Source organism: Shewanella rhizosphaerae (genome assembly GCF_019457655.1).
Classification (GTDB): Bacteria; Pseudomonadota; Gammaproteobacteria; order Enterobacterales; family Shewanellaceae; genus Shewanella; species Shewanella loihica.
On record NZ_CP080420.1, the window covers coordinates 2,126,209 to 2,183,879 of the forward strand.

The 57,671-nt window shown below is 52.9% G+C and carries 45 protein-coding genes (2 of these 45 only partly in view); 17 read left to right on the forward strand and 28 right to left on the reverse strand.

Annotation, left to right across the window (positions count from 1 at the left end; genetic code table 11):
• Positions 1-793 carry the 5' portion of a LysR family transcriptional regulator ArgP gene (locus K0I63_RS09535; protein WP_220083256.1) on the reverse strand. The gene continues 95 nt to the left of window position 1, outside the view, so the window shows 793 of its 888 coding nt (coding positions 1-793); the start codon lies at positions 791-793; its stop codon lies off the left edge, out of view.
• A gap of 137 nt (positions 794-930) precedes the next feature.
• Between K0I63_RS09535 and K0I63_RS09540 the strand changes: the two genes are divergently transcribed.
• Complete coding sequence (locus K0I63_RS09540; protein ID WP_220083257.1) at positions 931-1,554, forward strand: LysE/ArgO family amino acid transporter; 624 nt, start codon at positions 931-933, stop codon at positions 1,552-1,554.
• Between the two features lie 116 nt (positions 1,555-1,670).
• On the opposite strand, the gene bcp is transcribed toward K0I63_RS09540, so the two are convergent.
• Entirely contained in the window at positions 1,671-2,141 is a 471-nt protein-coding gene (gene bcp, locus K0I63_RS09545; RefSeq protein WP_220083258.1) for a thioredoxin-dependent thiol peroxidase, read from the reverse strand.
• Positions 2,138-2,692, reverse strand: coding sequence for a glycine cleavage system transcriptional repressor (locus tag K0I63_RS09550; RefSeq protein WP_011865645.1), 555 nt, complete (start codon positions 2,690-2,692; stop codon positions 2,138-2,140). The genes bcp and K0I63_RS09550 overlap by 4 nt, the downstream gene beginning before the upstream one ends.
• Positions 2,693-2,935: 243 nt before the next feature.
• Here K0I63_RS09550 and dapA point away from each other — a divergent pair, with 243 nt between their 5' ends.
• From dapA to K0I63_RS09585, 7 genes are all read left to right on the forward strand, one after another.
• The gene (gene dapA, locus K0I63_RS09555) at positions 2,936-3,820 is read left to right on the forward strand and encodes a 4-hydroxy-tetrahydrodipicolinate synthase (protein WP_220083259.1); all 885 of its coding nucleotides are present in this window, start codon (positions 2,936-2,938) and stop codon (positions 3,818-3,820) included.
• A 4-nt stretch (positions 3,821-3,824) separates the two neighbouring features.
• Positions 3,825-4,946 carry an NlpB/DapX family lipoprotein gene (gene bamC / locus K0I63_RS09560; RefSeq protein WP_220073788.1) on the forward strand — a complete coding sequence of 374 codons (1,122 nt, stop codon included), beginning with the start codon at positions 3,825-3,827 and terminating at the stop codon, positions 4,944-4,946.
• A gap of 291 nt (positions 4,947-5,237) precedes the next feature.
• On the forward strand, positions 5,238-7,610 hold the full coding sequence (locus tag K0I63_RS09565; RefSeq protein ID WP_220083260.1) for an EAL domain-containing protein: 2,373 nt from the start codon (positions 5,238-5,240) through the stop codon (positions 7,608-7,610).
• 163 nt (positions 7,611-7,773) lie between these two features.
• Positions 7,774-8,859, forward strand: a complete 1,086-nt coding sequence (locus K0I63_RS09570; protein WP_144199126.1) for an efflux RND transporter periplasmic adaptor subunit — start codon at positions 7,774-7,776, stop codon at positions 8,857-8,859.
• Entirely contained in the window at positions 8,856-11,984 is a 3,129-nt protein-coding gene (locus K0I63_RS09575) for an efflux RND transporter permease subunit (RefSeq protein WP_220083261.1), read from the forward strand. The genes K0I63_RS09570 and K0I63_RS09575 overlap by 4 nt, the downstream gene beginning before the upstream one ends.
• A 248-nt stretch (positions 11,985-12,232) precedes the next feature.
• Complete coding sequence (locus K0I63_RS09580) at positions 12,233-12,550, forward strand: hypothetical protein (RefSeq protein ID WP_011865651.1); 318 nt, start codon at positions 12,233-12,235, stop codon at positions 12,548-12,550.
• 441 nt (positions 12,551-12,991) lie between these two features.
• Positions 12,992-14,362: a hypothetical protein gene (locus K0I63_RS09585; protein ID WP_220083262.1), complete on the forward strand. Its 1,371-nt coding sequence runs from the start codon at positions 12,992-12,994 to the stop codon at positions 14,360-14,362.
• A gap of 104 nt (positions 14,363-14,466) precedes the next feature.
• Here the strand turns inward: K0I63_RS09585 and K0I63_RS09590 are convergent, their stop codons facing one another.
• The 14 genes from K0I63_RS09590 to K0I63_RS09655 all read right to left on the reverse strand — a co-directional run bounded on the left by K0I63_RS09590 (position 14,467) and on the right by K0I63_RS09655 (position 27,137).
• The gene (locus K0I63_RS09590) at positions 14,467-14,733 is read right to left on the reverse strand and encodes a DUF2897 family protein (protein ID WP_220083263.1); all 267 of its coding nucleotides are present in this window, start codon (positions 14,731-14,733) and stop codon (positions 14,467-14,469) included.
• A gap of 30 nt (positions 14,734-14,763) precedes the next feature.
• Complete coding sequence (gene kdsB, locus K0I63_RS09595; protein ID WP_220080651.1) at positions 14,764-15,501, reverse strand: 8-amino-3,8-dideoxy-manno-octulosonate cytidylyltransferase KdsB; 738 nt, start codon at positions 15,499-15,501, stop codon at positions 14,764-14,766.
• A gap of 84 nt (positions 15,502-15,585) precedes the next feature.
• Positions 15,586-16,656, reverse strand: a complete 1,071-nt coding sequence (kdnB, locus tag K0I63_RS09600) for a 3-deoxy-alpha-D-manno-octulosonate 8-oxidase KdnB (protein ID WP_011865655.1) — start codon at positions 16,654-16,656, stop codon at positions 15,586-15,588.
• Between the two features lie 89 nt (positions 16,657-16,745).
• The gene (kdnA, locus tag K0I63_RS09605; protein ID WP_011865656.1) at positions 16,746-17,933 is read right to left on the reverse strand and encodes an 8-amino-3,8-dideoxy-alpha-D-manno-octulosonate transaminase KdnA; all 1,188 of its coding nucleotides are present in this window, start codon (positions 17,931-17,933) and stop codon (positions 16,746-16,748) included.
• Between the two features lie 254 nt (positions 17,934-18,187).
• The gene (gene can / locus K0I63_RS09610) at positions 18,188-18,799 is read right to left on the reverse strand and encodes a carbonate dehydratase (protein WP_011865657.1); all 612 of its coding nucleotides are present in this window, start codon (positions 18,797-18,799) and stop codon (positions 18,188-18,190) included.
• Positions 18,800-18,938: 139 nt separating this feature from the next.
• Positions 18,939-19,772, reverse strand: a complete 834-nt coding sequence (locus K0I63_RS09615; RefSeq protein WP_220083264.1) for an alpha/beta fold hydrolase — start codon at positions 19,770-19,772, stop codon at positions 18,939-18,941.
• A 6-nt stretch (positions 19,773-19,778) separates the two neighbouring features.
• Positions 19,779-20,531, reverse strand: coding sequence for a M15 family metallopeptidase (locus K0I63_RS09620; RefSeq protein ID WP_220083265.1), 753 nt, complete (start codon positions 20,529-20,531; stop codon positions 19,779-19,781).
• A complete protein-coding gene (dapE, locus tag K0I63_RS09625; RefSeq protein WP_220083266.1) occupies positions 20,525-21,655 on the reverse strand; it encodes a succinyl-diaminopimelate desuccinylase in 1,131 nt (376 codons plus the stop codon). The genes K0I63_RS09620 and dapE overlap by 7 nt, the downstream gene beginning before the upstream one ends.
• Positions 21,652-21,996 (reverse strand): ArsC family reductase, encoded by a 345-nt coding sequence (locus K0I63_RS09630; protein ID WP_011865661.1) that lies wholly within the window; start codon positions 21,994-21,996, stop codon positions 21,652-21,654. The genes dapE and K0I63_RS09630 overlap by 4 nt, the downstream gene beginning before the upstream one ends.
• Positions 21,997-22,284: 288 nt before the next feature.
• The gene (crr, locus tag K0I63_RS09635) at positions 22,285-22,794 is read right to left on the reverse strand and encodes a PTS glucose transporter subunit IIA (RefSeq protein WP_011865662.1); all 510 of its coding nucleotides are present in this window, start codon (positions 22,792-22,794) and stop codon (positions 22,285-22,287) included.
• A gap of 66 nt (positions 22,795-22,860) precedes the next feature.
• Entirely contained in the window at positions 22,861-24,567 is a 1,707-nt protein-coding gene (gene ptsP / locus K0I63_RS09640) for a phosphoenolpyruvate--protein phosphotransferase (RefSeq protein WP_220083267.1), read from the reverse strand.
• A gap of 11 nt (positions 24,568-24,578) precedes the next feature.
• Complete coding sequence (locus K0I63_RS09645) at positions 24,579-24,836, reverse strand: HPr family phosphocarrier protein (RefSeq protein WP_220083268.1); 258 nt, start codon at positions 24,834-24,836, stop codon at positions 24,579-24,581.
• A 31-nt stretch (positions 24,837-24,867) separates the two neighbouring features.
• Positions 24,868-25,260, reverse strand: coding sequence for an ACT domain-containing protein (locus K0I63_RS09650; protein ID WP_011865665.1), 393 nt, complete (start codon positions 25,258-25,260; stop codon positions 24,868-24,870).
• A gap of 239 nt (positions 25,261-25,499) precedes the next feature.
• Entirely contained in the window at positions 25,500-27,137 is a 1,638-nt protein-coding gene (locus tag K0I63_RS09655) for a methyl-accepting chemotaxis protein (protein WP_220083269.1), read from the reverse strand.
• A gap of 392 nt (positions 27,138-27,529) precedes the next feature.
• Here K0I63_RS09655 and K0I63_RS09660 point away from each other — a divergent pair, with 392 nt between their 5' ends.
• Both K0I63_RS09660 and K0I63_RS09665 read left to right on the forward strand, forming a co-directional pair.
• On the forward strand, positions 27,530-28,222 hold the full coding sequence (locus K0I63_RS09660) for a DUF3334 family protein (protein ID WP_220083270.1): 693 nt from the start codon (positions 27,530-27,532) through the stop codon (positions 28,220-28,222).
• A gap of 64 nt (positions 28,223-28,286) precedes the next feature.
• Positions 28,287-29,315 carry a LacI family DNA-binding transcriptional regulator gene (locus K0I63_RS09665; protein WP_220083271.1) on the forward strand — a complete coding sequence of 343 codons (1,029 nt, stop codon included), beginning with the start codon at positions 28,287-28,289 and terminating at the stop codon, positions 29,313-29,315.
• Here the strand turns inward: K0I63_RS09665 and K0I63_RS09670 are convergent.
• From K0I63_RS09670 to K0I63_RS09695, 6 genes are all read right to left on the reverse strand, one after another.
• A complete protein-coding gene (locus tag K0I63_RS09670) occupies positions 29,312-29,926 on the reverse strand; it encodes a 3'-5' exonuclease (RefSeq protein ID WP_220083272.1) in 615 nt (204 codons plus the stop codon). The two genes, K0I63_RS09665 and K0I63_RS09670, sit on opposite strands and share 4 nt — an antisense overlap.
• 95 nt (positions 29,927-30,021) lie before the next feature.
• Positions 30,022-32,106: an elongation factor G gene (fusA, locus tag K0I63_RS09675; protein WP_011865670.1), complete on the reverse strand. Its 2,085-nt coding sequence runs from the start codon at positions 32,104-32,106 to the stop codon at positions 30,022-30,024.
• Positions 32,107-32,648: 542 nt separating this feature from the next.
• A complete protein-coding gene (locus K0I63_RS09680; protein ID WP_220083273.1) occupies positions 32,649-35,150 on the reverse strand; it encodes a glucan 1,4-alpha-glucosidase in 2,502 nt (833 codons plus the stop codon).
• 90 nt (positions 35,151-35,240) lie between these two features.
• Entirely contained in the window at positions 35,241-36,791 is a 1,551-nt protein-coding gene (locus tag K0I63_RS09685; RefSeq protein WP_258406980.1) for an MFS transporter, read from the reverse strand.
• 866 nt (positions 36,792-37,657) lie between these two features.
• Entirely contained in the window at positions 37,658-39,070 is a 1,413-nt protein-coding gene (locus K0I63_RS09690) for a M28 family peptidase (RefSeq protein WP_220083413.1), read from the reverse strand.
• Positions 39,071-39,559: 489 nt separating this feature from the next.
• Positions 39,560-41,560, reverse strand: a complete 2,001-nt coding sequence (locus K0I63_RS09695; RefSeq protein WP_258406982.1) for a glycoside hydrolase family 97 protein — start codon at positions 41,558-41,560, stop codon at positions 39,560-39,562.
• Between the two features lie 668 nt (positions 41,561-42,228).
• Between K0I63_RS09695 and K0I63_RS09700 the strand changes: the two genes are divergently transcribed.
• The 5 genes from K0I63_RS09700 (at position 42,229) to K0I63_RS09720 (ending at position 45,589) form a co-directional block, all read left to right on the forward strand.
• A complete protein-coding gene (locus K0I63_RS09700) occupies positions 42,229-42,633 on the forward strand; it encodes a GFA family protein (RefSeq protein WP_011865675.1) in 405 nt (134 codons plus the stop codon).
• Between the two features lie 100 nt (positions 42,634-42,733).
• Positions 42,734-43,828, forward strand: a complete 1,095-nt coding sequence (locus K0I63_RS09705; RefSeq protein ID WP_220083276.1) for an NAD(P)H-dependent flavin oxidoreductase — start codon at positions 42,734-42,736, stop codon at positions 43,826-43,828.
• 161 nt (positions 43,829-43,989) lie between these two features.
• On the forward strand, positions 43,990-44,421 hold the full coding sequence (locus tag K0I63_RS09710; protein WP_258407006.1) for a GNAT family N-acetyltransferase: 432 nt from the start codon (positions 43,990-43,992) through the stop codon (positions 44,419-44,421).
• A gap of 50 nt (positions 44,422-44,471) precedes the next feature.
• Complete coding sequence (locus tag K0I63_RS09715; RefSeq protein ID WP_220083278.1) at positions 44,472-44,912, forward strand: YdgH/BhsA/McbA family protein; 441 nt, start codon at positions 44,472-44,474, stop codon at positions 44,910-44,912.
• Between the two features lie 275 nt (positions 44,913-45,187).
• Positions 45,188-45,589 (forward strand): DUF3465 domain-containing protein, encoded by a 402-nt coding sequence (locus K0I63_RS09720; protein WP_220083279.1) that lies wholly within the window; start codon positions 45,188-45,190, stop codon positions 45,587-45,589.
• Between the two features lies 1 nt (position 45,590).
• Here K0I63_RS09720 and K0I63_RS09725 read toward each other — a convergent pair whose 3' ends face one another.
• Together K0I63_RS09725 and K0I63_RS09730 are read right to left on the reverse strand one after the other, a co-directional pair.
• Positions 45,591-46,877 (reverse strand): HD-GYP domain-containing protein, encoded by a 1,287-nt coding sequence (locus tag K0I63_RS09725; RefSeq protein WP_220083280.1) that lies wholly within the window; start codon positions 46,875-46,877, stop codon positions 45,591-45,593.
• 375 nt (positions 46,878-47,252) lie between these two features.
• On the reverse strand, positions 47,253-47,489 hold the full coding sequence (locus tag K0I63_RS09730) for a hypothetical protein (protein WP_011865681.1): 237 nt from the start codon (positions 47,487-47,489) through the stop codon (positions 47,253-47,255).
• A gap of 422 nt (positions 47,490-47,911) precedes the next feature.
• Here K0I63_RS09730 and K0I63_RS09735 point away from each other — a divergent pair, with 422 nt between their 5' ends.
• Together K0I63_RS09735 and K0I63_RS09740 are read left to right on the forward strand one after the other, a co-directional pair.
• A complete protein-coding gene (locus tag K0I63_RS09735; protein WP_220083281.1) occupies positions 47,912-49,378 on the forward strand; it encodes a DEAD/DEAH box helicase in 1,467 nt (488 codons plus the stop codon).
• A gap of 644 nt (positions 49,379-50,022) precedes the next feature.
• Positions 50,023-50,832, forward strand: a complete 810-nt coding sequence (locus K0I63_RS09740) for a restriction endonuclease (RefSeq protein WP_220083282.1) — start codon at positions 50,023-50,025, stop codon at positions 50,830-50,832.
• Positions 50,833-51,029: 197 nt separating this feature from the next.
• Here the strand turns inward: K0I63_RS09740 and K0I63_RS09745 are convergent, their stop codons facing one another.
• The 3 genes from K0I63_RS09745 to K0I63_RS09755 all read right to left on the reverse strand — a co-directional run.
• Positions 51,030-53,033 carry an alpha-amylase family protein gene (locus K0I63_RS09745; RefSeq protein WP_220083283.1) on the reverse strand — a complete coding sequence of 668 codons (2,004 nt, stop codon included), beginning with the start codon at positions 53,031-53,033 and terminating at the stop codon, positions 51,030-51,032.
• A complete protein-coding gene (locus K0I63_RS09750; RefSeq protein ID WP_220083284.1) occupies positions 53,033-55,015 on the reverse strand; it encodes a glycoside hydrolase family 13 protein in 1,983 nt (660 codons plus the stop codon). The genes K0I63_RS09745 and K0I63_RS09750 overlap by 1 nt, the downstream gene beginning before the upstream one ends.
• 173 nt (positions 55,016-55,188) lie before the next feature.
• Positions 55,189-57,671 carry the 3' portion of a TonB-dependent receptor gene (locus tag K0I63_RS09755; protein ID WP_220083285.1) on the reverse strand. It continues 346 nt past the right edge of the window, so only the last 2,483 of its 2,829 coding nucleotides appear in the window; the start codon falls outside the window, past its right edge — the gene reads right to left on this strand; the stop codon is at positions 55,189-55,191.

The following is a 57,671-nucleotide window of genomic DNA, read 5'->3' on the forward strand; positions in this document are numbered from 1 at the left end:
CCTTCATGGTGCAATCTGGGGCGATTAGTTTTAACGCGCCGCTTTGCAGCAATGGTTCGGCCTGAAGATGGCCCACAAGGCCGTAACCCATGCCCAGCAATATCGCCTCCAGAAAGCTCTCGGAGGAGGGGATCTGATGCTCCCGCCATTGCTCAGGCTCAATGCCAAAATGCTCCCCTAAGAATTTTTCATGCAGCTTATCTTTGGTGGAGAACACCACAGCCGGCGCCTGACGCAGGCGGCTAGGCGTTACACCATCGGCAAAATACTCCTGAATAAAGTCCTGGGTGGCGACGCAAAGGTACGCCATCTGGCCAAGGTACTCGCTGGAGCAGCCCGCCAGTGGCGCCTCTGTGGTGGTCACGCAGCCTACAGCCTCGCCGCTTTTCAGCAGATGGTGAGTATAAGACTCATCGTCGACAATCAGCTCCAGCAGCCAGCGGTGGCGCTTAAACAGCTCGGCGAGGGCGGGCAGAAACCAGGTGGCCAGGCTGTCGGCATTCACGGCTATCTTCACCACTGTGGGCAGCGAAGGATCGTCGGCGTCGATCTCCGCGCTGAGTTCGCTCTCCAGCAAGCTTACCTGGGCGTAGTGTCTGAGCAGACGCTTGCCCATGGGGGTCGCCTGTACCGGATTACTGCGGATCACCAGGGTCTGACCGACTCTCTCCTCCAGCGCCTTGATGCGTTGAGACACGGCTGATTGGGTGATAAACAGTGCCTTGGCAGCGCGCTCGAAGCCGCCTTCGGCGATCACCACGCTCAAGGCTTTCAGGTGGGCGTAATCCAGCATGCTATTCTCCAGGCTCCTACTTTTAATGGTTATAAGCTTGGCTAATGATACATTAAATTTATTAGTTGGGTTTATTTTTAGAAGCTCGCTATGCTTGCGACCTCTCTTTCTAGTCGTGGTTATTTTGGAGTTTTCTCGTGCAAGCATTCATTCAGGGGATAGGTGTTGGTGGCAGCCTGATCATCGCCGTTGGGGCGCAAAACGCCTTCGTATTAAAGCAGGGGTTAAAGCGCGCCCACTCCTTGCCCATCGCAGCCCTGTGTTCTTTTATCGATGCCGTGATGATCACCGCGGGCGTGGCGGGCCTCGGCCATCTAATCCTGGCATACCCTTTAATCAAGGATATCGCCAGCCTCGGGGGGGCAGCCTTCTTGCTGGTCTATGGTGCTCAGGCACTGCATGCCTCATTTAACGCCCAAGGGCTGGATACTGAGTCAACCCAGGGGGCGGACACCCTGCGCGCCGCGCTGCTCACGACCCTGGGGATCAGCCTGCTTAACCCCCATCTGTATCTGGATACTGTTGTCTTGCTCGGCAGCATCAGCACTCAGTTCGAGCAGCAAGACAGGCATATGTTTGGCGCCGGCGCCGTGCTCGCATCATTTGTGTGGTTCTTCGCCTTGAGTCTGGGCGCCAGGTACTTAAGTCCGCTGTTTAAAAAACCAAAGGCTTGGTGCTACTTAGACAGATTCATTTTTGTGACTATGTGGAGTATCGCGGCGGCGCTGCTTTGGCCTTATGTTAAGGCCATGATGGGCTAATTGGTGGTTAAGCTGATTGGTTGGTGGATTAATTGGTTGTTGGGTTAGTGGTTGACGAATCTTTAGGTAACAAAAAAGCCGGCATTGCCGGCTTTTTTGTCAATTACTAACTAGCATTAGCTGTTTTCTTGAATATATTTCAAGACAACTTCGTGGTGATCTTTGGTTTTGAACTTGTTGAAGATATGTTCGATGTTGCCGCTTTCGTCAATGAGGAAAGAGGTGCGTACCACGCCCATGTTCTCACGGCCCATGAATTTCTTGAGTTGCCAAACACCATAAGCTTCGCATACGGCATGCTCTTCGTCCGCGAGTAAGGTGAAGTTCAACTCCTGTTTATTTGTGAAGTTTGTAAGCTTCTTCGGTGTATCAGGGCTAATTCCAATAATCACAACGTTCAGTTCATCAAGCTCTGATTTAGTGTCCCTTAGCCCACAAGCTTGAACAGTACAACCTGGTGTAGAGGCTCTTGGATAAAAGTAAACGAGAACTTTCTTGCCTTTAAAATCGGCCAGGGAAATTGATTCATCATTTTGGTTTTGTAGGGTAAAGTCGGGGGCCTTATCGCCCTGGGTTAAGGTTTTCATAGATCATCCTTAGGTTGTGTTTCGATACCCTGCATACGTTCGATATGGCAGCTTAGGTTCATCTCTTCGGCGAGTGCGGCGATATTTTGTTCGAGTTTTTCGATATCGACCTTCTCGGGCACGTTGATGGTTAGGAAGACATTCTGCACCGGCTCACCGTCTGGGGTTTCCTCGGCATGGGAGCGTACGGCGGCGAGATCCAGCGAGCGATCAGCCAGGAACTGGGTGATACGCTTCATGGTGCCGCGCTGGTCTTTTCCGTTGAAGGTCACTTCGAGGCGAGACACATAGTTTGGCGGCGTGTGCTGTGAGCAGCGCTTCATTACCGTTAGCAGGCCAAGCTCGACACTCAGAGCAGGGAGACTGGCTTCCATCTTAGTGATCGATGCCCAGGCGCCTGAAATCATCATGATCAAGGTAAACTCACCACCAAAGAGGGCCATACGGCTATCGACGATATCGCAATCGCATTCGCTTGCGAGTCTGGCAAATTTACTGACGATACCAGGACGATCAGAACCCAGTGCGGTAACGACCAGATGATTGGACATGAAATTCCCCCATTGATTGGTAACTCGTTGTACAAATAAGCGTCGATTGAATAATGTCGGCGTTTTTTAGGTGGCTTATGCTATCACAAGTTATCAGTTTTGAGATCCCTGTCGTGATAAAGAGTCAAACATTTGACCTATGGGGAGTGGTGTTATCATTCTCTGTGATCTAGGGATACTTATGCTTGTTTTTACCTGTGAGCATCAGTACCATAGCCAGTCCTGAATCCTTGGGGAAATCACATGATAAACGGAAGCATCGTAGCCTTAATCACACCCATGAATCGTGATGGCTCAGTCGATTATGCAAGTCTCGAGAAGTTGGTTGAGTACCATATTGAACAGGGTACTGACGCCATCGTTGCCGTCGGCACGACTGGCGAGTCAGCCACTTTACCTCTTTCAGAACATATTGAAGTGGTTGCCCACACGGTAAAATTCGCCGCCGGACGCGTCCCTGTGATAGGTGGTAATGGCGCAAACGCCACCGCCGAAGCGATCGAGCTGACCAAGGCGCAGGCCAACCTAGGTGTGGCCGCCATGCTAGGTGTAACGCCTTACTACAACAAACCGACACCTAAAGGCTTGGTTGCCCATTACAGCGCCGTTGCGGCCGCAACCGATATCCCACAAATTCTCTACAACGTGCCCGGCCGTACTTCGGTGGACATGTTGCCTGAAACCGTTGCCCAGTTGGTCGACGTGCCAAACATCATAGGCGTAAAGGAAGCGACCGGCGATCTGAGCCGCGTGGCTAAGCTGCGCGAGCTGTGTGGCGATGACTTCATGCTCTACAGCGGTGATGATGCCACGGCCCGTGAGTTCCTGACTCTTGGTGGTAATGGCGTGATCTCTGTGGCCAACAACATAGTGCCTAAGCAGTTCAAGCTGATGTGCGATGCGGCTCTTAAAGGCGATCTCGAGGGTGCGCTTAAGGCCGAGGCGCCAATGAAAGATCTGTTCAGCGCGCTATTTTGCGAGGCCAATCCGATTCCTGTGAAATGGGCGGCGCATCGTATGGGGCTGATCAGCCAAGGACATATTCGCTTGCCATTAACGGAACTTTCCGAGCAATATCATGGTCTGTTGCTAGAAGCGATGAAGAATGCCGGAATAGAGGTTCAATAATTAGATGCTAAAGCAAGTCACCCCAATCTTACTGGTTGCCGCCGTTACGGCCTGCAGCACGCCTATCGACAGACGCCAGGCTAACGGCGATGACGAATACGCCAATGTGACGTCTCAGCCCAAACTGGTGATCCCAGCTGGATTGAATCAGCCGAAATACAATACCGAATTCGATATTCCAGAGGTCGGCAGTAAGGTCGATAAGACCTTGGTTGGCAAGAAACTTGATATTCGTCCACCGCTTCAGGTACTGCCGATGGCAGAAGGTACCCATGTGGAGGAGTCAAGCGACAGCATCAAGATCGTGGTCGAGTCTATCGATAACGATATCGATCTGCGCAGTGAGCTGTTCAGCATCTTGGATGAATATTTTAGTCAGCACGAGATCAAGATCCTCAAAGAGGATAGAGATACAGGTGTGATTGAAACTGATTGGATTGAAAATCAAGAAGTTATCGATTCATCTCTGTGGGGTTCCGATGAAGTATATTCGGTGCGTCAACGCTATCGTTTCAGCGTCAACGTGCGTCCTCACGGCCGCAGCGGTAACCTTGCTATCGAATTGATTGATCACGAAGAGAGCTTCGATGGTAAGGCCCAGGATATCCTGCTTACCGGTGAAGACAAGCGCCGCTATACGGTAGATATGCTTAACAACACCATCGCTTACATGAGCGTCAAGCGTGCTAAGGCGATTAAGGCCAAGCGCCTGCGTGAGAGCCTGGGTATCGATGTGGATCTGGTTAAGGCGCCTGCCGTTGCCGAAAACGAGACGCCAGAGCAGAGCTTCTGGTTGGCGGACGCCAGCTACAGCCGCACCTGGGACCGTCTGCGTATCGTACTGCCTGAGCTGGGCTTTGAGATCGTCGATATGGATAGTAACAAGGGACTCTATTATATCAATGTGAGCGACGATTCTGGCTTCTGGAGTTCATTGTGGAGCGATAAGAAGCTGCCGATGGAAGAGGGCTCTTATCGTCTGCAGATTGAGCAAGACAAGAGCGACACTTCTAAGACTCGCATCTACCTCAAAGATAAGGAAGATAGTCCTGTGAGCAATGAAGTGGTTGAGGCTGTCTACGATGGCATGGCCGAGCTGATGAGTGAAGACCGCAAGGTTAGATAAGTTCGACTCAGTCAGAGAAACGGTTAGATGAAATAAGAGGCCAAAAGGCCTCTTTTTTTGTGCGCATTTTTTAGCTCCATCACGCCTGAGTATGGATTCCTGTCAGGCCGTACCTCTTCCTTGCTCTCTCTCCTTTAACCACGTGTTTAAAGCAAAGGTGCCCGCCTTAGATCTGTCTTATTTAGTGCATCTACTTTAGTGTGGTTGTAGATGGCGAGCAGGCCTTCTATGCCATATAGTTAGTGAGATTGTTGGTCATTAGTTTGATGGAGTATATCTGCCGAGGTTGAGATGCCAGCTAAGGTGCCGCTGCAGGATGTAGACGCAAAATATCTTAAGATCATCAGTGAGTTTGCCATCGACATGCTCTCTCTGAGCGGCGTGGATGAGATCCTCTGGCATCTGGCGCAAAATGTGGTCTCCCAGCTGGGGTTCGATGATGTGGTCGTCTATCTGCTGGATCCCGCCCGGGGCGTATTGATGCAGAAGGCCAGCTTTGGCGACAAGAATCCCAGCGGCCATGAGATCCTCGCGCCCATAGAGCTCAAGCTGGGGGAAGGGGTGGTTGGTACCGTGGCCAAGACCAAGCAGCCCCTAAATGTTACCGATACCCGGCAGTTCCCCAACTATATCGTCGATGATGCCCCAAGGCTCTCCGAGCTCGCCGTGCCCATGTTGATGGAGGGTGAGGTGATCGGAGTGATAGATACCGAACATCCAAAGAAGAATTTCTATACCCCCCAGCATGAGCGAATTTTGTTTGCGCTGGCCTCTATCGCGGCGCTGAAGATACACAGAGCCAATAATCTGGTGACGCTGCAAAAACGGGTGGCCGAGCTGGAATATGCCAGCAAGATCCAAGATACCCTGTTTGCCATCGCCGAGATCATCTTCGAGACCGACTCCATCAAGGCCTTTTACCAGAAGCTGCACACCTGTATCGCCCGCCTGCTCAAGGCTGACAACTTTTATGTGGCGCTGCTCAGCGATGATGGCCAAACCTTGCACTTTCCCTACCATGTAGATCAGTACGATCAGCTTGTAGAAGATGCCGAGTTGCCCCTGTTACCGACCCGTCTTGGGATCACTGGCTATGCGCTGCTTAAGAATCGGCCGCTGTTGGCCCATGAAGAGCAGATTCAGGCGTTGGTGGATCAGGGGGAGATAGTGATCAATGGTGCCATGCCAACGGCTTGGCTCGGGGTGCCCTTTGGCGACGAGGCGTTTCGCGGCATCGTCGTGGTGCAGAGTTATCATGGTGATTATAGGTATAGCGAAGCAGATCAACAGCTGCTGGTGTTTACCGCCAAGCATATACGTAACGCCATCAGTCGCATGAAATTCAAAGCTAATCTCACCGAGATGGCCCTCTATGATGGCTTAACTGGCCTGCCCAATCGCACTCTGTTTATCGACCGGCTCAATCAGGCCATCGCCAAACTGAATGATACTTGTGGCGACGCAGCATCTGCTGCTGGCGTTGGGCTGGTGCTACTCGATATCGACCATTTTAAGGCGGTTAACGATACCTATGGCCATCATCTGGGGGATGAGCTGCTCAGGGTGTTTGCCGAGCGCATCCATGTCGCGATAGCGAGCAAGGATACCTTTTGCCGACTCGGGGGGGATCAGTTTGGCCTGCTGTTGGTGGATATCAATTCAGAGGCGCAGTGCCTGGAGCGGGTAGAGGCGCTGCGAGAGCAGATGCAAGCCATGTTAGATCTCGGCGGGATCTCGCTTACCTTGTCCGTCAGCATGGGGCTGGTGACCTGTTTCTCACCCGGGAGGCAGGTGACGGATCTGCTGCGCCGGGGTGATCAGTCGCTGTTAAGGGCCAAGCTGATGGGACGGCACAGGCTTTGTGTGTTCACAAGTGGCGAGCAGGCAGAGCTGCAGGAGGCGCAGATTTGTCAGGCGTTTCAGCAGGCCGCAGATCAAGGTGAGCTCTATTTCAGTTTTCAACCTCAATATCGGCTCAAGGATGGCAAACTCCTAGGGGCAGAGGCGCTGCTACGTTGGCAGCATCCAAGACTAGGTACCATCTCACCACGACGACTGCTGGCGCCGCTGCGCCGTCAAGGCGCCCTCGAGCTGGTGGATGCCGTGGTCGCTAAACTTATCCTGGCTCATCTTAAGCGTTATCACGGCGCCTATCCCGAGGGATTTCGCCTCAGCGTGAACATCGCCGGTGACGGTAGTGCGCTGTTTGATGAGCTGCAGAGAATGGCTGGGGAGGGCATTGAGCTGGCATCTTATATGGGCATAGAGATCCCTGAATCCAGCCTAGGCGCCTCGTTTGAGGCGGTCGTTAGCTGTATCGCCGGGGCAAAATCCCTCGGGGTGCTGGTGAGCCTGGATGATGTAGGTGCCAGCCACGCCAGTTTTAAATATCTGCAGGAGTTCAGGTTCGATCGCCTCAAGATAGCCCAGGGGCTCATCAGCCCCATGGAGATGGCTTATGACAACCAGGTTATTTTGGAGACCATCATCAATCTCGCCAGCACGCTGAATATCGATACCCTGGCGCAGGGAATTGAAACCCGCGAGCAGTATCAGACGATGCGGGCCCTGGGATGCGACTATGGACAGGGGGAGTTTATGAATCCCTCCGTCAGCGAGGAAAAGCTACTGCTTATGCTGACAGAGTCCCATCTCTATAGATGATCTCGCGTATCATTTAGTGATTGATACCATACTCTTTTGTCGCTCTCGCCGGGCGTAAATGTAAATGGTGTGTTAAGTTTGTAAGCAAAGGTAAAACGCCTTGAAGCACTTATATTCCTAGGTAAACTACCGATAACATAACGCGCATTCTTTCGGAAGATTGATGAAAAAAACGATAATAATCTCAATGCTTTTAGCGGCGGGCGCCGCCACCTACTATTTCACTCAGCAAACCGAAACGCCTAAGGGGCCACGCGGGCGGCCTACACCTAATGTGGTAGTGGCAAAGGCCGAAATGCAGCCGATTCGTGACGAGGTCGAGGCCCTGGGAACCGGTAAGGCCAACGAATCGATCACAGTGACCCCAAAAGTCACCGACATGGTGACCGAAATCAATTTCAACGACGGCCAGATGGTCGATAAGGGCCAGCTTCTGGTGCGTTTGCAAGACAGAGAGCAGATCGCCCGAGTGACAGTGGCCCGAGTGAAGATGAAAGATCATGAGCGCGAACTGGCGCGTATCAGCTCACTGGTCACTAGTCAGACGGTGGCGGCACTGGAGCGCGACAGGCTGCAGACCCTTATCGATACCGCCAAGGCCGAGCTGGAACAGGCGGAATCTTCCCTCAAGGACAGACGCATTCTGGCGCCATTTTCCGGACGCCTCGGCCTGCGTCAGGTGAGTCAGGGCAGCCTGGTAACCCCAGGTACAGTGATTACCACCTTAGATGATATCTCCACCATCAAACTGGATTTCTCCGTGCCAGAGCGCTTCCTACAGTCTCTGGCGATAGGTAAGTCGGTCGAGGCCAGCGCCGTGGCCTTCGAAGGCGAGCTCTTCACCGGTAAGGTGGTCTCTGTCGATAGCCGCATCAATCCGACCACCCGCGCCGTGACCGTGCGAGCCGAGATCCCCAACAAGGGAATGCGTCTGCTACCCGGCATGTTGATGAAGGTGAAGCTTATCAAGCAGAGCCGCGAAGCACTCATCATCCCTGAGGCGGCGATTATCCCGATTCAGAAAGATCACTTCGTCTATCTGGTGAATGATGAGAACGTGGTCGAGCGTCGTCAGGTGCAACTAGGTCTGCGTAAACGCGGCTGGGTTGAGATTGTCGGCGGCGTCGATGTTGGCGAGCAGGTGATGGTGCGCGGCATTCTCAAGGTGCGCCCAGGCGATACCGTCAAGGTGCAGTACAGCGAACATTTCAGTTTCAACCAACAAGCGAAGGTGGAGCCGCTAGCATGATCTTGACGGATTTGTCGGTAAAACGACCGGTTTTTGCGTCCGTCATCAGCATGTTATTAATCGCCTTCGGTCTGGTTTCCTTCGATAAACTCCCACTGAGGGAGTATCCCAATATCGATCCGCCGATCGTCTCGGTACAAACCAACTATCGCGGCGCCAGTGCCGCCGTGGTGGAGAGTCGCATCACTCAGCTGGTGGAAGACAGGATCAGTGGCGTTGAGGGGATCCGCAACATCAACTCCTCCAGCAGCGACGGTCGCTCATCCGTAACCTTAGAGTTCGACGTCGGTCGTGATATCGAGGCGGCGGCCAACGATGTGCGTGACCGTATCTCGGGTCTACTCAACAACCTGCCGGAAGAGGCCGATCCCCCAGAGGTGCAAAAGGCCAATGGTGGCGATGAGGTGATCATGTGGCTCAACCTGGTCTCGGATCAGATGAATACCCTGCAGCTCACGGACTATGCCCGTCGTTACCTAGTGGATCGTTTCTCGGTGATCGATGGTGTGGCAAATATTCGTATCGGTGGCGGTAAGGTGTATGCCATGCGGGTGTGGATCGACAGGCAGGCTCTGGCGGCCCGTAACCTGACGGTATCGGATATCGAATCTGTGCTGCGCTCAGAAAACGTCGAACTGCCGGCTGGTTCGGTGGAATCTCAGGACAGACATTTCACCGTGCGTCTAGAGCGTACCTTCAAGACGGCGGAAGATTTTAACAATCTGGTGCTGGCCGAAGGGGAAGATGGTTACCTCATCAAGCTGGGTGACGTGGCCAGGGTGGAGATTGATTCGGAAGAGGAGCGTATTACCTTCCGCGGTAACCGCGAGGCCATGATAGGCCTTGGGATCTCCAAGCAATCGACCTCAAACACCCTGGAAGTGGCCCGCGCCGCCAATGCCCTGGTGGATAAGATCAATCCGACACTGCCTGCTGGCATGGAGATTAAACGCTCCTACGACAGCTCGGTGTTTATTGAAGCCTCCATCAAAGAGGTGTATCAGACCTTGTTTATCGCCATGTTTCTGGTGATTGTGGTGATCTATCTCTTCCTGGGCAGTGTGCGCGCCATGTTGATCCCGGCGTTGACGGTACCCGTTTCTTTGATGGCGACCTTTATCGTGCTCTACGCCCTGGGTTACACCATTAACCTGCTAACCCTGCTGGCGATGATTCTGGCTATCGGCATGGTGGTGGATGATGCCATCGTGGTGCTGGAAAACATTCACAGACGCATCGAGGAGGGCGACTCGCCCCTCAAGGCGGCCTACTTAGGTTCTCGCGAGGTGGCCTTTGCCGTGGTGGCGACCACCTTGGTATTGGTGGCCGTGTTTATGCCGATCACCTTCCTTGAGGGAGATCTGGGTAAACTCTTTAAGGAGTTTGCGGTGGCCATGAGCGCCGCGGTGATCTTCTCGAGTCTGGTGGCCCTGACCCTGAGCCCCATGATGTGCTCTAAGCTGCTTAAGCCTGCCGGGCAAGATCCTTGGCTGGTGCGCAAGATAGATGCGGGCATGAACTGGCTGTCGGCCGGTTACCGTGCGACGCTTAAGCGCGCCATGGTCCACCCCTTTATCGTCAGCTCGCTGGTGGTTATCGCCTTAGGGCTTAGCGGCTATCTGATGACTAAGGTGCCGCAGGAGTTTGCGCCGCAGGAGGATAGAGGCTCGATGTTCCTGATCGTTAACGGTCCTCAGGGAGCAAGCTTCGAGTATATCAGCCCCTACATGGATGAAATTGAAAATCGCCTGATGCCCCTGGTGGACAGCGGTGACATCAAGCGTCTGCTTATTCGTGCGCCACGCGGCTTTGGTCGCAGTGCCAACTTCTCAAACGGCATGGCGATTATCGTGCTGGAAGATTGGGCGGATCGTCGCAGCGCCTTTGAGATCATAGGTGACATTCGTGCCCGTCTGTCGGATCTCGCCGGTGTGCGCGCCTTCCCCGTGATGCGTCAGGCCTTCGGCCGCGGCGTGGGTAAGCCGGTGCAGTTCGTGCTGGGAGGCCCAAGCTATGAAGAGCTCGCCAAGTGGCGCGACATCTTGTTGGAGAAGGCCAAGGAGAATCCTAACCTGGTCGGCCTGGACCACGACTATCAGGAGACCAAGCCTCAGCTGAGGGTGGTGATAGACAAAGACAGGGCGGCGGACCTTGGGGTCTCTATCTCGCATATAGGCCGCACGCTCGAATCCATGCTGGGCTCGCGTTTGGTGACCACCTTCATGCGTGACGGCGAAGAGTATGACGTGATCATCGAGGGTAACCGGGATAATCAGAATACCGCCAGCGATTTGAGCAACATCTATGTACGCTCGGACCGCAGCCGTGAGCTGATCCCGCTGGCGAACCTGGTCTCGGTGGAGGAGTTTGCCGACGCCAGTCAGCTAAACCGCTACAACCGTATGCGCGCCATAACCATAGAGGCCAACCTGGCCGATGGTTATAGCCTGGGAGAAGCGCTAGATTACCTCAACAATCTGGCATACACCTATCTGCCGGCCGAGGCGGTGATCAGCTATAAGGGGCAGTCTCTGGACTATCAGGAGTCTGGCAGCTCGATGTATTTCGTCTTCCTGCTGGCCCTAGGTATCGTCTTCTTGGTACTCGCGGCCCAGTTCGAGAGCTATATTCACCCTATGGTGATCATGCTGACCGTACCTCTGGCCACCTTGGGTGCCCTAATCGGCCTCTGGGTGACAGGCCAGAGCCTGAACATCTATAGCCAGATAGGCATCATCATGCTAGTGGGGCTGGCGGCCAAGAATGGTATCTTGATCGTCGAATTTGCCAACCAGCTGCGGGATAAAGGGATCGAATTCGATACTGCGATCATCCAGGCTGCAAGCCAGCGTCTTCGTCCTATCCTGATGACAGGGATCACCACGGCGGCCGGTGCTATTCCGCTGGTGTTGGCCCAGGGCGCAGGCGCCGAGACACGCTTCGTGATCGGCGTGGTGGTCCTGTCGGGTATCATACTGGCGACCTTCTTTACGCTGCTGGTGATCCCGGTGGCCTATGGCCTGATCGCCAGAAATACCGGTTCGCCGGAGGAGATCAGTCAGCGATTGGAAGCCGAACTTGCTCAAGATCAACATCACGAGTCAGGCCTGAGAAATGCCGACTAGATAAGTTAAAAGGCCAATCACAAGATTGGCCTTTTTTGTCTCCGTAAGACGGCTATCTGTGTTTTGATTCAGCGGCTGCAATGGTTTTTGGAACTGTATAGTCAGCTTGACAGCTTCTTAAAAACTAAAGCAAAAAACTTCATTCAAAATCGCTAAATAATGGAATTTGACCACTAACGTCTCATTAACAAGTGACGGCGAATATAGTAGAGTGACAACAGAACTTGGTTGCAACAGGGAGAATGCAGATGACATTATCAATCGAGACTAAGCAGCATCAACCCAAGTCGGCGCCTGCAACACTGCAGAAAAACGCCATTCGAGTCGATGGACGCCTCAGCATGAGTCGAGAGGCGCTCGACTTCAAATCGTTTAGCTCAAATTGCCTCTATGGCCCATACCACCTGCCACTCAAAGAGATCGTCAAGGTGGAGACCTGTTGGGGTAAGGGCGCCGGGATCTTACCGATCACGCCAGATGGGATCCAGGTGAGCCTCAGCAATGGTGATCGCTATCAGTTTATCGTCGCCGATCCCGAGGCCTGGGTGAAGAGTCTCTCTTCATAACCAGGTGCACAAGGTATTAGCTGGTCGCCAGCTCGTTTAAAGGTCTGACTTTAAGGCCTGATTTTAAGGTCTTATTTTTATGGTAAGTGCAACAGGCGATAGCGACTAATACGTGACGCTAATATCTGGACCTTGTGCATTTCATTAGCACTAACTAAAAGGCGAGTCCTGTCTGGGCTGGCCTTTTTTGTTTCACCACCTCCTTTATGTTTTCACCGTATTTCTAGCCGTTTCTTTGCTTTGCGAGTTCTTTACTTTCAGGCTTAGTTACATTTCAGATAGGCAAGCCCAGAGCGCTAGCCGACATGGTGCTAGACATAGCTAAAGCCAAGCATGCACAGCGCATTCACTCCTTTTCAGTCTATTACCCAGGTTGACGTTTCTTGACGCAAAAAGTTTGTCATAGGTAAGGCCTTTGTAATTAATCTGTTAAGGAAATTTATGTTAATTAAACAACGCAATTGGAAATTGGTTCTGCTGGCTGGGGTGGCTGTGATGACGGCCGCCTGTGACTCGGATGAGACCAGCAGTGACGCCGCGGCCTACATTCAGTTCTATAACGCCTCGCCCAACAGTGTCGCGACCCACTTGGTGCTGGATGATCATGCCTATACCGCGGTGGAGTTTAGCGATGCCTTGCCTCGCTATCAGTATGCGCTGGGAGAGGCCGAGGTCAGTATTCGCGGCTATGATGTAGGTGGTGATACGGTCGAGCTGCATGAACTCTCATTGGATCTCAAAGATGGCGACAATCACCTGTTTGTGCTTATCGGCGACTATGAGAGTAGCGAATACTTAGACATACGTTATGAACGCAGCGAGATGGATGAGATCAACGATGATGCCGACAGCGACGAGAGCAAGATGCAGCTCTTGGCGGTGCACGCGGCCATGGGCGAGGGGGCCTATGATCTGTACCTGGCCAAGGCCGGTTCGAGCTTCAGCGAGGCTGAGTTACTGGGCAGCCTCAGCTACAAAGAGAACACAGAGGCTGTGATGCTGGATACCGGGGAGTATGTGCTCTATCTGACTGAGCCGGGCGAGAGTCAGCCAGTATTTCGCACCAGTACCATGGTGTTAACCAGCGAGACGGTCAATAAGCTGGTGCTGCATAACAGCTTCGGTCCGGGTGAGCCTAAGTTAGTTGTGGATAATGTCGATTCGACCGGCACGCCTGTGGGGTATGTCAATCAAGATGCCGACGCCGAGTTCAGGGTCTACAACGCCATGAACCAGGCGCGATCGCTCGATCTTCAGCTGAGCAGCGATGCTCAGAATATTAACCTGGAGGCGCTTTCGCCCCATACCCTGAGTGATTTCAGCGCGATAGATTATAACGACTATGGCGTTAGCGTGTTCGCTACAGGTTCTGCTGATCTGCTGGCCAATAACCTGCTGGTGACCTTCAACCAGGATGAGAGTAAGACCTTAGTTATCTATGATAATCAGGCTGGGGAAACCCTGGGTATGACCATCGCCCACGATCACAGGCCGAACGCCTTCGAGCATACCCTGACGGTAGCCAATCTCATCGACACCTACGACAGCTTGGATCTCTACTTAGTGCGCGATGGTGAGACCATAGATACGGCGGCCTATAAGCTGACCTACCTGAGCTTCACCGAGCTGGCGCAGATCAACCTGCCGACGGGCGATTATGATATCAGCCTGGTACACAAGGAGGATAACGGCACCCTGACCTTAGTGTATCAGTCGGATGCGCAGGCAATTGATCAGACGGGCAATTACACCTTAGTACTGAGCCGGGACGATACCCAGCCATTGGGGCACAGGGCTATGCTGTTCCAATAGGAAAGTGAAATGTTTGAGCTGACGAAATAAGGCTCAGAAATTATGGGCAATAAAAAAGGCTTACCTGGGTAAGCCTTTTCTGTATCGAGACGAAATTGTTGAGTCTAGCGACTATTTTCATCTGCGCTAGCTTTATCTGCGATAGCTTTGTCTGGGCTGGCTTTATCTGAGTCAGCCTTGTTTAGGCTATCTTTGCCTGCGCTATCTTTGCCATGTTTGTCATTAGCGCCTTGGTTTTTTACCTGAGGCTTATGCTGGGGCTTGCCAAATTGCGTCATCTTAAACTTGTTGCTGTATTTGAGTACCGCCAGGTTACTGGCAATCACCCCAAGCACTATGATGATGATGAGCCAGACTTCGAGACTCGACATGGCTATTTCCCTCTCCTGATTCAGTAACGGCTAGTCTACCGCCAGACGGGCTTCGCAGATGCGAATATCTTCTGGGGTATCGACCTCGGGCGAATCGAAGGCGCTGATGGCAACCTTGATCCTGTGGCCATGTTCCAGTGCGCGCAGCTGCTCAAGCTTCTCGAGATCTTCTAAACGGCCAAGGGGCAGCTTATTGAAGGTTCTGACAAACTCGCGGGTGTAGGCATAGACGCCCAGGTGTTTGTAAACCGGATAGTCGTCTGTGTCACGGCCGAAGGGGATACGGGCGCGAGAGAAGTAGAGGGCGTTAAATTGGTTGTCGAACACCATCTTGACGTGCTTGGGATCGTTAAGCTCATGCTCTTCGGTGATCTCATAGCCTAGGGTCGCCATGCCGAACTCCCCAGGGTGACGCTCAAACAGTGTGATGATCTGTTCGATGGAGATAGGGTCGATCAGCGGCTGATCGCCCTGGAGGTTGATCACCAGATCATCGTCCGCCAAGCCAAGCTGGGTGATGGCATCCTCGATTCTGTCGGTGCCGGAGGCAGCATTGGCATCTGTCATGACTACCTTACCGCCAAAGGCTTCAACGGCCTCCTTGATGCGCAGATCGTCGGTGGCCACATAGATGGCAGTTAGGCCTTTTGCCAGTGCCGCACGCTCGTAAACGTGCTGGATCATCGGCTTACCGTTAATCGGCGCCAATGGCTTACCCGGAAAACGGCTTGAGCCATAGCGTGCTGGGATTAACAGAGTCACATTCATTTGGATATACCTATCAGTTACAGTGTGCCGCAGTGCATAAGAGAAGGGGCTCACTAGGAGCCCCTTACACCTTGAGCTTACAGGTTAGATTCGACGGAACAGTTTAGTCAACATTTCGTCTGTGACTTTCTCTTCCCAACCTTCGCCATAGACGTTGGCCCATAGTGGCCCCATGCTCTTGGTGACGGCAACCATCTTAGCGATGGTTTCATCTGGCAGATCTTTACAGATGTTCTTAGGCAGTGTGATGTTGTGCTTGTCCATCATTTGACGGAACTCGGCCACACCCTCTGGGTAGAACTCTTCCAGCACGTCGAACGCCAGGCAGTTGCCGATACCATGGTGGTAACCCAGTACATAGCCAAGGCCGTATGAAACGGCATGACAGGCACCAACCTGGCTGTAGGCGATGCTCATGCCACCCATGTAAGAGGCCATCATCAGCTTGTCGTCTTTCTCTGGGTGATCGTCTAAGAAGACTTCACGGCAAAGATCCATCGACTTCTCGGCGAAGGCCTTGGCAAATTCGTTCAAGAAGGTGCCTTGTAGCGACTCGACACAGTGGATGTAGCAATCCATACCTGTGTAGAACCACTGGTCTGTCGGCACGCCGTCGATCAGCTCTGAGTCCATGATGATCTGGTCAAATACCGTGTAGTCAGAGTTCAGACCTAGTTTACGAACAGGACCACACAGTACCGCGGTGCGAGAGGCCTCGGCGCCGGTACCAGAAACCGTTGGGATACCGATATGGTGAACCGCTGGATTCTTGATCAGATCCCAACCCTGATACATGGCGCTGCCACCTGGGTTAGTCAACATGAGTGATACTGCCTTGGCCAGATCCATGGTAGAACCGCCGCCCAGACCGATAACGCTGACAGGTAGCTTGCTGTTGAAGGCTTGCACCTGCTCGGTGAGGTTGTCTACCTGCTCTGTGGTTGGCTCGTCGTCAACATTCACGTAGATCACGAGATCCTGTGGCTTAGCGGGTACGCGCTGGGCGAGGGGCTTGTCCTGATGCACATCATCAATCAGGAAGACCACGAAATCGTCGCCTTGCTTACGCTCTTCCTCGAGCACTGTATCCAGTTGCGCGAAAGAACCACGACCAAAGATCATTTTTGGTACGCATTTGAAATTTTTAAAACTCATTACAGCATTCTCCATTGAGACATCTAGTGTAAAAAGTAACGTCGCAGGGCCGAGTTGGCCGCTGCGACAGGGAATTTGAGAGACGCTAATTAAGCGGCGAAGGCGCGCTTGATGTTCTCGATGCGCTGGGCGATCTCTTCTTCAGTCCAAGAGAGCTTGATCAACATCGAAATGGTGCGGCTCATGATGGCATCAGACTTAGGCACAGACACCTGAGTATAGTCAGGTTTGTCGGCGATTAATGTGATCGGCAGAGCGGCTGGTGATTTAAGCTCTTGAATGTGTTTCCAGTTTGACAGGTAGTGCCAGTTGTTTACATACCAGTAGAAGCAGCCGTCAACGCCGTTTTCGGCCAGTTTCTTGCTGATCTCTTGGGTGCGCGCTTCGGTAGGCAGCATGAAGCTTAGGAAACCGGCAGAGTCGCCTTCTGGATCCGGGATCTCGCGGAAGCTCACCTCTGGCAGCTCGGCCATGGCATCTTTAAGCAGCTTCTTGTTCTTGCGCTGGATGTCGATGATGGTGTCTAGCTTACGCAGCTGTGCAAGACCCAGCGCCGAGTTCATCTCAGAGATACGGAAGTTCAGGCCCATGATAGGGTGACTCTCTGCGCCGCGATCGTTACCGACATGGTCGTGGCCATGGTCAGAGAACATGTGGGCGTGGTTATAGATGGTCTCATCATTGGTGATCACCGCGCCGCCTTCACCACAGGTGATGGTCTTAACAGAATCGAATGAGTAGCAGCCTACGTCACCGATAGTGCCCAGTGCTTGACCCTTGTAGCTACCGCCGATGGCCTGACAGGCATCTTCTAGCAGCACCAGGTTGTGCTTTTCACAGATAGCCTTGATCTCATCCATCTTGGCCATAGAGCCACACATGTGTACCAGGTTTACTGCCTTGGTGCGTGGGGTAATAGCGGCTTCAATGCCTTCTGGTGACAGACACAGGGTCTCGTCGATCTCGGCAAATACGGGAACGGCGCCGGCCATAAACACGGCTTCGACAGAGGCCACGAAGGTAAAGGGAGGAACGATCACTTCATCGCCTGCGCCGATACCTGCGGCGGCCAGTGCCGTCTGCAGGGCAGCGGTACCGCTCGAGAGCAGGTGGGCGTGTTTGACATTCATCTTTTCGCAGAGCAGTTGCTCCATCTCACGCGTCTTCCAGCGGTCATTACGCATGTGATCAAAGTTGTAACGGAAGGTAAAACCGTTTTCCATTACGTCAGCAACTTCCTGCTTCTCTTCAGGACCAAATAATTCAAAACCAGGCATGGAATAGTTCCTTAGCATTCGCTGCGCCCGCGGCGCGAAAAATAAATCAAAGCGAATTATAAACGCGATGAGTGTAAAACTGCGATGTTTATTAAGGAATATTTACTGAAATAAGCGGCTTTTTTTGGCTTTTAGGCGAGGGGACTTAGCGATAGCGCATGATTTGACCATCATGCGCTGAGATTGCCGCTTCTGAATGGGATGCAGGCCTGTACGAAAGAGCAAGATGGCCCGTATCTGATGGAGAATTTAGCCTAGCGGCGGGCAAAGGTCTCGTTGTCTACCGTGACGTCGAGATCCGACAGCAGGCCGTTTTCGACGCTGTAGATCCAGCCGTGTACCGCCACCTTCTGACCGCGTTCCCAAGCGTCTTGCACTATGGTGGTGCTGGCGACATTGCCAACCTGTTCGATGACGTTGAGCTCACACAGGCGATCGAAGCGGGTCTTCTCATCAAGCTCGGCCAGTTCCTTGGCGTGCAGGCGATGGATATCGCGGATATGACCCAACCAGTTGTCTATGAGTCCGAGGCGATCATTGCCCATGGAGGCCTTGATGCCGCCGCAGCCGTAGTGGCCGACTACCATGATATGTTTAACCTGGAGCACCTCAACGGCATATTGCAGTACCGAGAGGCAGTTGAGATCCGTATGGATCACCATGTTGGCGATGTTTCTGTGAACGAACACCTCGCCCGGCATGAGGTCGATGATCTGGTTCGACGGTACCCGGCTGTCCGAGCAGCCAATCCACAGATATTCGGGATTTTGCTGTTGGGCCAGTTGTTCAAAGAACTTAGGATTCTCTTCCAGGATGCGGTTGGCCCAGCGGCGGTTGTTGTCGAACAAAGGTTTAAGTAGTTTCATTTAGTTAAAATCATGTCTATGAAGAAGATTTTGCAGGGCAGCATTCTAACATCAAATAGTTACCCTGCTGGTCTACTCAGTCTAGATGCTATCCCTTAACTAGGGCTAATCCGGATAGCCGTCGACCTGAATGTTCGCCTTATCCTAAGTGCTTTCCGAAGAAGTCACTCAGATGCTGATTGATCCACTCACTCTGTTCCAGTGTCGAGATATGCCCAGCCTCGGGGATATGCAAAAACTCGCTGCCGTCGATGGCATCGTGCATCAGATAGGCCTCCAGCACGGGTCTGGGCTTGTCCTGGGTGCCTGTCATGATAAGGGTCGGCAGGGTGAGCTGTTCGATATCTTCCATGATGTCGCGGCGACCGAAGATGATGCGACCAAGGCGCGATATGCTGTCGAGTCGCTCGGGCGCAATGCTAGCGAGCGACGCCTTGAAGGAAGCGATAAGCTCAGGCTGTTTCTGCTCGACATTGTCACTAAAGAATAGCGGCGCTATCTGCTGAATCAGCGGCTCAGGTAACCGGCCTGCGGCTATCATGGCATCGAGCATGGCGTAATACTTGGCGCGGCTGACTTCGGGTTCGAAGCCGAGGAAACATCCCATCATCACCAGGTTCTTCACCCTGCGCGGCGCCATCAGGGTCAACTCGGCGCCCCACATGCCGCCAACTGACAAGCCAAGAATGGAAAACTCATCGACCTCCAAGTTGTCCATCAGCGCCAGATAGTGCTGGGCCAGATGTTTGAGTGAGCGGCAATCGTTCGGCAGAACATCTGAATGACCATGCGCCCAGAGATCGGGCACGATACAGCGGTAGTGCTGGCTCAGGTGTGCGAGCTGCGGCGCCCACATGGCGCTATCCCAAAGGTAGCTGTGGCCCAGCAGGAGCACCGGCCCCTGACCGATATCCAGATAGCTCATCTGCTGGCCGTTTAGATTGAAACTGTGACGAAAACTGTCGAGGTTCATGTGAAATCACTTCTTGATAATGGGGTTAACCGGCCCGATTGGCGAGGGCGCGACGAAATAGACGTAGCGTGAAACCAGCGCCTCCAGACGGGTGAGAATAGGGGCCTTAAGCTCAATATCCGCCTGCTCGAGCCGCGCCTTAAGCTTATCTGTATCAAAGGCGGCCAGATACGTATCGGCGAGGGGATAATAGCTCAGGTGCCAGGGCTCTGGGCTGACGCCGCTGAGACCTAACTGATAGGGAAAATAGAAGCCGAACTCGGCGGCATTTGCCATTAACCACAGATGCAGCTTATGACAGGGGCCGCCCGGCTGATATTCGCTGTCGATGAGCTGTAACGACTCACGGCTGATGTTTTTGGCATCATACAGGTCGAGATCTGTGCCCCAATGGTGTCGCGACATGCCCGGAAGGGCCGACCAGAGCAGGATGGCATCCAGCAACTCGTTGTCACTTAACGTCTTGATGTCCATTGGCCGAGACGCCGCGTCCAATACCGGCCGTTTGCCACTCGCCTTGGCATTCCAGATCCCTAACTGGCGATCAAAATCGCGGTAGCTGGAGCAGATGGCTATCTCTATGCCGTCATTGGCGGCGGCTGTCTGCATCTTAATGAACTGGGCGGCGCACTCGGGGGCCAATCTGTGCCCCTGACATTCCATCAGGGGCAAGTAGCCTTCGCCGTAAAAATCCATTTGCTCGCTAGTGCTAGCAGGGGCTTCGGCGGCCTTACGGCTATTGGCGTCAGGGGTTAGCAAAGCAGTTTTTCCAGGATACGTTCATACACCTTGGCTAGCTGCTCGATATCCTCGACCTTGACGCACTCGTTTACCTTGTGAATGGTGGCGTTAACCGGGCCCAGCTCGATCACCTGGGCGCCAGTCGGGGCGATGAAACGTCCATCCGAGGTGCCGCCCGAGGTTTGGGGGTCTGTCTCTGTGCCCGTGATCTCATAGATGGCTTCGCGGGTGGCGTCCAGCAGCGGCCCCGCGTCGGTGAGAAACGGCAGGCCGTTGAAGATCCAGCTGATCTCATAGTCCAGCCCATGGGCATCTAAGATGTTGAGCACCCGCTGAATTAAGATCTCCGCGGTAACTTCGGTGGAGTAGCGGAAGTTAAACATCACCTCCAGGCTACCCGGGATCACGTTAGAGGCGCCGGTGCCGCCATTGATATTGGCTATCTGGAAACTGGTGGGTGGGAAAAACTCGTTGCCGTTGTCCCACTTCATGCGTGCCAACTCATCCAGGGCGGGGGCGGCCTTGTGGATGGGGTTGTCTGCCAGATGGGGATAGGCGACATGGCCCTGAATCCCTTTGACCGTCAGGTTACCCGTGAGGCTGCCGCGACGGCCATTCTTGACGATATCACCCAGCTTATGGGTAGATGATGGCTCGCCAACAAGAGACCAGGTGATCTTCTCGTTGCGGGCCTCCAGGGTGTCGATCACCCGGGTGGTACCGTTGATGAAGGGGCCTTCCTCGTCGCTGGTGATCAGAAAGGCGATGGAACCTTTGTGGTCCGGGTGCTTGTCGACGAAACGCTCGGTGGCGACCACCATGGCGGCCAGTGAGCCTTTCATGTCGGCGGCGCCGCGTCCGTGAAGGTAGCCGTCGATCACCACGGGCTCGAAGGGGGGCGTGTGCCAGCGATTAAGATCGCCCACTGGCACCACATCCGTATGGCCGGCAAAGCAAAATAGCGGGCCTTGATCGCCACGTCGCGCCCACATATTGGTGGTGTCTTCGAACACCATAGGCTCGATATTAAATCCCTTGGCCGCGAGGCGTTTGGCCATCAGTGGCTGACAACCTTCGTCTAGCGGGGTGACCGAGGCTCTGGCAATCAGATCCTGTGCCAGCGTGAGGACATCCTGGCTCATCGGTTGAAGATCTCCTCATATTGTGCCGGCTTGAAACCGACGCTGAGCTCTCCCTGATGTTCCAGCACCGGACGCTTGATCAGGGTAGGATAGGTGAGCATGAGGGCAACGGCTTTGGCTTGGTCTATGTCGGCCTTCTCGGCGTCGCTCAGGTTACGGAAACTGGTACTGCGTTTGTTGAACAGGCTTTCCCAGCCGATCTGCTCGACCCAGGTGTTAAGCTGCGCTTCGGTGAGACCGTCGACGCGAAAGTCGTGAAAGGTGACAGCTTGTTGGTTGGCATCGAGCCATTTGAGGGCTTTCTTAACAGTGTCGCAATTCTTAATACCGTATAGGGTCAAAATCTGATTCTCCGTATGAGGTAACGTCTGACCAGAAACGTTGTGATCTCTTATTCGTGTCAGTCACTTCGGTCAGCGTTGCTGGCAAGTGCTGTTACTTGCTGGTCTTTTTTTGGTTATTGTGGCACCGAGTCGCCTCTGCCTCAAGGGCTAAGCAGGACGCAAGTGTCTGTTTGAAAAAAAATCACCCAGGTTAAGGTGAGAAGCCGCTGCCCGGCGCTAACGCACCGGGGGGAAAACGATAGGTATATCAATCAGAAAGAGAGCTGCTAATTACTGTGATAGGGATTAAAGCTGAACCGAGAAGATCACATCTTTACCGGCTTCGATACTGCCGTGACGCTTGTCGAGTCCCTGAATATCTTCCATGTTCGCCAGCACCACAGGGGTGAGCAGGCTCTCAACATGGGCCTTGAGGTAGTCGAGATCGAATTCGAGTATGGGATCGCCAGCCTTAACCTGTTGACCCTCTTCGGCCAGACGGGTAAAGCCGTTGCCCCTGAGTTCTACCGTGCCGACGCCGAAATGCACAAACAGCTCGAGCCCCTGGGGTGACTCTATGCTGAAGGCGTGATTGGTTTCGAAAATCTTACCTATGGTGCCATCTACCGGCGCCACTATCTGTTTGCCCTTGGGCGCGATGGCGATGCCGTCGCCGACTATCTTCTCGGCAAACACCACATCAGGCACTTTCTCGATAGCCACTATCTCGCCCGACACTGGCGCGTACACGTCGATGCCGCCCGTGATGGGTGGCTGACCAGAAATTAAACGTCTTATGCGGCTCAAAAATCCCATTAAATTGCCCCTGTGTTAGCACGCTGTAGTGTCGTGATAAATTATGCCTAGCATACTCAAAAATTATCAAGAGTGACAGTGTGTTAATAATTGATTTAACGCATCGATGCGCGAAATTTGCAAGGCCTTGTGCGCAAGTTCGACACAATCTGGGTAAGACCAACGACTGAGGGCCTGTTTAACCTCGAGTAGCGAGGCCAGGTTGACGCTAAACTCCTCTAGCCCAAGGCCGATCAGGAGCGCCGTGGCGCTGGGGTTACTGGCCAGCTCGCCACACATGGAGACTCGCACCTTGGCGGCCTTGGCTTGTTCGATAATCTGGGCGATCAGGCGGATGATCACCGGCGAGAGCACCGGATATTGGTCGATCAGCAGCGGATTGGCGCGGTCGGCGGCCATAGTATATTGGGTGAGATCGTTGGTGCCTATGCTGACAAAATCCAGCAGCGGGAGCATGGAGGCGAGGTTAAACACCGCCGCCGGGGTTTCCACCACTATACCAAGCTCGAGTTCACCAAAGCCTTTTTCGGCCTCCACAAGCTCCTGTTTGCACTGCTCCAGCAGCGCAAGTACCGCTTCGAGCTCCTCCACCTGATTGACCATGGGAAACATCAGGCGGATAGGGCCGTGGTTGGCGGCCCTGAGGATCGCCCTGAGCTGAGCGCTAAACAGTTTAGGATGGGCCAGCGTGTACCTGACGCCCCTGAGGCCCAGTGCCGGATTCTCCTCGCTGTCCATGGCGAGGGCGGGCACCTCCTTGTCGGCGCCGAGATCCATGCTGCGAATGGTCAGCGGTTTGCCGTCGAGCAGCTGCAGGGCGTCGCAGTAGAGCTGATACTGGCGGTTCTCGTCCGGCAGCTCGTGGTTGTTCATAAACAGAAATTCGGTGCGAAACAGGCCAACCCCCTCGGCGCCCACATCGGCCAGGTGATTGATCTCGCTGATACAGCCGACATTTGCCAGCAGGGGAATGGAGCGGCCATCTTTTGTCTGAGTGACGGTGCCTTTTAAGGCCAGTAGCGCCGACTTGCGCTCGTCTGCCTGCTGTTTCTGGGCGTTGAGATCGCTTATCTGCGTCTCGTCGGGCTCTACATAGAGCTCGCCATTGATGGCATCCACCGCCAACGTCATGCCATCTGTCACCTCTAATGTCTGCCAGGGGCAGCTCATCAGAGTGGGAATGCCCGCGCTGCGGGCCAGGATCGCGGTATGGCTGGTGACGCCGCCGGTCTGCAGTACCAAGGCGCTGACGCGCTCAAGTGGCAGGGTGGCGAACTCGGCCGGGGTAATATCTTTGGCCAGGACGATGGCATTTTCCGGCAGGCGGCTGAGGTTGTCGCAGTGTCCGGTAAGCAGGGTGCGGATCAGGCGCTGTCCCAGACTCAGCACATCTTCGGCGCGCCTTGCGAGATAGGGGGAATCGGCCTCTTGCATCGCCTGGGCCTGTTTGGCGAAGCTGTGCTCCACCGCAAGGGCCGCGGAAAACTGGCGCTTGCCTATGGTGTCGCTAAGTTCGGCCAGCAACTCCTCATCCTCTAACAGCAGGAGATCGGCTTCTATCAGCTGGTAGTTGTCCGATTCTGGATCTAGCTTGGCGGCGCAGGCCTGGCTTTGTTTGATGAGGGTCTTGAGGGCGCGATTGAGTCTTTGCTGCTCGCGGGCGAGCTGGGAGGGAGGCAATAGATGATAGTCGAGTTTGCTTTCATAGGTACGTAGCACCTTGGCCTGCCCGAAGGCGATGCCCGCCGATACCGCTATGCCTCTCATCGTCATCCTGACTCCTGTTAACTTAAGGTGATGAGCAGTCCGGCAACGGTATCAACCGCCGGCTTTGCCTGCTCGCCATCGGCGCTGACCTTGACCTCGACGCCCTTGTAAAGGCCCAGGGTCTGCAGCTTAAACAGGCTCTTGGCGCTGGCCTGTTTACCCTGACATTCCACTATGATGTCACAATCATAGGCCTTAGCAGCCTTAACGAGCAGGGCGGCTGGCCGGGTATGAATGCCGTGCTCGGCCATGATGGTGACTGTTTTTTGGTACATAAACTCGCTCTTTGGAAATGACGCGCGGCGCTTAGGCCTGGTAATGAATGATTTGATAGTTGGTCTTCTTCAGCGCCTGTATCGCCTGTTGCAGCTTGTCCTTCTTTACCAGAATGTAATCGGTATCGAAGGTGGAGATGGCAAAGATGCTGATCTTGGCTTCTGCCAAGGTGCCTGAGACGCTGGCGAGGATCCCCGTCATGGAGAACCCCAGCGGACCGACTACCTCGAGGCAGCGCCAGTCGCTCTCCTCTTCGAGGCTGTCGAGTTGCAGCTCGGCGGGAACCACCACTGAGAGTTCATCTTTGGTCTTGCCGATAAAAAACATGGGCTGACGAAACACCTCGGGCACTAACTCACTGTCTGGGCTGAAGCTGTGAATACTGTATAGCTGAGGATGTACCGCTAACGTCATTCGAGCCATGATTATGTGATCCCATCGATGCTGAAAAATGTGATGTCGTTAAGCTTATCACAGATTTAACGCCCGCTGTCGAGCTTTGAGCCGGGATTTTTAGTGCCTGAGTTTTGGTCGGGATAATTAACTGCCCATCGGCTTTGCGGCAAAATAAAAGGGAGCCACCTGGCTCCCTTCTTTATCTCTAGTCTGGCTCCCTTCTTTATCTCTAGTCTGGCTCACGCTGTCCAATTAAGAGATTAGTTTTATACCTTGAACTGACCCAAGATCTTGGCGCTGGTCTGGCTTATTTGACGCAGAGACTCGGCGGCCATGCGATTGCTCTCGTTGGCCTTGACCGATACCTCAGACAGCTCAGTGATACTGCAGATGTTGCGGTTGATCTCTTCGGTCACCAGGGACTGCTCCTCAGTGGCGCTGGCCAGCTGGGTGTTCATGTCGCTGATGTGGGCGATCAGCTCTAGGATGGTGTTGAGGGATTCACCCACGGCCTGGGCTTGCTGCTGCAGCTCGACCGACTGGGTCTGCGTATCGCTGTTGCTGTGCATCACGTTGGCGACGCCATTTTGAATATCAGTGATGATCTTCTGGATCTCGTTGGTGGAGTCTTGGGTGCGATTGGCCAGGGCGCGCACCTCATCGGCTACCACGGCGAAGCCGCGGCCATGGGCGCCGGCGCGGGCGGCCTCGATGGCGGCGTTTAGCGCCAGCAGATTGGTCTGATCGGCGATGCCGCGGATCACATCCAAGATGCTACCGATCTGCTCGGAAGACACTCCAAGGTGCTGGGTGATACCTTCGGCATTCTTCAGCTCCTGAACCAGCTTATGGGTATTCTCGACCGTGCCGTCCATCTGCTGCTTACTGTCCTGAGCTTGCTGCTTGACGCTGTTGGCGGCATCGGCTGCCTGCTGGGTGCTGCTGGCCATCTCATGAGTGGTGGAGAGCATCTGATTAATGGCGGTGGCGACGCTGCTGGTCTCCTGATGCAGGTGATCGACACTGGCGTTGGACTCGGCAACGGCATTAAATAAACGGTCGGCGTCCTGGTTGAGAGCGTGTCCCACTGGCTGGAGATCGGCGACCATCTTGTTGATCTTACCGACAAAGCTGTTGAAGGCGATGGCCAGAGCCACCACTTCATCCTTGCCCTGGGTGGGCAGGCGCTTGGTAAGATCGCCTTCACCTTCGGCGATATCTTTCATCGCATCGATCGCCTGATTCAGCGGTGAGCTGATGGAGTGGTTGAGGATCAGGAAGAAGGCAAAGATAGGCACAGAGATCAGCAGCATGATCCCCAGGTAGTTGTACATCACGCTGATGGTGGTGTCGTTGACATCACTCATGTAAGAGGTGGTGACCAGTGTCCACTGCCAAGCGGGGAAGGTACGAGCCTCCATTAGGGCTTCTTCCTGCTCGCCTGTGATGGGGTTTCTCATCTCCATGCTGGCCTTGGCGATACCGGAGGCCATGGCCTTGTCCAGTAACTTATCTAAAGCGTTGCCGCCCATCTGGCTGGTGAGCTTAGATGCCTTAATGCCGAGCTGGTCGGGCGAAGCGCCATTGGCCAGCAGGGTATGATCTGCATCGAACAGCAGGAAATAACCGCTCTCGCCATATTGGATCTGATTGACCAGATTCGCCGCCTCTCGCTGGGCGTCTTCTGGTGTCAGGATATTTTGCTGGCTCTGGCGGTAGTGAGTGTCGATCACACTCAGGAGCGTGGATAGCTGCGCGTCGTTTTGCAGCCATTTCTGCTTAATCAGGTTGTTGCGCTGCTCGTTGATCGAAAAGCTGGCGAAGACAAAGGTGCCTATGGCGGCAAGCACCAGCATTAAGATGAGGCGCTGTAGAATGGTGAACCTTCTGAGGATCGCAAGCATGTTATGTCCTATCAATAGCCCGGTTAAATGTTGCTAATATACAGGCTAACGAAAGGGTTGAGAATGCGGCGGCAACGAATAGTCAATCGATTGACTGTTTATTGTTAATTAATTGAACTGGCTCACGTTGACTCTGGATCTTTTTGGCATTTTTACGCAACCGAACAATGTGTGTTACCTCCTTTGTGAGGCAGTTAACGGCGTTTTTTAAAGGCCTTTGGTAGGGAATGAGTGGGGAAGCGCCGGGCAAGATGACACTATTTTACGAACCGCAGATCCGGTTGTTATTTCGCCGCTGAATGAGAATTGACTAATCCCCTGTTTTGATTTTGATTTTTATCGTAATAGCGCGCAGAATGGAGTATGACTCTTTTTTGACATGTGATGAGACTATGACCTCGCAAGTGATCAGTTCCGACGATATTTTGCTTAAACTCTGCCATTCGGTATGCCGAGTGCTGACCAGTACCACGGGCAGTCAGGTGAGCCATGCGGCCATGGTGCAGAGCATTACTAAGACCTGCCTCAAGCCGGATCTTGGCTGCTTCTCCATCTTCGATGGTGGATTCTCCGGTCTTGTGGTGATCAACTTTTCTGCGCCGGCGGCGGTGGAGATCTACCAAGCCTATATGAAGCAGATGGGGATGCCCGAGTCTGAGCTGGCCTTCTCCCATACCTCGGATGAGGTGGGGGATGTGATGGGCGAGTTGATGAATCAGATCCTGGGCGATTTTATCGTCAAGGTAAACAAGGAGCTGCAGACCTCGATTAATCAGAGCCAGCCTAAGATGCTGACCATTAATAAAGAACTGACCATCTCTATCGATACTAATCTGGATGAAGCGGTGGCGCGCCGCGTCGCCTTCAAGACCGCCAGAAACCATATCTTCTATCTGGAATACGCCATGGATAAGACTGAATTTATCAAGCTGGCGGATTTCGAGCATGAGGAGGATGACCCCGATGCCTTGCTGGCCCAGCACGGTCAAGGGAGCCAGTCGGCAGACCCTTCCTGGTCGGCGGCGGTTAATAGTGCCGTTGTGGTCGACGATTCAGATGATCTGATGAAGGAGCTTGGGATATAATCGAGCTTCTTAAGGGGCGGGCGTTGGCTCGCCCTGTTTGTGTATAACAAGGTCGCCCATAATTATGACAACGAAAGCTACCTCTATCGATATCGCCTACCGCGCCGGGGTGTCACAATCCACGGTATCGCGGGCATTGCGAAACAGTCCGCTCGTCAATGAAGAGACGCGCTTGAGAGTACAGGCCATTGCCAAGGAACTTAATTACAAGGTCGACAAGAACGCCAGCAACCTGCGCACCCAAAGCAGTCTGACCCTGGCGCTGTTATTGTGTGAAGATCCCACCAATGACGATTCGCTGATCAATCCATTCTTCCTCTCCATGTTAGGCTCTATCACCCGGGCAACGGCGCAGCAGGGCTATGATCTCCTGGTCTCATTTCAGCAGCTTAGCAGCGATTGGCACGCCGACTACGAAGACAGCAATAAGGCCGATGGCATTATTTTGCTCGGTTACGGCGACTACATGGATTACGAGGAAAAGCTCAATAAGCTGGCAGCGCAGAATACCCACCTAGTGATTTGGGGACCGGCGCAGCATAAGTCCTCCGTGCTCTCCATTGGCTGTGATAACCGTCAAGGGGGCGTGCTGGCCACAGAGCATCTGCTGGCCAAGGGGCGGCGTAATATCGCCTTTATCGGGGATGCCTCAAGCCATAGCCCTGAATTTCAGGCGCGCTACTTGGGTCATCAACAGGCGCTCAAGGCGGCAGGTGTGCCGCTACAGAAAAATCTGCAGGTGGATGCCATCAGCACGGAGAGCTCAGGCTTCGAGGCGGCCAATCAACTGCTGGCGCAGAAACGTTCCTTCGACGCCATCTTCGCCGCCAGCGATCTCATCGCCATCGGCGCCATGCGGGCGTTGAAAGAGCAGGGACTGAGGGTGCCTGAGGATGTGGCCATCGTCGGTTATGATGACATTCCGGTGGCAAGCTTCGCCAATCCGCCGCTGACCACCATTAAGCAGAACACTAAGCTCGCCGGTGAGATCTTGGTTGAGAGCCTGCTGAAGCAAATCAAGGGGCAGGAGGTGAGTAATCAGTTGATCCCCACCAGCCTGATCGAGCGCGAGTCATGCGGCGAAAAGCGTTAGCCTAAATGGCTCCGCATAAATTTCTCTAGCTGATGCTTGGGCTGACGTTGCAGCTTAAGCATCAATTCAAAACTGGGTGCAGGGCAGGCCCATCTTTGTGATACCGCATCGCTCAGCGCCAGCCACAAGGCGCCGGTGACCTCTGCGTCGTTCAGCGCGCGGTGAAACACGCCATCGTTGGCGATACCTAAATAATTCACTAAGGTGCCTAGCTGATGGTTAGGCGCCGCCTGAAACAGGCGTCTTGCCAGCAGCAGCGAACAGGCAAAGGGCTGGGATTGCTCCAGGTTGATGCGCGCAAATTCCGCCGCTAAAAATTTCTGATCGAAACTGGCGTTGTGAGCCACCAGATGACATCCCTGGATGAAGTCGGCAAAGTCAGCCATGACGGTCTCGCAACCTGGCGCATCACTGAGCATCGCATTGGTGATCCCTGTGTAATCGGCGATGAAACTACTGACGGCAAAGCCGGGATTCATCAGCTGCTGAAATCTATCGACCACTACACCTTGCTGTAATTTAACCGCCCCTATCTCGATGGCGCGATCGCCCTGTAAGGGGGAGAGGCCTGTGGTTTCAAAATCCAATACCACTATGGCATCTTGGGACATAAGGGCTCCTGTAAGGGGAAAGGCAAAAAAGAAAAAACCCTAACAACATACATTGTTAGGGTTTTTAGTAAAGAAACTTCAGTTAAGGAGTAAGATTACTTCTTAGCTTCTCTTTCTTTAACTTCAGCGATAACTTTTTCAGATACGCTGTTAGGACATGGTGAGTAGTGTGAGAACTCCATAGAGAACTGACCACGACCAGAAGTCATTGTACGTAGAGAACCGATGTAACCGAACATTTCTGAAAGCGGTACGTCAGCCTTGATACGAACACCAGTCACACCAGCTTGCTGATCTTTGATCATGCCGCGACGACGGTTAAGGTCACCAATTACGTCACCTACGTTGTCTTCTGGGCTGAATACGTCAACTTTCATGATAGGCTCAAGTAGTTGCGCGCCAGCTTTTGGCATAGATTGACGGAATGCGCCTTTAGCAGCGATTTCGAACGCGATAGCTGATGAGTCAACTGCGTGGAAAGCACCGTCAGTCAGTTCTAGTTCAACGTCTAGTACTGGGAAGCCAGCAACGGTACCAGTCTGCATCATGCTCTCGAAACCTTTCTCAACAGCAGGCCAGTATTCTTTAGGTACGTTACCACCAACAACAGAAGACTTGAATGTGAAGCCAGTGTTTGCTTCACCTGGACGGATAACATAGTCGATCTTACCGAACTGACCAGAACCACCAGATTGCTTCTTGTGAGTGTAGCTATCAGCAACTTCTTGAGTGATAGTTTCACGGTATGCCACTTGTGGCTCACCTACGATCAGCTCAACGCCGTAAGTACGCTTCAGGATGTCTACCTTAATGTCTAGGTGAAGTTCACCCATACCCTTAAGGATGGTTTCGCCTGAATCTTCGTCAGTTTCAACGCGGAATGATGGATCTTCTGCGATCATCTTACCGATAGCGATACCCATCTTCTCGCTGCCGCCCTTGTCTTTAGGGGCTACTGCGATAGAGATTACTGGCTCTGGGAACACCATGGCTTCCAGAGTACATGGGTGCTTAACATCACATAGAGTGTGACCAGTCTGAACGTTCTTCATACCCACGATAGCGATGATGTCACCAGCTTGTGCGGTTTCAAGTTCGTTACGCTCGTCAGCCTGCATTTCACACATACGACCGATACGCTCAGTCTTACCTGTTGCAGAGTTCAGGATGGTGTCACCCTTGTTGATACGACCTGAGTAGATACGTACGAAGGTCAGGGCACCGAAACGGTCATCCATGATCTTGAACGCAAGTGCTTTCAGAGGTGCATCAGCGTCAACGATAGCGTGTTCGCCAGTCTCGTTACCTTCTTCGTCAGTCAGAGGCTGTGGATCAACTTCTTGTGGCGCAGGTAGGTAATCAACTACCGCGTCTAGTAGAAGCTGCATACCTTTGTTCTTAAACGCAGAACCACAGTATGTTGGGAAGAAGTGCATGGTACGAGTACCTTCACGGATACAACGCTTGATGTCTTCCATAGCTGGCTCTTCGCCTTCCATGTAAGCTTCCATCAGATCGTCGTCCATCTCAACGGCAGACTCGATCAGTTGCTCACGGTATTCTTCAACCATGTCAACCATGTCAGCAGGTACATCTTCGATGCTGTAGTTTTCAGCTTGTCCAGATTCGTCCCAAACCCATGCTTTACGGGTTAGTAGATCGACAACACCCTTGAACTCATCTTCGATACCGATAGGCAGTACCATTACGAGTGGGTTAGCCGCAAGAACGTCTTTAGTTTGCTTAACAACGCGCAAGAAGTCGGCACCCATACGGTCCAACTTGTTTACGAAGATGATACGCGCAACTTCAGATTCGTTTGCATAACGCCAGTTGGTTTCTGATTGTGGCTCAACACCACCAGAACCACAGAATACACCGATACCACCGTCTAGTACTTTTAGAGAACGATAAACTTCAACTGTGAAGTCAACGTGGCCAGGGGTGTCGATGACGTTGAAACGGTGATCGTTCCAGAAGCAACTTACAGCAGCAGACTGAATGGTAATACCACGCTCAGCTTCCTGTTCCATGAAGTCGGTTGTAGATTCACCATCATGAACTTCACCGATCTTATGAATCTTACCGGTTAGCTTTAGGATACGCTCTGTTGTGGTGGTCTTACCCGCATCAACGTGAGCGAAGATACCAATGTTTCTGTACTTTGATAAATCAGTCATTTTTCTACTCTATTGGAGTTACGTTCTAAAATTCGGGGGGAAGTATATCAATACTTTTCAAATTTTTTTATTCATTTTTATCAATTTTGCTGAAATATCATCTTTATCGGGAGAAATTACCCACTCTAGCTTCCTCTATATAGTGGGCAAACCCATAGCCGATGCGGATTTCGCTCATAAAAAGAACATGATGTTATAACCCGAAATTTCGTTATATCTTTTTATATGGGGATGTGGTGGGGTATCACAGCCAGGTTACAGCCTTTATGGAAGAGGGCTATTTTAGGGGGAACTCGGGCGAAAAAGATTAACGTTGAAAAGCGACTGTAAAAACGACTGGGTAAGCGAGCTCTTTAAGGATTCGATCGGCGAGTTAAAATTATGGTCGGCTAGGGCAGGCAAGCGTGTCAACGCGAATCTTAGGCTGAGGCTTATCGTGATGCATCTAGAGCTGTCACGACGAGGCAAAGAAAAGCCAGTCGCGTGGACTGGCTTTGGAAATAGCTTCTATTTAATTGTTAAGCCTGAGCCTTAATGTCTGCTTAGTTGTTAAGTGCCTTGGCCACATCCTCATAGTGGTCCCACACCTTAGCCTCTGTGATGGAACGCACCATCTTGACGTATTCGGCGTGGGTCCAGGCAAGCGGGGTGGCCGAGTTAGTGCCTTGGCCAAGCTGATAGTTGAAGCGGGTCTTGTCGCCGACACCATCCCAAACCTGCTCGGGTAGCATCAGTCCCTCATTGGCAAAAGCCTCCATCCCCTTGACATAGGTCTGGACCAGCTGCGTCTTGCTTGCATCATTGAGCATGCCATCGGCGATCGTCTTGGCCAGCTCAAAGTGGGCGCGCTCGCCGGTGAAGAACGGCCAGACTCTGCCGCGTTGCCCTGGAGTGTTGCTGCCGTTCTCGGCATAGTTGGCGCCTGTGGCGGTGTCTTCGCCATAGCCGTCGTTGCCGTAGCGTCTGAAGCCTGGGAACGTGCTGCCGTCTTTGGCGGTAAATTCATACCTGACCCTGAGATTATCCTCGAGCGCCGTGTTATCGATAAGCTTGAGGGTGTCGTTGATGGTCTTATCGTTGGCGCTCTTCACGCCGTAACGCACCAGCTCTAGGAAGCCGCCGTCTAACACCTCACGTTGATCTAAGCCTGCGCGGCCATTGTTGTCGGCAAGTTTATCTGCACTGTCCGGCGTACCTTTGGGCGCAAGGCGCAGATAGTAAGGCGCCTTGGTGCCTTCCTCTGCGCTTAGCAGGCCTTGCTGGGTCACTACCAAGGAGTCGAGTTTTTTGGCCATTGATTTGGCACTGGCGAGATATTTCTCGCTTGAGTTTAAATCGCCTGCCTGCTTGGCGATATCGCTGGCGGTAATAAGGCCCGTGATCACCGCCGCTGCGGTAGAGGGGGAGTAGCCTTGCTGCTCTTCCCAGCGTTCTTGCTGTGTCTTAAGCGGTGTGATCTGGGTGTGGTTCCAATCTAGATTGACCTCGCCGCCGCTTATCAGAAAATCGGCCGCCGGCTTCAACATGGTCTGATACCAGCTGGCGATCTCATCGTCGCTCAGCACGCCCGCCTGCCAGAGCTTCCAGCCGAGCATGATAGGCATGGCGGTCTGATCCAGCTGCACGCCGACCCATTCTATCTGGCCATCCACATGGGTCTTCTGTAGGAACCAGCCGGGCACGCCGCTATAGCCGGGTGTCGTAGCCGTAACCTGCACCTTCTTTAGATACTCGAAGGCCACCTTAGGGGTTTGGGTATCACCCATGGCCAGAAACGCCATGGCGCATTGATAGAAGTCTCTCGGCCAGACTGCCTTGTAGCCGGTAGAGCCGGTGACGGCCGAGACGCTGTCGCCCCAGGGATTAGAGAGCGAGGCGATGAGGGCGCCGGCGTGGGTCTTATCTTCCTGGGCCTTGAGCACCATGGCGCTGGTATAGAGTAGCTTACCCTCATCGGCGGTATTGGCCGTCATGGCATTTAGACTTGAGAGCGACTGCAGATAGTCCTGCCAGCCGATGGCATCACCTTCACCGTTATAGGCGGCGAGCACCTTGTCATAACCATCTTTAAGGGTGTCTTTGGCATTTTGCTCGCTGCTGGCCTTATCTGCCCCGAAGCCAAATACCAAGGTAGTGCTAAGACTTGGACGCTTAGCATCGCCAACTTCCAGAGTAGGCAGCGCTGCCGTCATGGCGACATTACCTAGGCTTTGCTTATCAGCGCTGGTGCTGGCGTAATGCCAGTTTAGCTCGCCGTTGGCCTTAAGATCGGTCAGGCCATCAGACTCGCCGACAAAGCCCACGCTACTTGCTGTAAACGGAATGTCACCGCGCACGGTCAGCACGCTGGAATCTTTATCGCCCGTGTAGGCGTAGAGGCTGTTGCCATCTTGGCTCACGCTGGCGATATCGTTGGCGCCGCTGTTGTCGATATGGGGATTGACGTAGAGATAAGGAGTGATCCCCGGCTCGAAGGCGGTAAAGAACACCTGCATCACCAGGCTGTCGCGATCGGGATCGGTAAAGAAGTGCTTCTCTATCTGATATTTGCCCTCGATATCTTTGTTTATCACCTTATAGGCGAGGGACAATGGTCGCCCAGCTTCATCCTTATGCAGGTAATCTATGTTGGTGACGGTATTGTCTTTCTCGGTATCGACGAAGCCATTGCCACTGATGATGAACTGCGCCTCTTTGAGCTGGGCGTTATGGATAAGCCCATACATGGTCTCGGTGAGGATCCCCTGCGCAAGAGAGAACCATACCCGGCTAACGGGATTGGCCTGGCTGCTCAGGTATTGATCGGCACCCTGCGCATTGGTCACATAGGGCTCGAAAGAGGTGCCAATCCCTGTCTTGCCGGAGAAGGCCCAGGTAGGGGAAGCGCCGGGCGCGCCCGGTGCAACTGAAATTGTCTCAGATACGCTGGCACTTGGTGCAGGTGCGGCATCGATATCACTCTTGGCGCCGCCACAGGCGCTAAGCAGGGCGCCTAGGGAGAGGGCGAGCAGTGTGCGAGTAAAAGGTACTGGCTTAGACGTCATATTCAGGGTCTCGTTTATTATGTTTATATTTTGGTTAAGTCAGTTAAGTCGTTTAAGTCTGTGTGTTTGTTAAGTCTCAAGCCTTACGCATTAGCGCTCGGCTTTGCTCGCTTCGCTGCTGACAAATAACACGCTAATTCCAGCCAGGATCATGAAGCTGCCACCCAGGATCAGGGCGAAGATCGGCTTGCCATCGAAGAAGGCATTGAGCAGCACGCCTAGCACGCTGGCGGCCAGCAGCTGAGGGATCACGATGAAGAAGTTAAAGATCCCCATGTAGACCCCCATCTTGGCGGCGGGCAGTGCGTTGGACAGCAGGGCATAGGGGATAGAGAGGATAGAGGCCCAGGCGATACCCACACCTATCATGGGCAGCCATAACAGGTTTGGGTCTTGAATAAAGTAGAAGCTAATCAAGCCAATGCCGCCACAGCAGAGGTTGATCAGGTGGGTGATCTTGAGGCCAACCGCCATGGCGAGCAGTGGGATGAAGATGGCGGCCACCGCGGCAAAGCCGTTGTAAGAGGCGAACAGCATGCCCACCCAGTCGGCGCCATCGTTGTAGGCCTTAGACAGCACATCCTGGGTGCCATAGTGATGATCCGTTACCGCCGCCGTGGTGTAGATCCACATAGAGAAGAGGGCGAACCAGGAGAAGAACTGCACCACAGCCAGCTGGCGCATCGCCTTGGGCATATGAAACAGGGCATCGACTACGCTAAACACCATGCCTTGCTGGTGGCGCTCTTCGCCCTTGATATGCTTCAGGGTGTTAGCGCAGAACCATTGCAGTGGGCCGAAGGCGAATATCCCTATGGCCAACAGATAGAGCTGCTTGTCGAGGGACTGCAAGAAGATGACGGCGATTAAGATGGCGCCCACCAGGCTCCAGAGCATGGCGCCTTTCTGATAGGCCTGCCAGCTGCGATCGTGATGCAGTGTGACCTGCTCGCCGGTTTCCTGTTCGAAGCGGGCCAACTCCTCGGGCGAGTACTCTTTGGTGGTAAACACAGTCCAGCTGACGGCTAACAGCAGCACGGCGCCGCCGAAATAGAAGGCGTAACGCACCGAGTCTGCGATCTCGCCCTCGGGCGCCGTGTTAGCCACATCGAAGTAGTTGGTCAGCAGGTAAGGCAAGGCCGAGGCCACCACTGCGCCGACGCCGATGAAGAAACTCTGCATGGCGTAGCCCAAAGGGCGCTGTTTGCTTGGCAGGTTGTCGCCCACGAAGGCGCGAAACGGCTCCATGGCGATGTTGATCGAGGCGTCCATGATCCACAGCATGCCAGCAGCGACCCAGAGCACGGGCGAGTGGGGCATGATGAAGATGGCGAGTGTGGTGAAGATGGCGCCAATCAGAAAGTAGGGGCGACGACGACCCAGGCGGCCCCAGGTGTTGTCACTCATATAGCCGATGATCGGCTGCACCAGCAGGCCGGTGAGCGGCGCGGCGATCCAGAGGATAGGGATGTCATCAATCGCCGCGCCGAGCGTCTGAAAGATTCGGCTGACGTTGGCATTTTGCAGGGCGAAGCCAAACTGGATCCCCAGGAAACCGAAACACATGTTGAAGATCTGCCAGAAGCTGAGTGCAGGTTTAACCTTGGGGGTGCCTTGGGCGAATAGGGTGTTTTGTGACATCCGATGCTTCTCTTTATTATTCATTATTGATCTGCACAGCGTCTAAGGGCGTGCAATCTGTATTTTATGGAAGTCGGTCGAGTGAAAAAAGAGGCGAATACACGCTTCCCTCAAACGGGTATTCGCCAAAAGCTAGGGTTCTACTTCTCTAGGCTTATTCACTAGGTTTAAGCCTTGATGAGTAGATAGAGACTCTAGCGCTCACCTCTCATGCCTTCAGTGCCTGATGAGGTGAGCGTCGACCTGGCCAATTTCATAGGAAGTTACACATGAAATTAAACACCAAGGCATGTTAACCCTGAGCCGAAACAGGCGACAACCGATTACATACGTATTCATCATCAGGCATTAACCTTTATGTAGCCTGTTGTTAACCTGCTGACGCCTAGGGCTGGTTAAGGATACTCATTTAAAAACAGTTGGTTAAAGTGGCTGTGGTAGGCAAGCCGTTATACATGGGTTGGGCTTTGTAACAATGGGCAACATGGCCAAACTCCTATCGATAATGACGCAAAAAGCAGGAAAGAAGCGGCATTGTGAAAGGCTAGTTAGGCTAGGTGTTCTAACCTATTCTTGGTGCTCATTAGGGGGAAACTCGATTTTACGGTGAAAATTTTTGCTTTAGGTCTAAGTATAGGTCTAGGCATAGGTTTTGTTGATTTGATTGAACTGCTGTGCGCACAAAGAGTTTCCCGTATTGCCTAATTAAGTTTGAATTTGTTTAACTGAGGTCAAATTGTATGGGATAAAAAAACAGGCCGCGATCGCGACCTGATTTTAGTTTTATCTAAATTTGACTCAAAATTTTAGATGCATCATTTCGAGACTTTTTCGAGTGCATTTTACGAATTCAGCTTACAAATTCATTAGTGCGATTTCGCTGCGTTTGAATCTGCATCGCTTGCCGGGCGGAAGAAGGCACCTGCCGCGCCAGGGAACACCACAGGGCTGGTGTTACCGTTAAAGCCCACGGCGGCAACGCCGTACAGGTAGTTGTCGATCACCATGTTGCTCAGGGTGAAACTGTTTACCTTGCCCACATAACGGCTATGGCTCCATTCTGCCTCTGTGGTCTTGCGCCAATAGATACGATAACCGGCGACTTCGGCGGTGGCATCCGCCTGCCAGCTAAGCTGGGTATCGGCCGAGACCTGTCCCGAGATGCTCACCTGTGTTGGCGGCGCTGGTGCCCAGGCCATTGACGCTAGGCTGATAGCGTTGAGGGCGGTGAGCTTGGCGGCGAAGGCTTCATCTACCCCCTCAATCACGTCGCCATAGGCAATACCGTTCTCCGTGCGTATGTCCTGATGCTGGCGGTTGTAGTTCTCGTTGGTTTCCATCACGCGCACCGCGGGAAAGCCCGCCTTATTAAATGGCAGGTGATGGCCGCCGCGACCGAAGCGATCGAGTCGATAGATGAGCTGCACATCCAGGTTAGTCATATACTGATCGGCCAGCTGCTTGATATGCCGGGCAAGGTTACGCGAGGCGGAGTCGTTCTCGCCGCCGCTGAAGTAACGCTCCTTAGCTTCTGCCTGGGTTTCTGCGATACGCACGCCCTCGGAGAACACCCGCACCGTGTGGTTGCTCACCACGCCGTTGATCCCCTCGATGTTGCCTATCATGTCGTTGTTGAGCACGCCCTCGACCTGCCAGCCCTGCTTCTTGGCAAAGTCGGCCAGTCCGGCGCCGCCATAAAGGCCTTGCTCTTCGCCCGATAGCGCCGCGTACACTATGGTGCCACCAAACTGATACTGGCTGAGGACGCGAGCGGCCTCTAAGGCACCGGCGACGCCCGAGGCGTTATCGTTGGCGCCGGGGGAGAAGGAGGTGGCGTCCATCACGTCGCTGACCCGAGAGTCGATATCGCCGCTCATCATCACCACGCGGTTAGGATCTAAGGTGCCACGTTGAATGGCGATAATATTCACCACCCGTGTCGGCTCGGGAATGCGTTTGCCTGATACTGTGTCGCCCACCTCTATCACCTCAAGGCAGTGATCGCAGGCGGCGGAGATACGTTCAAACTCGGCCTTGATCCAGTTTCTGGCCGCGCCTATACCGCGATCTTTATCCGTCTGACTCGATAGGGTATGACGGGTGCCAAAATTCACTAAGGTTTGTATATCTTGCAGTATGCGTGCTGGGTGCGGCGCACCAGCAATCTCATACAGGCGCAGATCTTCCTGGGAGGGTGCCGTGTAAGGACTCTGGCCCAGTGCGTTTTTATTAAGAGCGCTTTGGCTTAATAGTGTATGGCTGCTTCCTGCATGATGCAGTGGTGTGGCCGGAGGGGCTGCATGGGCGGTGCCAGCACAGATGGCCGTGAATACTAGGGTCTTCCCGATAGATGCCTTGATTGTCATGTTCTGCTCTTCATTCTTGTTATTTTTCGATGCTTTCTATGGACTTAACTTGTTTTGCACTCAACTTACTATGGATTGAACTGGTTATGCGCTCAGCTAGGCTAGTCGGAAAGCGACCAACGTTGGCTCGCTCTGCGTGGGCTAGGAGTGCACAAACCACCTTAGCAGAATAACGCTAGCGCTTGGATGAGGGATCGCGGCTTTAGTCGTAGAAATGTGGGGGGAATCGCCGGAAAAAGGTAAACAAATGTTGCAGATGATTGGCCTTGGCCCGATATGGCAGACAACGCAGGAGAGGGCGAAGGGCATTGCCAGAATAAAAAGAGGATGCAAGCCTGCCTGAGCAGACTTGCATCCTCTAATGTGGTTTAAGCGCTAGATCGCTAGTGCTACAACTGAGGCCTAGAGCGCCTTGAAGCGAATCGCGACGCCGCCGCTGCTGGCAAGTTTTAACGTCAGCTGCTGCTTGCTATTCACCTTCTGGGTCTCAATCACATAGTCATAGGGATTGGTGCGCCAATCGGCCTTGTGACCGTCTCGGTAGATCTGCGCCTCATAACTGAGTGCTGGGTCGAGGAAATCGAGCTTGATCGCGATCTCACGGGCATCATCGTCGGTGATCGCGCCAAGATACCAATCTTTGCCTTGACTCTTGCCGCCACGCTCCTGACGGGCAAAGGCTACATATTCACCTACCTCACCGGCCAGGGCGATACTCTGGGCCCAGTCGGTGGGCACATCCTGAATAAACTTAAAGGCATCGGGATGCTGCTTGTAGTTGCGGGGCAGATCGGCGGCCATCTGGATCGGGCTGTATAGCACCACATAGAGGGCCAACTGCTTGGTCAGTGTAGTCTGCACCCGGTTAATCGCGTCCAGGCCTTTAGGGGCAAGGTCGAAGATCCCCGGGGTGAAGTCCATGGGGCCTGCCAACATGCGGGTGTAGGCCAGGGTGGTGGTGTGCGACGGATTGTTAGGCGGCGTGCCCCAAGCGTTAAATTCCTGACCGCGGGCGCCTTCGCGGCTTATCCAGTTTGGGTAGGTGCGGCGCAGGCCGGTATCTTTAATCGGCTCATGGGTATTGATGCTGATATGGCGCTTGGCCGCCTCGGTGACGCTATGCAGGTATTCGTTGACCATAAACTGGCCATCATGCCATTCGTGGCGCACTATGCCTTGTTCATCCACGCGCTTGATATCACCGCCATCGGCCACATAGCCGGTCTTCACCTGAGTGACGCCATATTTCTGATAGAGATCATAGGCATCGCTCATCTGCTTGCGATAGTTGGTAACTGAACCAGAGGTCTCGTGATGACCAATCAGGCGAACGCCCTTGCTGGCACCATAGGCGGAGATCTCAGGGAGATCGAAGTCTGGGTAGGCCTGGGTGAAGCTGAATACGTCGCCGTTGTGGAACCAGCTGCCATCCCAACCTATGTTCCAGCCTTCTACCAATACGCCGGCGAAGCCGTTCTCGGCGGCAAAATCCATGTAGCGTTTGGTCTCGGAGGTGGTGGCGCCGTGTTTGTCGCCTGAACCCCAGGTGTTCTCGTTGAGGTGCATGCCCCACCAGATCCCCACATATTTACCGGGCTCGACCCAATCCACATTCCCAAGCTTATTTGGCTCGTTGAGATTGAGGATAAGATCTGAGTTCAGCAGGCCGGTGGCCTTGTCGGCGATCTGTATGGTGCGCCAGGGTGTGCTGAAGCCCGCCTGGGTCTTGACGCGCGTACCATCGGACCAAGGGGTGAGATCGGCGCGCAGGGTGCCGTCTCTGCGCTGATCCAGCGTCATGGCAGCGTAGTCCACCAGCGCAGCCTCGTGGATGCTCATGTGCACCCCATCGCCCAGGGTGAAGGTGAAGGGGGTATGAACCCTATCGACCTGTTTGAGCGGTGTCTTCTTATAGAGGTACTCGTAGCGGTTCCAGCCACGTGCCGGGATCCACCAGGCGGTGACGTTCTTGGGTTGTGGCAGGGTGAATTCGGTGAGCTCCGAAGTGATGTTTAGCTTATCTAAATCACCTTGCTTCGGCATATGGTAGCGAAAGCCTAGGCCATCATCGAACACCTTGAACTGGACGACAAAGCGGTATTGACCATTACTCAGGGTGGCTGTCAGGCCATTGTGTTTATCGACAACCCATTCACGTTCGCCCCAAGGCTGTTGCCAGCGCTCATCGGCCTGGCTGCGCTTGACCTCTTGAATGCTAAAGTCAGTGCCAAACTCCCCAAGAGACTCAAACACCATTCCAAGCTTGGAGGGTTCGATCACCTTCTTGCCATGAAAGCTGACGCTGTAGCGCGGCGTTTGATCATCATCGCTCAGGCTGACCACTATCTGCTTGTCAGGCGAGGTCAGAGAGACAGTCTTGGCCAGGCTAGTGCTTGGTAGCATGATGCCCGTTGCTGCTATGGCGAGGGTAAGTGCCGATAGGGTGGTCGTGGGACGAAACGGCGATCTGGACTGGGATCTGGGCCGGGACCTGGATTGGGGGCTCGCTTGGCGGCTTGTTAAGTGAGTCGAGGTGCAAGACATTCCGTGTACCTTTTTATTGTCGTTTTTAGGGTTAGGGTTATTACTCTTCATGGCTGCAGGTAAGATTGCTTGCTATCAGTGATAGCCATGAGTGATAGCCATGAGTGTTAGTCATGTTAGAAGGGAAGGCGCGAGGGGAGCAATGCGCTGCATACGTATTCACCTGCCAGGTCGTTAGTTCGCGGCAATCTCCGCGATAAGCCAGCAGGTGACAGCAGGAATTTCCCCTCAATGAGGGCGGCCTCATTCACTTATTACTCAGTGCTCGGTTTACAGGGCATAAGTGTGTGAAAAGGTTGGGCAGTCAGTACTTGCAAAAACAATAGCAAAAGATAAATTCATCGCTCTGCCACATTTAGTTACGGAATTTAGGGGGTTAGCGCAGAGATTTATGCTGATCTGACGTCGCAAGTTGTGGCAGCATAGGGCCCGATTACAATTGTGCAGTCGATTTATTGCAGCAGCTTTTTCATCGTCTTTTATTGCAGCTATTTTTCGTTGTCACTTACAGCCGGATCAGGAAAGCCATGTATCAAGGAAGTTGTCTATGCGGTGGCATTAAAGTCGCCATCAGCGGACCCATAAGTCATATCATTCATTGCCACTGTTCCCTGTGTCGTAAATCGAGCGGCACGGCATTCGCCACCAATGGTTTTGTCGAATTGGTGGACTTCAATCTATCGGATAAGGCCGATTTCCTCACAAGTTTTGAGTTTTCTCCTGGAAAGCGACGCTATTTCTGCCGTCACTGTGCGTCGCCTATCTACAGCGCCAACGACCAGGATAGTAAGCGTATTCGCCTTAGACTCGGCATCTTGGACTCGCCAATCAACGAGCGCCCCATGTCTCATAACTTTGTCACCTCCAAGGCGAACTGGGAGGAGATGGATGCCAAATTACCCTGGTATGAGGGCCACGAGCCCGGCAGGTAGTTTCTCTGGAGCCAGTGATTAGCTACTAGTTGATAGCTGTCAGCATAGCAATGCGATCATGCAGAACATGAAGCTCGAATCGATTCACTAAGGAAGGGTCATGAATAGTAAAAACTTCAAGGCGTTGCTGGGTACAGAGCTGCCTATTATTCAGGCGCCGATGGCTGGAGTACAAGACAGCAGGCTCGCCATCGCCGTGGCTAATGCCGGTGGGCTTGGGTCAATCCCCTGCGGCATGTTGAGCTCGGCGCAGATAGTCGATGAAATTAAACGTTTTCGGGCGGCAACCAGCGCGCCACTAAACCTTAATTTCTTCTGCCATGAGATGCCGCCGTTCGACAATCGACCCCAAGCGCGCTGGCATGAGCTATTAGCGCCATATTTTGATGAACTTGAGATAGCGGCCGATCTCAGCCAAGGCGGCGCGAGTCGTATGCCTTTTAATCATGAGATCGCTGATGCCATAGAAGCCTTTAAGCCCGAGGTGATTAGCTTTCATTTCGGCCTGCCACAAGAGGAACTGCTCGAGAGGGTAAGATCCTGGGGAAGCAAGGTGATCTCGAGTGCCACCACAGTAGCCGAGGCCGAGTACCTGGCGGCGCGAGGCGTGGATGGCATTATCGTTCAGGGCGTCGAGGCGGGTGGTCATCGCGGCATGTTTCTCAGTGATGATGTGAGCACTCAGGTGGAATTGGAACCCCTGCTGACTGAGATCGCCTCGCGAGTCGATGCGCCGCTGATCGCCGCTGGCGGCATAGGCGATGGGCACGGGGTAAAAGCCGCCTTGGCAATGGGCGCCAGCGCCGTGCAGGTGGGCAGCGCCTATCTCTTGTGTGATGAGGCCAATAGCTCAAGCCTGCATCGAGCGGCCATAGAGCATGCGGCTACTATTCAAGGGAGTACGACTAGGACAGAAGGGAGTACGGCGCTCACTAATCTCTTCTCGGGTAGACCGGCAAGGGGCCTGGTTAACCGCGCCATGTCAGAGCTTGGGCCGATCAATGACCTGGCCCCGGTCTTTCCCTATGCGACTAACCTTATGGCGCAGCTACGCAAGGCGAGTGAGGCCCGCGGCATGAGTGATTTCTCACCCCTCTGGTGTGGGCAAAATGTCGGCAGCTGCAAAAAGATCTCCGCAGGCGAGATGACCCTGGCCTTAATGCAGCAAGTCATGCAACTAGAGTCATTGCGGTAACAAATTAAAAATAATAACGAATAGAGCTGATGCAGATGAAAGGAGATCCCGTGATTGAGAAACCTGAGATAGAGAAACCAGAGGCAGATAAACCAGATTTAGCCAAACAGGAGACTGGTAAACAAGAGACAGATAAACAGGAGTTGGTATCTAGGCTAGGTATCACAATCAGCCAACTTGAGGGTGAAAACAGTGAACTGGTCGATGCCTTGGTCGATGGTGTGCGCCAGTACAACTTCGACAAGATGGGCAAGGAGACGTCTGCGCCGCTGACTGTATTGGCGCACGACAAAACCGGTAAGCTGATTGGCGGCGTCTATGGTCGCACCATCTATAAAAACTTCCTCATCCATGTGGTCTGGGTGGATGAAACGGCCCGTGGTACAGGGCTCGGACGCGACTTGATGCTAGAGGCGGAGCGCGTGGCAATTAGCCGTGGTTGCCAGCAGGCTCAGGTGGATACCTTAGATTTTCAGGCGCCGGATTTCTATCAAAAGCTGGGTTTTAGCGTCGCTGGGGTTATTCCTGCATTTGAAGCCAGTCCCGCCCGCTATTTTCTGTTCAAGCGCTATTGTGATAGTGTGACTCGCTAAGCGTTTCGTTGAGACGAATCTTTAATTAATCCATTGTTCAAGGAAGATAAATGTCCAAAAAATTATTTGCTGGTGTCCTGCTGACACTCGCATTAACTGCTTGCAGTTCCACCCAAAATACTCCCGGTAATTTGGATTCGGTCAATAACTCCTTATTGGCAGCCAATCTGCTTGAGGTGAGCGGGGACAACCTAAGTGATTATTGGCAGCCCAAGTCGAAAAAACCTGTGATGCTGAAGTCCCGCCCTAAGTGGATTCCCAAAGGGATGGGCCAGTTTAGTTATCATGTGGTCATAGATAGTGAGGGCAATGAGGTTAGTAAGACTCTGGTAAGTTCCAGCCCCGAAGGTTGGATGACCCAAGCAAGACTAAATAAGATGCCTAAGGTCCGTTATCTTGCCAGTGACGATAACCCTGAGCATCTGCCCGTAAAGGCGTTGTTGACCTCAAAGGTGATGCCTCGTCACCTCATAGAGAGCGAACAGCAATAAGTCTAATTTCCATTGTTTAGTCTAAAGCTCTCTGTCACAAAGACTCTGTCTCAAATGACCGTCTCAAATGCACTGTTTGAAATGCTTAGTCTCGAAAGCCCTTGCTCTAATGCTCGGGCTAGAGCACTTGGTCTAAAGCTCTCGGGCTAAAGTACTTGGTCTAAAGCTCTCGGGCTAAAGTACTTGGTCCGAGTGGTCAGTCCAAGTAACCTGAAATGTCCCTTGAGGCTTTTGCCGAACAAGCATTCAACCATGCAAGTTAAGGAAATCAGGCTATGAATAGATTCTGCCGTGGGCTGTTACTCATCATCTTGTCGTTCGCCGTTAGTTTGCCACTCCTGGCCGATGACGGCTTGCTGGGCCAGGTGTTTGAACAGAAACAGAGTGGCGTTCAGATCCAGGGGAAAGGCGAGGTTATTCGCCTGCTCAGTGATGATAACAAGGGCAGTCGTCATCAGCGCTTTATTTTGCGCCTGGCCAGCGGTCAGACGCTGCTGGTGGCCCACAATATTGATCTGGCGCCGCGCATTGCCGATCTTAAGGTCGGTGACAGTGTGGGCTTCTTTGGCGAATATGAGTGGAATGCTCGCGGCGGGGTGATCCACTGGACACACCATGATCCAAGGGGGCGTCACCCGGCGGGTTGGTTAAGCCATGGCGGCCGCAAATATCAGTAGGCTACTGGCTGGTTTCTAGCTCAGATTCGCTCGCGACAGCGACCTGGCCCCTGAGTGGTTGCTTGGATGGCCGCTCGAACAGAGATGCCTTCGACAGCAGTTCGAACCTGTGATTGATGGCGATAAAGCTTTCAACCAGCTTAGGGTCGAAATGGGTGCCCTTATCCTGATGGATTAATTCCAGCGCCTCCTGATGACTAAAGGGGCGTTTATAGCAGCGCGGCGAGGTCAGGGCGTCATAAACATCTACCAGGGCGACGATACGGGCCGAGAGGGGAATCGCTTCCCCCTGGAGCCCAGCCGGATAGCCGCTGCCGTCCCACCATTCATGGTGCCCACCGGCGATATCACGCCCCATCTTTATGTAAGGACACTCCGGTGCGTAACTGAGCAGACTCGCTAACACCTGAGCGCCGATAACCGGGTGCGCCTTGATCTGCTCAAACTCCTCCTCTGTCAGCCGCCCGGGCTTGAGCAAGATGGCATCGGCGATCCCCACCTTACCGATATCATGCAAAATCGAGGAGAGGGTGATCTCTTGAATAAAATCGTCGGTTAACTCTGCTGGGGCATCAATGTCGGTTTGTCGCTGAGTGGCAAGCATCTTGGCGTAGTGCTGCATGCGGATCAGGTGCGCGCCGGTCTCGTTGTCCCGGTATTCGGCCAGTTTTGCCAGTCCCATCACGGTTGCGCGCCGCGATGCTATGGTCGATCGCAGCGACTGGGTCAGTTTACCCAGCAGGAAGGCGGCGGATTGAGTGACTATGGCATTGGTGACAACGAAGTTTATCGCCACCACAAACCAGATGAAGCTGCTATAGCCCTGTGTCTCAGGCCATTGGAAGCCTTTTGTATGATAGACCAAGCCTATGGCTAGCAGAGCCGCAGCGTTAAGCAGCTGGGCGCAGAGGCTGGCCCGCTTGCCAATCAATATGCTGGTGAGTGGTGGAAAGATAAACAGCCAGAAGAACCCGGCGCCCGTTGGGCCTATTGTGATAAGGAAGGCCACGCCGATGGCGAAGAACATCAAACAGCCTATGCAGTAGCGTAAGGTCTGCCTCAATCCTCTCGCCAGTAAGATGTAGAGCAGCAACAGATAGGCCAAGGTGTCGAAGGCAGCCATGCCGACCAGACCCATCTGGATGCAGAGGTAGACACTGGTGATGTAGACGGGCACACATAAGATGGCGAGGAGGCCAAACAGGCGCTTGAAGATCAGTTCGCGCCAGATGGGCAAGGTATCGTGAAGTTCGTGTGCGGCCGTTTGGGCAAAATTAGGGGCATCCATAGTCAATCCTTTGCACTGCCAGAGGGATTTCAATACCGGCGCAGCCTCTCTGGCGAGATCCTAACTGCTGCGCACCTAGCTATATAAGCTCTATAAACTAGCAATGTGAACCGGGTTCGGCACTTAATGACGCGCAAAGGGCAGAATCTTACTGTGTCGATTCCTTATTGCGCTGAGTCTTTACTGCGTTGATTCCTTACTGCGTTGACTCTTAGTTGCCGAGCCTTAGTTCACCCCTTCATTATTACCCATAACGCGGCTCGCGGGCTAATTTACCTTTCTCTAAACTGTTTCTTTTGTATGAAAATGTGACCAAGACAGTATGGAAAGGCCTTGGCTTGTCCTAAGCCAGAGCTCGCAGTTCAGTTCTGCGTCTTAATAAAGCTCAGCCGGGACATCGTCTGGCGGCGTCAGCTCGTCGATGATCTCTCTGTCGATTTCGCGTTCTATGATGCGATCTTCTATGTCTCGGCGGATCAGCTCATCTTCGAGGCGCTGACAGTGAAAATCACAAAAGCCGCCTGTGTTGTGTATGGTGTGGGTCGAGCCAGGATCGCTGCTTGCACAGGCGCTTAACAATAAGATCGCGGCAAGGGTATATAGTGTTTTCATAATCGCTCCTTTTATCGCTCATGTTTATCGCGTCACTGGCCGGTTTTAACCTCATCCTTAGCTGGGCCATCTGTGAGTGCTAGTAGTGCTTTATCTGTCGCTGCTTAGCCGGCTAACAGGTCGTTAGGACCATAGTGACTCGATATGCGCGATAGATTAAGTTAGGTTTTATAGTGAAAACGAATAGGTGACTAGATTCATGCAAAAAGCGGGCTCTGGTAGCTGGTAGAGATAGCTAACAGTGATTGGCTGAGAGGCGCAAAGGCGATTTAAGCCAGATCACTAAAGCATCCTATATTATTGGTTTACTTTGGGTAAACTGGACTAGTCTTAGCAAACGGCTCTGTTATACTAGCGCGCCTCAAATACCAGCCGCTCGATTGGCTGACGATTTTTGCCCTTGCGACCCTAAGAGAGAATCCATGACCTTTGCAAACCTTGGCCTGCCAAATGCTGTGCTCACTAACCTTGAGCAACTTGGTTACAGCCAACCAACGCCAATTCAGCAAGAAGCCATTCCCCTGGCGCTCAAGGGTAAAAACCTGATCGCGGCGGCGCAAACCGGTAGCGGTAAGACGGCGACTTTCGTGTTGCCTATGCTCACGACCCTGATGCAGGGCCAAACACAGCGCAAGAAGCGGGCGCGGGCAATCATACTAGCGCCGACACGCGAGCTGGTGCTGCAGGTAAATGATCGCATTGGCGGATATGGTAAAGGCTTAGGGCTGGTATCCATGGCCGTTTACGGCGGCGTCGATGTGCAGGCGCAAAAGCAGCAGTTGATCGAGGGCGTCGATATCGTGGTGGCCACCCCGGGTCGTCTGCGGGATCTCTACACCCAGAGAGCGATCCGCTTCGATGAGGTGGAGCTACTTGTGCTCGATGAAGCCGATCGCATGTTGGATATGGGCTTTATCGAGGATATCACCAAGATCCTAGATACCCTGCCCGAGGAGAGACAGAACCTGCTGTTCTCCGCCACCCTGTCTCGCCCGGTGCGCGAGCTGGCGAAACAGGCGGTACCTAAGGCGATCCACCTGTCGGTCACTAAGAATCAAGATAGCCAGCCAGATATTGAGCAGTGGATCACCACGGTCGATAAGGATAAGAAGTCGGCGCTGCTCAGTCAGCTGATAAAAGATAATGCCTGGCCCCAAGCGCTTATTTTTATCGAGACCAAACATGGCGCCGCCAAGCTGGTGAGTCAGCTCGAAAAGCGTGGCATTGAGGCCGAGTGTATTCACAGCGGCCGAACTCAGGCGGTACGTGAGCAGATCCTGGCGGACTTTAAGGCGGGTAAGATTGCCTACCTTATCTCCACCGGCATCTCGGCGCGCGGTATCGATATCGACAACTTGCCGCTGGTGATCAACTATGACCTGCCGTTTCCAGCCGATGAATATGTGCATCGCATCGGTCGTACCGGCCGTGCCGGCGCCAAGGGCGAGGCGATCTCCCTGGTGTCTAAGGATGACTTTAAGAACCTCTGCATGATCGAGAGCCGCCTCGATCATCTACTGGAGCGTCGAGAGATAGAAGGTTTCGCCCCAAGAAAGCCCGTACCTATCTCGATTCTCAACTATGTGCCTAAAGCAAAGCGTGAGCAGGCTCAAGGTGAGAAGGGTAGCGAAGCCGCTGCTAGCCAAGGTGAGAAGGGCCCTAAGGAAGTTAAGGATAAGCGGAGAGAAGATAAGCCTAGAGGTCAATCCAAGCCTCATGAAAAGGCATCAACCTATAAAGGTAACTCCGCCGATAAGAAGGCTAGGCCTGCTAAAGCTAAATCAGCAGCGGCTGGTGATCGCGGTGGGAAAGATCAAAGCTCGGAGCGTAAAACTGAACAAAAGCCAGCCTTTAATCCTTGGGCCGATAGTCGGCCGGGTAAGAAATAAGATTTAACAAGAGCCCTCAGATTGAGGGCTTTTTTGTGGCTGGTGGTGTTGTCCTTTGACTTGCTTGGATGTTGCAGAGGGAATTGAAGGTCATACCTTCATGGCAACCTAACGCCTCCTGCGGGGGAATGTGGGAATGCTTTTGGGTTGTAGCGTCTACCAGTTTGGGCATTTGATGGGATTTTGAAGGTCGTACCTTCATGGCAACCTATCACCTGCGGTGGGCTTATGTGCAGATACGCCTGTGACACGCTATGCGCCATCCCTGGCCGCTCTACGGTTTCATCCCTGAAACCGAAGGTCACATTCGTATCTACACTCGATATCTAACGTCTCTCCGATTTGACCACTTTTGATGACTAGTTGAAAGTTTAGAAGGTTGCTAACCTTTACTCGCTATACTGCGGATCTATACACGTATAATGGGATATTGCCAAAAAGCCCAACTTTCACTTCCTTTTATGTAATCTTGCGATTCTCGTTTGGTTTTAGGGCTGCTCACTTTCTCCTTGTTATGTAATACCATTATTGATATAAATTTCAGATGTTTAAAAAGCTTTGTCGCGATGTATATTAGGTCGTGGTGATTTACATGGGCGGCATTCTCGCTAATAAGCGTTATGCATCTACTAGGAAATTAAGATTTGACTGATAGAAACACGGAATATGAAAAGCTAGTTGCCGAAATTCATCAAGGAATGTTGGATTTTGACGGATTCGAAAATCTGCGAGTAGAACATGACGTTACCATAACTGGTAAAAGTGGAGCCACTCATCAAATTGATGTTTATTGGGAATTTAAAGCCGCCGGAACGACTTACAGAACTTGTGTTGAATGCAAAAACTATAAATCTGCAGTAAAGAAATCTCATGTAGCTTCTTTTGCAGAGATATTACGTGACATAGGAAATGCCAATGGAATAATTGCAACAACAAGCTCCTATCAGAAAGGAGCAATATTGTTGGCAAAAGAAAATAATATCCGGCTTGTTTTAGTTAATCATCTAATTAAATCAATTCATTATACGATACAACCGATAATGAGTGATTTTAAGAATACTAAATTCAACTTTAATCAAGATAGTGCAAAAGAAGCTTTGATAAGAAATGGCCTAGATAAATATGAAAATAACTTAACTTATCCTGGATATTATCCACTTCTCGATGAGCATGGTGAGATTGCTGTTAGGTTAAATGAACTAATAAACACGAGTAATCTAGTGGAGGGCCATAATACCTTAGATTGTTCAAAATACTACCTTGATGTTGAAGGTTTAGGCCTAGTTCAACTAGATTCCATTGAAGTCGATATGATTCACTACGAAGCACAATCTATCGAGGGGTTTGTAGAATCACCTAACTCTGCAATGGCTGCAATAGAAGATATTGTTGATGAAAACGTCCATTATTTACATGATGACGGAACAGTAAATGACGTGCCAAATAATATATAACAAACCGCTCAAATATGTTCCGGCCACAAAAAGAGTGGCCGGAACTGGACTCGTTAATGTTCACAGGTTAGCGGAGCGTTAACAAAAGAATCGTCATATCGGTAAATCTGACGGAATGTATCGAAATTAAAAGCGAGTAGACGGAGTGTGGTGCTAATACTCAATCTACTCGCTTTGATGTCTTGAAATGACCGGGCTTATTTCTCTCCTACAACAAGCACCTTTGACTCAAGTGGTGCTAAATCTAATGTGACTTGGCCTCCCTTCGTCGTGAGCGTCAATGGCGCCGTGGGTGTTTTATCACTTAGCATCTCTCTTAGTGGGTAGGTGCCCGGCGCGAGTTGCCAGCGTTTAACTAAGGCTGCGGGGAGATCGATAATGAGGTGCTTTGCCTTGTCTTTAGCGAAGTTGCTGACGATGATGACCTTCTGCTCGTCGTCGAAGCGGCTGAAGGCGAATAGGTCTGCATCATAGCCCTTGCCTTGATCGATATTCGCCCTGTGTAGATCGCCATATTCACCGCTTAGGGCGCTCAGGCTGTGGCTGAGATTTAACAGCTTGGCGTAGTAAGCTCGCAGACTCAGCTCCTCTTTTGAAGAATGACCGCCGTCAAATTTACCCATGTTCATAAAGCGCTGGTGGGCCGGCACGCCAACATAGTCGAAGATGCTGGTGCGGCTGGGTTTGCCAAAGCCTGCGTCTTCGCTGCCATCTTCGCCGACCTCCTGGCCGAAATAGATCAGGGTGGGCGCCTGGCTTAAGGTGGTGGAGACAACCATGGCGGGCAGGGCGCTTAACGGATCGCCGGCAAACTCAGGGCTGGCGATGCGCTGCTCGTCGTGATTCTCGAGAAAATGCAGCATGTGCGCGGCGATATCTTCAACGTTGTTGCGATCGCGCTCGATCGCCTGGGTGCCAGCCTTGCCCTGGATGATCGCCTTGAGGCTGTCGTAGAGCCCCACCTTGTCATAGAGGTAGTCCATCTTGCCAAGGTGAATATAGTCGCGGTAACGGCTCGGGGTATAGACCTCGGCGAGCAGCAGGGCATCGGGATTGGTATGCTTGATGTGGCTGTTCAGATAGCTCCAGAAAGCAACCGGCACCATCTCGGCCATGTCATAGCGAAATCCGTCTACGCCCTTGGCGAGCCAGTACTGGGCGATCTCGTTGAACTTAATCCAGGAGCTGGGGATGCTATCTTTTGGCACCTGTTGCCAGAAGGCGTAATGCTCGGCGGCCGTCTTACTGCGATAGTCCTCAGGTAGCTGAGGAAAATCCTCGCTGCCATCTGGCGTGACGCCATAGTTTATCTTAACGGTTTCATACCAGTCGTTTTGATCTGGCTTGGCTGCGCGCGAGCCATTGCCGGTCCACTTGGCGGGAAACTCGTCAAACTTGCCATCGACTAGCGGATGTGGCTCGCCGCCGAGGGGCTTTAAATCCGGGCTTAGGCTTGGCACCTCGAAAGGCGTGCCCACTACATAGTAGAAGTTGTTGTCTCTGGCGTAACTGAGCTGAGTGTTGTCATTCGCGCCGAAGTCAGTGACGCCTTTAGGCGCCGACAGCGAGTGATAGCCGCGCGCCACATGGTTAGGCACTATGTCGATGATCACTTGCATGCCAGCTTTGTGGGTGCGGGCGATCAACGCCTCGAATTCCTCAAGGCGTTTGGCGGGGTTGTCTGCCAGATCCGGGTTGACGTTATAGTAGTCTTTCACCGCATAGGGGGAGCCGGCGCGGCCCTTGACCACATCGGGATCATCAGTGCCGATGCCATACTGGCTGTAGTCGCCGACCAAGGCATGATGGGGGATCCCCGTATACCAGATATGGCTGACGCCTAAGGATTTGATGCTCTCTAGCGCCTTGGGCGTAAAGTCGCTGAACTTGCCCACACCATTTTGCGCCTTGGTGCCCCAGGGGATGTTGGCGGTCTGGGTATTACCGAAGAGGCGGGTGAATACCTGATAGATGACAGGCTTGGTCACCCGCTCGCTGCTTGTAGACTGAGCGTCACTTGATTGGACGCTAGCAGTTTTTGCGTTAGTCGTTGCCTCCATCTGGGGCAGGGCGAAGGCCTGGGCTGAAATCATCAGCGCGGCGCTGCACAGGGCAGCACTTAACTTATTGAATGGAATGTTTAAAGTAATGTTCAACGGCTTATTCAAGAGCCTATTCAAATCGTGACGCGCCTTAGTCATTATTTGGCGTCCTCTATGGCTAACAGGGTAACGCCTTGTCCCTTGATCGAGAGGCTCTTATCCAGCGTGGCGGTATCGCCGCTGATCACATCTTGAGCCATGCGGGCACTGCCTAGCAGATCCCGGTAGCGAGCGAGAGGCAATTCGACCGCCTTATCCAACTTGTTGTAGATCACCATGAGGCGCGCCTTGTCGCTGCAATCTTGTTTGGCGCAGCGCATCTGCACATATACGCCATCCTGAGGCACATAGTGGCGCAGGCCGCCGCTGTGGATGAAGTCTGCCTGTTTGCGGAAGTTAAGCAGGCTGCGGGTGAAGCTCAGCATAGATTGCTGTTCTTCATTCAGCCCTTTATTATCAAAAACTGAGATGGCATCTCCCTGCCAGCCACCGGGGAAATCTGAGCGGGTGACACCATCATTACGATCTTTGGTCGGGCTTTGCATCAAAATTTCTGAGCCATAGAAGATCTGCGGAATGCGATTGCTGGTAAGCACATAGGCCAGTGCCATCTTGGTCAGGGCTAAGTTATCACCCAGCAGGCTGTAGAGGCGGTTGGTGTCGTGGTTGCCTTCGAACAGCACAAGTTGCGTCGGGTCGGCATAGACCACATCGTTGGCGAGAAACTCATACAGGCGCATCATGCCTTCGCTCCAGCCTTCCTCTTCGCTTAGCGCCTTGATAAGGGTTTCATAGAGGGGGAAGTCCATCAGGCTTGGCAATTCTGACTGGTAGCCATCTTGATTGACCTTGCCCTTCTGCCAGTAGGAGACGGTTATTGGGTTGCCCGTCCACTCTTCGCCGACGATGTTGAACTTGGGATACTCAGTCATGATGGCGCGGGTCCAATCGACCAGAAAATCCTTATCGGCGTAGGAGTAGGTGTCTTCACGTATGCCGCTCAGATGAACGTATTCTACCCACCAGATGCTGTTTTGGATCAGGTAGTTGGCAAGCTGTGGCTGCTCTTGGTTAAGGTCCGGCATGGACTCGACAAACCAGCCGTGGCTAAAGTCGCGCTTGTCTTTGGCAACCGCGTAGGGGTCTTGCAGCGTGGTACGTCTGTGGGTGGTGAAATCGATGGCCGAGGAATCTTGAGCTGATGCGCCCTCAGGACGATTGACCCAATCCTGGCTGGGCAGATCATCCATCCACCAGTGGTTTGAGCCGATATGGTTGACTACCACATCGGCGATGATGCCTATGCCTTTCTCCTTCGCCTTGATGGCCAGCTGGCGGTAATCGTCGTTGCTGCCGAATCTTGGGTCGATGCGGTAGTGGTTGGTGACCGAGTAGCCGTGGTAGGAGTATTCGGCCTGGTTATTCTCGGTAAGCGGGTTGATCCACAGCTGAGTGACGCCAAGATCTGCCAGATAGTCCAGGCTGTTGATGATCCCCTGAATATCACCGCCGTGACGACCACCTGGATTGCTGCGATCGGCTTGCTCTATCATGTCGGCCTGGTTGTCATTAGTGGGGTCGCCGTTAGCGAAGCGATCTGGGGTGATGAGATAGATAACGTCTTTGGTGCTAAAGCCCTGGCGAGCCGCGCTGCCCTTATTGCGCTCGAGCAGCTCGTAGGGCACGCTAATTTGGTCCTGGCCTACTTGGCCGAATGTCAGCTCAAAAGTCTGCGCCTTGGCGCCTTGAGTGTCCAGGTTAACAAACAGATAGTTGGGGTTCTCTGTGGTCTCAACGCCTTTAAGGGTTACGCCATCGGCCTTAACCGTCACCTTAGCCTTAGCGATGTTTTCGCCATGAACCATCAGCTGAAGCTGACTATGTTGCATGCCCGCCCACCAGTTGAGGGGCTCGATACGCAGTTTCTCGGTACTGATATTGGCGCTGGCATTAGCACTGTCACTGGCAAAGGAGCTGCTTGCCGATTGTACAGATGCCGTCACTTGAAAGGTGGAAGGGGCGAGCATAAGTAACGAGGTGGCGATGAGGGTGAGTTTCAACTTGTTATTAGTACGTCTCATGGGCAGTCCTTTCGGCGTTCGACCTTTTAATGCTGTGTCTAGCGTGATGACACATTAAGGTGTTAGGTGTGACTGAGTTAACTTTCTGGGTATGACACAGTTTTTCGTTAGCTTAATATGAAAACACCTGCTTCAAGGGATCGAAGCAGGTGTTTTTCGGCTAATACCTAAGATTACATAGTGTAGCTAAATCCTAGGAAGTATTGGCGACCAAAGCTCTGGATGGTACCAGTTTGGTGCGTCTGACCGAAGTAGGTCTTGTTAGCTTCGTCTGTCAGGTTATTAACCTGGAACAAGAACTTAAGACCATTGTCCATCGCATAAGATGCCTGGTAGTCGAGAATGGTTTCTGCATCGAAGAAGGCCAGCTGAGATTCAACCGCAACTTGTTCAGAAACGTACTCACTACGATAACGCATGCTCAAACGGGTATCGAAACCATCCAAGGTGTAGAATAGGGTGGTGTTCAACACGTGCTCAGACAGGCCTGGTAGCGGGATAGCTAAGCTTTCACCACTTAGGTCGGTTTCAAACTCTACTTCACTGTCAGAGTATGCGTAACTGCCGGTGAAACCTAGGCCGCTCAGTGCGCCCGGTAGGAAGTCGAATACCTGAGTGTAGGCAAGTTCGATACCGCGAATATAACCGCCGTTATCGTTGTTAACCGCCGTCTGATACTGACCTTCATTCTTAACGACAGGGAACTCTACACCGTTGTCGACAATAGTGTCTGGCACGATGAAGCCTGCTTCTTCGAAGTCAAATGGCTGGATAGTGAAGTTGTTGATGAATGACTTGATGTCTTTGTAGAACACGGCAAAGACGATCGCACCTTCAGACTCTTCAAAGTAGTGCTCATATGACAGGTCGTACTGATCGGCATAGAAAGGATCCAGTAGCGGACTGGTGTTACCCCATGCGTTGTACTTCTTGTAACCTGGCGTTGCAGAGTCGTCATACCAAGAACCCATACCAGACTTCAGCTTGTCGATTGGTGGACGAGCCATAACCGATGCTGCGGCAAAACGGATCTGATCGTTTTGGGTCAGGTGGAAGTTCAAGTTAACCGAAGGTAGGTAGTCGGTGTAAGACTTGCCCACTTTATTGTGGATATAGTCGGTGCTGACCACGCCTTTTTCATCGACGATCTCTTCACCCAGACCGAAACCTACTTGCTGTAGACCTGTACTTGACTGATCTGTGTTAACCACACGCAGGCCGATGTTACCTGTTACAGGGATGCTACCAATCTCGAAGTCCAGGTTAGCCTGCACATAACCGGCTAGCACGTCTTCATTTACCGTACCGCTTTGGATCATGGTCCAGTTGTTGGCCCAGTTAGCGGTAGGGACGAAAGGATCTTGTCCTGTTGCCGCCAGTTGTGCATTAACCAGATCCACAGCCTTATCAAAGTCGATCGCCAGGAAGCTTGGGTAGCCTGAAAGCTCGCCGCCAAAGTTAACCACACGGGTCATATCATCGGTCAGGGCCAGCACAGGTTGATTGTCTGGGTTGGTGCCAAATTCGAAACCATAGCCTGCTTGAGAGCGCTGCGCGTTGAACTCACGCTCAGAGTATCTTACGCCGACGTCGATAGACGACACGAAGCTATTGTCTAGCTGGTAGTTCAGGTCGAGTTTGTAAGCGATCAGATCGTTTTGTTGATCATAAGGCCACATACCCACTTCTCTCAGACCTAGGGTCGAAGTATCTGTGTAATCCTTGGCGAAACTGATGTCGGCTGGATTGAGGTTGTTTAGCTTATAAGTGATCGACTCGGCCGATCTAACATTGTTAGCCATGTCGTCATAGATAACGGCGCGGGTACCGCCGTTGACGAATTCACCGTCGGCAGAAGAGTAGCTGATGTCTGCGGCGATGGTGAGGTTTTCACCATTGGTCCATTCGATGTTAACTGCGCCAGAGGTGAGCTCTGAGTATTTTGAGTCGTTATCGTTAACCACAAAAACGGCAAAGTTATCAGTACCATCGGTAGACACTGTACCACCGATCATAGAGCCGTCTTCGACAATGGCGTCGCTGATCTGACCGTTCTTTAATGATTTCACACGGAAACCGCGGGCAAAGTTCTCTGAATCGAACTTAGAGTGGAAGATGTCGCCCTTAAAGCTCCAGTTGTCATTGGGTTGCCAGTGGATGGCGCCCATGTAACCGTCACGGGTGTCGGTACCACCTTTTTGTTGCATCTCGAAGCCTTCGCTGATGGATTCAAGGTTGCCATCACCGTTGACATCGCGTCTCTCATCGTTGAAACGTAGGCCGATGAATTGGCTTGCTACATAAGGTTGATAGAGATGTGCGTAACCCACGGCAACACCAAGGGTTTCATCGAGGAACTTACCTTGGTACGAGAAGCTTAGACGGTTGCCATATTCTTCTGCGTCGGCAATTTCACCGGCGCGGTCGTTAAAGCTACCACGAGCGTTAACGGTAAAGTTGTGGTCTTTTGGTGCCTGCAGCGGGTCGGCTGTTTTAAGCTCGACTGTGCCGGCAACACCACCTTCGATGAGCGAAGCCTTTGGCGACTTATAAACTTGCGCCTGGTTGATCAGCTCAGAAGGGTATTGATCGAATTCGATCGCACGTTTACCACCAGTGGTAACCTGTTCGCGGCCGTTTAATGTCGCGGCAACGA

Coding starts and splice junctions, on each gene's coding strand:
- bcp (WP_220083258.1), bottom strand. CDS start 2,141: ATGAAAACCTTAACCCAGGGCGATAAGGCCCCCGACTTTACCCTACAA.
- K0I63_RS09550 (WP_011865645.1), bottom strand. CDS start 2,692: ATGTCCAATCATCTGGTCGTTACCGCACTGGGTTCTGATCGTCCTGGT.
- dapA (WP_220083259.1), top strand. CDS start 2,936: ATGATAAACGGAAGCATCGTAGCCTTAATCACACCCATGAATCGTGAT.
- bamC (WP_220073788.1), top strand. CDS start 3,825: ATGCTAAAGCAAGTCACCCCAATCTTACTGGTTGCCGCCGTTACGGCC.
- K0I63_RS09565 (WP_220083260.1), top strand. CDS start 5,238: ATGCCAGCTAAGGTGCCGCTGCAGGATGTAGACGCAAAATATCTTAAG.
- K0I63_RS09570 (WP_144199126.1), top strand. CDS start 7,774: ATGAAAAAAACGATAATAATCTCAATGCTTTTAGCGGCGGGCGCCGCC.
- K0I63_RS09575 (WP_220083261.1), top strand. CDS start 8,856: ATGATCTTGACGGATTTGTCGGTAAAACGACCGGTTTTTGCGTCCGTC.
- K0I63_RS09580 (WP_011865651.1), top strand. CDS start 12,233: ATGACATTATCAATCGAGACTAAGCAGCATCAACCCAAGTCGGCGCCT.
- K0I63_RS09585 (WP_220083262.1), top strand. CDS start 12,992: ATGTTAATTAAACAACGCAATTGGAAATTGGTTCTGCTGGCTGGGGTG.
- K0I63_RS09590 (WP_220083263.1), bottom strand. CDS start 14,733: ATGTCGAGTCTCGAAGTCTGGCTCATCATCATCATAGTGCTTGGGGTG.
- kdsB (WP_220080651.1), bottom strand. CDS start 15,501: ATGAATGTGACTCTGTTAATCCCAGCACGCTATGGCTCAAGCCGTTTT.
- kdnB (WP_011865655.1), bottom strand. CDS start 16,656: ATGAGTTTTAAAAATTTCAAATGCGTACCAAAAATGATCTTTGGTCGT.
- kdnA (WP_011865656.1), bottom strand. CDS start 17,933: ATGCCTGGTTTTGAATTATTTGGTCCTGAAGAGAAGCAGGAAGTTGCT.
- can (WP_011865657.1), bottom strand. CDS start 18,799: ATGAAACTACTTAAACCTTTGTTCGACAACAACCGCCGCTGGGCCAAC.
- K0I63_RS09615 (WP_220083264.1), bottom strand. CDS start 19,772: ATGAACCTCGACAGTTTTCGTCACAGTTTCAATCTAAACGGCCAGCAG.
- dapE (WP_220083266.1), bottom strand. CDS start 21,655: ATGAGCCAGGATGTCCTCACGCTGGCACAGGATCTGATTGCCAGAGCC.
- crr (WP_011865662.1), bottom strand. CDS start 22,794: ATGGGATTTTTGAGCCGCATAAGACGTTTAATTTCTGGTCAGCCACCC.
- ptsP (WP_220083267.1), bottom strand. CDS start 24,567: ATGACGATGAGAGGCATAGCGGTATCGGCGGGCATCGCCTTCGGGCAG.
- K0I63_RS09645 (WP_220083268.1), bottom strand. CDS start 24,836: ATGTACCAAAAAACAGTCACCATCATGGCCGAGCACGGCATTCATACC.
- K0I63_RS09650 (WP_011865665.1), bottom strand. CDS start 25,260: ATGGCTCGAATGACGTTAGCGGTACATCCTCAGCTATACAGTATTCAC.
- K0I63_RS09655 (WP_220083269.1), bottom strand. CDS start 27,137: ATGCTTGCGATCCTCAGAAGGTTCACCATTCTACAGCGCCTCATCTTA.
- K0I63_RS09660 (WP_220083270.1), top strand. CDS start 27,530: ATGACCTCGCAAGTGATCAGTTCCGACGATATTTTGCTTAAACTCTGC.
- K0I63_RS09665 (WP_220083271.1), top strand. CDS start 28,287: ATGACAACGAAAGCTACCTCTATCGATATCGCCTACCGCGCCGGGGTG.
- K0I63_RS09670 (WP_220083272.1), bottom strand. CDS start 29,926: ATGTCCCAAGATGCCATAGTGGTATTGGATTTTGAAACCACAGGCCTC.
- fusA (WP_011865670.1), bottom strand. CDS start 32,106: ATGACTGATTTATCAAAGTACAGAAACATTGGTATCTTCGCTCACGTT.
- K0I63_RS09680 (WP_220083273.1), bottom strand. CDS start 35,150: ATGACGTCTAAGCCAGTACCTTTTACTCGCACACTGCTCGCCCTCTCC.
- K0I63_RS09685 (WP_258406980.1), bottom strand. CDS start 36,791: ATGTCACAAAACACCCTATTCGCCCAAGGCACCCCCAAGGTTAAACCT.
- K0I63_RS09695 (WP_258406982.1), bottom strand. CDS start 41,560: ATGCTACCAAGCACTAGCCTGGCCAAGACTGTCTCTCTGACCTCGCCT.
- K0I63_RS09700 (WP_011865675.1), top strand. CDS start 42,229: ATGTATCAAGGAAGTTGTCTATGCGGTGGCATTAAAGTCGCCATCAGC.
- K0I63_RS09705 (WP_220083276.1), top strand. CDS start 42,734: ATGAATAGTAAAAACTTCAAGGCGTTGCTGGGTACAGAGCTGCCTATT.
- K0I63_RS09715 (WP_220083278.1), top strand. CDS start 44,472: ATGTCCAAAAAATTATTTGCTGGTGTCCTGCTGACACTCGCATTAACT.
- K0I63_RS09720 (WP_220083279.1), top strand. CDS start 45,188: ATGAATAGATTCTGCCGTGGGCTGTTACTCATCATCTTGTCGTTCGCC.
- K0I63_RS09725 (WP_220083280.1), bottom strand. CDS start 46,877: ATGGATGCCCCTAATTTTGCCCAAACGGCCGCACACGAACTTCACGAT.
- K0I63_RS09730 (WP_011865681.1), bottom strand. CDS start 47,489: ATGAAAACACTATATACCCTTGCCGCGATCTTATTGTTAAGCGCCTGT.
- K0I63_RS09735 (WP_220083281.1), top strand. CDS start 47,912: ATGACCTTTGCAAACCTTGGCCTGCCAAATGCTGTGCTCACTAACCTT.
- K0I63_RS09745 (WP_220083283.1), bottom strand. CDS start 53,033: ATGACTAAGGCGCGTCACGATTTGAATAGGCTCTTGAATAAGCCGTTG.
- K0I63_RS09750 (WP_220083284.1), bottom strand. CDS start 55,015: ATGAGACGTACTAATAACAAGTTGAAACTCACCCTCATCGCCACCTCG.